The organism is Pseudomonas zeae (assembly GCF_014268485.2).
Lineage (GTDB): Bacteria > Pseudomonadota > Gammaproteobacteria > Pseudomonadales > Pseudomonadaceae > Aquipseudomonas > Aquipseudomonas neuropathica.
Window position 1 is genome coordinate 2,041,694 of the sequence record NZ_CP077090.1, and the last position, 57,671, is coordinate 2,099,364.

General features: G+C 60.1%; 52 protein-coding genes (2 of these 52 running past the window's edge). 46 read left to right on the forward strand and 6 right to left on the reverse strand.

Annotated features, from left to right (window positions below; genetic code table 11):
- The 6 genes from HU754_RS09030 to phhA form a co-directional block, all read right to left on the reverse strand.
- Positions 1–1,036 carry the 5' portion of an MFS transporter gene (locus HU754_RS09030; RefSeq protein ID WP_175559663.1) on the reverse strand. It extends 152 nt beyond the left edge of the window, so the window shows 1,036 of its 1,188 coding nt (coding positions 1–1,036); it begins with the start codon at positions 1,034–1,036; its stop codon lies off the left edge, out of view.
- 114 nt (positions 1,037–1,150) lie between these two features.
- Positions 1,151–1,333, reverse strand: a complete 183-nt coding sequence (locus HU754_RS09035) for a hypothetical protein (protein WP_186624423.1) — start codon at positions 1,331–1,333, stop codon at positions 1,151–1,153.
- 71 nt (positions 1,334–1,404) lie between these two features.
- Complete coding sequence (locus HU754_RS29595; protein ID WP_256573958.1) at positions 1,405–1,536, reverse strand: hypothetical protein; 132 nt, start codon at positions 1,534–1,536, stop codon at positions 1,405–1,407.
- A gap of 271 nt (positions 1,537–1,807) precedes the next feature.
- Positions 1,808–3,001, reverse strand: coding sequence for an amino acid aminotransferase (locus tag HU754_RS09040; RefSeq protein WP_186624422.1), 1,194 nt, complete (start codon positions 2,999–3,001; stop codon positions 1,808–1,810).
- On the reverse strand, positions 3,001–3,357 hold the full coding sequence (locus HU754_RS09045; protein ID WP_003222798.1) for a 4a-hydroxytetrahydrobiopterin dehydratase: 357 nt from the start codon (positions 3,355–3,357) through the stop codon (positions 3,001–3,003). Before HU754_RS09045 ends, HU754_RS09040 begins: the two co-directional genes overlap by 1 nt.
- A gap of 116 nt (positions 3,358–3,473) precedes the next feature.
- Positions 3,474–4,265 (reverse strand): phenylalanine 4-monooxygenase, encoded by a 792-nt coding sequence (gene phhA, locus HU754_RS09050; protein ID WP_007965510.1) that lies wholly within the window; start codon positions 4,263–4,265, stop codon positions 3,474–3,476.
- A 374-nt stretch (positions 4,266–4,639) separates the two neighbouring features.
- Here phhA and HU754_RS09055 point away from each other — a divergent pair, with 374 nt between their 5' ends.
- The 46 genes from HU754_RS09055 to fliM form a co-directional block, all read left to right on the forward strand.
- Positions 4,640–6,199: a sigma-54-dependent transcriptional regulator gene (locus HU754_RS09055; RefSeq protein WP_099758329.1), complete on the forward strand. Its 1,560-nt coding sequence runs from the start codon at positions 4,640–4,642 to the stop codon at positions 6,197–6,199.
- A 238-nt stretch (positions 6,200–6,437) separates the two neighbouring features.
- Positions 6,438–7,178, forward strand: a complete 741-nt coding sequence (locus tag HU754_RS09060; RefSeq protein ID WP_093439577.1) for a flagellar basal body rod protein FlgF — start codon at positions 6,438–6,440, stop codon at positions 7,176–7,178.
- A gap of 45 nt (positions 7,179–7,223) precedes the next feature.
- Entirely contained in the window at positions 7,224–8,009 is a 786-nt protein-coding gene (flgG, locus tag HU754_RS09065; RefSeq protein WP_016984271.1) for a flagellar basal-body rod protein FlgG, read from the forward strand.
- Between the two features lie 52 nt (positions 8,010–8,061).
- Positions 8,062–8,757, forward strand: coding sequence for a flagellar basal body L-ring protein FlgH (gene flgH, locus HU754_RS09070; RefSeq protein ID WP_034153262.1), 696 nt, complete (start codon positions 8,062–8,064; stop codon positions 8,755–8,757).
- A 27-nt stretch (positions 8,758–8,784) separates the two neighbouring features.
- Positions 8,785–9,873, forward strand: coding sequence for a flagellar basal body P-ring protein FlgI (locus HU754_RS09075; RefSeq protein ID WP_049802112.1), 1,089 nt, complete (start codon positions 8,785–8,787; stop codon positions 9,871–9,873).
- 11 nt (positions 9,874–9,884) lie between these two features.
- On the forward strand, positions 9,885–11,177 hold the full coding sequence (gene flgJ / locus HU754_RS09080; protein WP_186624421.1) for a flagellar assembly peptidoglycan hydrolase FlgJ: 1,293 nt from the start codon (positions 9,885–9,887) through the stop codon (positions 11,175–11,177).
- Between the two features lie 24 nt (positions 11,178–11,201).
- Complete coding sequence (gene flgK, locus HU754_RS09085) at positions 11,202–13,247, forward strand: flagellar hook-associated protein FlgK (RefSeq protein WP_093439590.1); 2,046 nt, start codon at positions 11,202–11,204, stop codon at positions 13,245–13,247.
- Between the two features lie 13 nt (positions 13,248–13,260).
- On the forward strand, positions 13,261–14,829 hold the full coding sequence (locus HU754_RS09090) for a flagellar hook-associated protein 3 (RefSeq protein ID WP_099758333.1): 1,569 nt from the start codon (positions 13,261–13,263) through the stop codon (positions 14,827–14,829).
- Positions 14,830–14,937: 108 nt separating this feature from the next.
- Complete coding sequence (locus HU754_RS09095) at positions 14,938–18,531, forward strand: glycosyltransferase (protein ID WP_186624420.1); 3,594 nt, start codon at positions 14,938–14,940, stop codon at positions 18,529–18,531.
- 848 nt (positions 18,532–19,379) lie between these two features.
- On the forward strand, positions 19,380–20,153 hold the full coding sequence (rfbF, locus tag HU754_RS09100) for a glucose-1-phosphate cytidylyltransferase (RefSeq protein WP_186624419.1): 774 nt from the start codon (positions 19,380–19,382) through the stop codon (positions 20,151–20,153).
- The gene (rfbG, locus tag HU754_RS09105) at positions 20,135–21,217 is read left to right on the forward strand and encodes a CDP-glucose 4,6-dehydratase (RefSeq protein ID WP_095050161.1); all 1,083 of its coding nucleotides are present in this window, start codon (positions 20,135–20,137) and stop codon (positions 21,215–21,217) included. Before rfbF ends, rfbG begins: the two co-directional genes overlap by 19 nt.
- Complete coding sequence (locus tag HU754_RS09110; RefSeq protein ID WP_186624418.1) at positions 21,214–21,774, forward strand: dTDP-4-dehydrorhamnose 3,5-epimerase family protein; 561 nt, start codon at positions 21,214–21,216, stop codon at positions 21,772–21,774. The genes rfbG and HU754_RS09110 overlap by 4 nt, the downstream gene beginning before the upstream one ends.
- Entirely contained in the window at positions 21,771–22,997 is a 1,227-nt protein-coding gene (locus HU754_RS09115; protein ID WP_186624417.1) for a class I SAM-dependent methyltransferase, read from the forward strand. Before HU754_RS09110 ends, HU754_RS09115 begins: the two co-directional genes overlap by 4 nt.
- The gene (locus HU754_RS09120; protein WP_186624416.1) at positions 22,994–23,845 is read left to right on the forward strand and encodes an NAD-dependent epimerase/dehydratase family protein; all 852 of its coding nucleotides are present in this window, start codon (positions 22,994–22,996) and stop codon (positions 23,843–23,845) included. Before HU754_RS09115 ends, HU754_RS09120 begins: the two co-directional genes overlap by 4 nt.
- A complete protein-coding gene (locus HU754_RS09125) occupies positions 23,842–24,912 on the forward strand; it encodes a class I SAM-dependent methyltransferase (protein ID WP_093439628.1) in 1,071 nt (356 codons plus the stop codon). Before HU754_RS09120 ends, HU754_RS09125 begins: the two co-directional genes overlap by 4 nt.
- A 17-nt stretch (positions 24,913–24,929) precedes the next feature.
- Positions 24,930–25,667, forward strand: coding sequence for a cephalosporin hydroxylase family protein (locus HU754_RS09130; RefSeq protein WP_093439633.1), 738 nt, complete (start codon positions 24,930–24,932; stop codon positions 25,665–25,667).
- 54 nt (positions 25,668–25,721) lie between these two features.
- A complete protein-coding gene (locus tag HU754_RS09135; protein WP_186624415.1) occupies positions 25,722–28,637 on the forward strand; it encodes a TIGR00180 family glycosyltransferase in 2,916 nt (971 codons plus the stop codon).
- A 23-nt stretch (positions 28,638–28,660) separates the two neighbouring features.
- The gene (gene pseB, locus HU754_RS09140; RefSeq protein WP_093439643.1) at positions 28,661–29,662 is read left to right on the forward strand and encodes a UDP-N-acetylglucosamine 4,6-dehydratase (inverting); all 1,002 of its coding nucleotides are present in this window, start codon (positions 28,661–28,663) and stop codon (positions 29,660–29,662) included.
- Entirely contained in the window at positions 29,659–30,816 is a 1,158-nt protein-coding gene (gene pseC / locus HU754_RS09145; protein ID WP_186624414.1) for a UDP-4-amino-4,6-dideoxy-N-acetyl-beta-L-altrosamine transaminase, read from the forward strand. The genes pseB and pseC overlap by 4 nt, the downstream gene beginning before the upstream one ends.
- A gap of 31 nt (positions 30,817–30,847) precedes the next feature.
- Complete coding sequence (locus HU754_RS09150; RefSeq protein ID WP_099758344.1) at positions 30,848–31,468, forward strand: pseudaminic acid biosynthesis-associated methylase; 621 nt, start codon at positions 30,848–30,850, stop codon at positions 31,466–31,468.
- Positions 31,465–32,160, forward strand: coding sequence for a pseudaminic acid cytidylyltransferase (gene pseF / locus HU754_RS09155; RefSeq protein WP_186624413.1), 696 nt, complete (start codon positions 31,465–31,467; stop codon positions 32,158–32,160). The genes HU754_RS09150 and pseF overlap by 4 nt, the downstream gene beginning before the upstream one ends.
- The gene (gene pseG / locus HU754_RS09160; protein ID WP_186624412.1) at positions 32,157–33,662 is read left to right on the forward strand and encodes a UDP-2,4-diacetamido-2,4,6-trideoxy-beta-L-altropyranose hydrolase; all 1,506 of its coding nucleotides are present in this window, start codon (positions 32,157–32,159) and stop codon (positions 33,660–33,662) included. The genes pseF and pseG overlap by 4 nt, the downstream gene beginning before the upstream one ends.
- Positions 33,655–34,707, forward strand: a complete 1,053-nt coding sequence (gene pseI / locus HU754_RS09165; RefSeq protein ID WP_186624411.1) for a pseudaminic acid synthase — start codon at positions 33,655–33,657, stop codon at positions 34,705–34,707. The genes pseG and pseI overlap by 8 nt, the downstream gene beginning before the upstream one ends.
- Before the next feature lie 226 nt (positions 34,708–34,933).
- Positions 34,934–35,860, forward strand: coding sequence for a ketoacyl-ACP synthase III (locus HU754_RS09170; RefSeq protein WP_007920064.1), 927 nt, complete (start codon positions 34,934–34,936; stop codon positions 35,858–35,860).
- Between the two features lie 87 nt (positions 35,861–35,947).
- Positions 35,948–37,237, forward strand: a complete 1,290-nt coding sequence (locus HU754_RS09175; protein ID WP_186624410.1) for a motility associated factor glycosyltransferase family protein — start codon at positions 35,948–35,950, stop codon at positions 37,235–37,237.
- Positions 37,234–37,500 carry a hypothetical protein gene (locus HU754_RS09180; RefSeq protein ID WP_116254416.1) on the forward strand — a complete coding sequence of 89 codons (267 nt, stop codon included), beginning with the start codon at positions 37,234–37,236 and terminating at the stop codon, positions 37,498–37,500. Before HU754_RS09175 ends, HU754_RS09180 begins: the two co-directional genes overlap by 4 nt.
- Before the next feature lie 242 nt (positions 37,501–37,742).
- Entirely contained in the window at positions 37,743–38,594 is an 852-nt protein-coding gene (locus HU754_RS09185; protein WP_007920059.1) for a flagellin domain-containing protein, read from the forward strand.
- Positions 38,595–38,666: 72 nt separating this feature from the next.
- Positions 38,667–39,026 (forward strand): flagellar protein FlaG, encoded by a 360-nt coding sequence (locus tag HU754_RS09190; protein ID WP_093439690.1) that lies wholly within the window; start codon positions 38,667–38,669, stop codon positions 39,024–39,026.
- Between the two features lie 82 nt (positions 39,027–39,108).
- Positions 39,109–40,551, forward strand: a complete 1,443-nt coding sequence (gene fliD, locus HU754_RS09195; RefSeq protein ID WP_186624409.1) for a flagellar filament capping protein FliD — start codon at positions 39,109–39,111, stop codon at positions 40,549–40,551.
- A 129-nt stretch (positions 40,552–40,680) separates the two neighbouring features.
- The gene (gene fliS / locus HU754_RS09200) at positions 40,681–41,079 is read left to right on the forward strand and encodes a flagellar export chaperone FliS (RefSeq protein WP_093439698.1); all 399 of its coding nucleotides are present in this window, start codon (positions 40,681–40,683) and stop codon (positions 41,077–41,079) included.
- An 11-nt stretch (positions 41,080–41,090) separates the two neighbouring features.
- On the forward strand, positions 41,091–41,387 hold the full coding sequence (gene fliT, locus HU754_RS09205; RefSeq protein ID WP_016984299.1) for a flagellar protein FliT: 297 nt from the start codon (positions 41,091–41,093) through the stop codon (positions 41,385–41,387).
- A gap of 172 nt (positions 41,388–41,559) precedes the next feature.
- A complete protein-coding gene (locus tag HU754_RS09210; protein ID WP_186624408.1) occupies positions 41,560–43,035 on the forward strand; it encodes a sigma-54 dependent transcriptional regulator in 1,476 nt (491 codons plus the stop codon).
- Between the two features lie 125 nt (positions 43,036–43,160).
- On the forward strand, positions 43,161–44,354 hold the full coding sequence (locus HU754_RS09215; protein WP_186624440.1) for a sensor histidine kinase: 1,194 nt from the start codon (positions 43,161–43,163) through the stop codon (positions 44,352–44,354).
- 5 nt (positions 44,355–44,359) lie between these two features.
- Positions 44,360–45,751: a sigma-54-dependent transcriptional regulator gene (locus HU754_RS09220; RefSeq protein ID WP_186624407.1), complete on the forward strand. Its 1,392-nt coding sequence runs from the start codon at positions 44,360–44,362 to the stop codon at positions 45,749–45,751.
- A gap of 128 nt (positions 45,752–45,879) precedes the next feature.
- Positions 45,880–46,209 carry a flagellar hook-basal body complex protein FliE gene (gene fliE / locus HU754_RS09225; protein ID WP_007920044.1) on the forward strand — a complete coding sequence of 110 codons (330 nt, stop codon included), beginning with the start codon at positions 45,880–45,882 and terminating at the stop codon, positions 46,207–46,209.
- A 15-nt stretch (positions 46,210–46,224) separates the two neighbouring features.
- Complete coding sequence (gene fliF, locus HU754_RS09230; protein WP_186624406.1) at positions 46,225–48,012, forward strand: flagellar basal-body MS-ring/collar protein FliF; 1,788 nt, start codon at positions 46,225–46,227, stop codon at positions 48,010–48,012.
- Positions 48,005–49,024: a flagellar motor switch protein FliG gene (fliG, locus tag HU754_RS09235; protein ID WP_016771079.1), complete on the forward strand. Its 1,020-nt coding sequence runs from the start codon at positions 48,005–48,007 to the stop codon at positions 49,022–49,024. The genes fliF and fliG overlap by 8 nt, the downstream gene beginning before the upstream one ends.
- A 4-nt stretch (positions 49,025–49,028) precedes the next feature.
- On the forward strand, positions 49,029–49,835 hold the full coding sequence (gene fliH / locus HU754_RS09240; RefSeq protein ID WP_186624405.1) for a flagellar assembly protein FliH: 807 nt from the start codon (positions 49,029–49,031) through the stop codon (positions 49,833–49,835).
- Positions 49,825–51,183, forward strand: a complete 1,359-nt coding sequence (gene fliI / locus HU754_RS09245) for a flagellar protein export ATPase FliI (protein ID WP_093439720.1) — start codon at positions 49,825–49,827, stop codon at positions 51,181–51,183. Before fliH ends, fliI begins: the two co-directional genes overlap by 11 nt.
- Before the next feature lie 6 nt (positions 51,184–51,189).
- The gene (gene fliJ / locus HU754_RS09250) at positions 51,190–51,639 is read left to right on the forward strand and encodes a flagellar export protein FliJ (RefSeq protein WP_093439724.1); all 450 of its coding nucleotides are present in this window, start codon (positions 51,190–51,192) and stop codon (positions 51,637–51,639) included.
- 190 nt (positions 51,640–51,829) lie between these two features.
- On the forward strand, positions 51,830–52,135 hold the full coding sequence (locus tag HU754_RS09255) for an STAS domain-containing protein (protein WP_093439728.1): 306 nt from the start codon (positions 51,830–51,832) through the stop codon (positions 52,133–52,135).
- Between the two features lie 5 nt (positions 52,136–52,140).
- Positions 52,141–53,844 carry an ATP-binding SpoIIE family protein phosphatase gene (locus HU754_RS09260; RefSeq protein ID WP_186624439.1) on the forward strand — a complete coding sequence of 568 codons (1,704 nt, stop codon included), beginning with the start codon at positions 52,141–52,143 and terminating at the stop codon, positions 53,842–53,844.
- Positions 53,845–53,875: 31 nt separating this feature from the next.
- On the forward strand, positions 53,876–54,223 hold the full coding sequence (locus HU754_RS09265) for an Hpt domain-containing protein (RefSeq protein ID WP_186624404.1): 348 nt from the start codon (positions 53,876–53,878) through the stop codon (positions 54,221–54,223).
- Between the two features lie 104 nt (positions 54,224–54,327).
- Positions 54,328–55,698: a flagellar hook-length control protein FliK gene (locus HU754_RS09270; protein WP_186624403.1), complete on the forward strand. Its 1,371-nt coding sequence runs from the start codon at positions 54,328–54,330 to the stop codon at positions 55,696–55,698.
- A 923-nt stretch (positions 55,699–56,621) separates the two neighbouring features.
- A complete protein-coding gene (gene fliL / locus HU754_RS09275; RefSeq protein ID WP_007920033.1) occupies positions 56,622–57,125 on the forward strand; it encodes a flagellar basal body-associated protein FliL in 504 nt (167 codons plus the stop codon).
- 9 nt (positions 57,126–57,134) lie between these two features.
- On the forward strand, positions 57,135–57,671 hold the 5' portion of the coding sequence (gene fliM / locus HU754_RS09280) for a flagellar motor switch protein FliM (protein ID WP_003222890.1). 432 nt of this gene lie beyond the right edge of the window; only the first 537 of its 969 coding nucleotides appear in the window; the start codon lies at positions 57,135–57,137; its stop codon lies beyond the right edge, outside the window.

A 57,671-nucleotide genomic window follows, 5' to 3' on the forward strand; every position in this document is an offset into this window, starting at 1 on the left:
AATCAATGAACAGTGAATAAGCACCGACCGCTGCGCCACGGCTTGAAGCCGGCACCAGATTCACTGCCTCCACACCCAGCGCCGGGAACACCAGCGAGAAACCAAACCCGCTCAGCGCCGCACCGGCCAGCGCCCAATGTGCGTCCGGTGCCAGCCACAACAGCAGCAGGCCCAGTGTCTCCACCGACAGGCAGGCAATCGCCACGCGAAAGCCGCCGAGGCGGTTGATCAGATTGCCGAACAGCAGGCGCGCACCGATGAAGCTGGCACCGAACAGGCTCAGGCACAGCACGGCGTTGTCCCAATGCTGTGTGGCGTAATACAGGGTGATGAAAGTGGCGATGGTGCCGAAGCCGATCGAGCCCAGCGCCAGGCCGCAACCGTGGGGAAACACTTTACCGAGCACATGCATGAACGGCAGGCGTTCACCCGCCACAATCGGCGCGGCGGTTTTCGGCCAGGCCAACGCCAGACCAAGAATCGCCAGCAAAATGATGCTGACGCCCATGCTCCACAATCCCAACTGGCCGACCAGCCACACGCCGAACGGTGCGCCAACTGCCAGTGCGCCATAACTGGCGATGCCGTTCCAGGAAATCACTTTGGCGGTGTTTGCCGCGCCAACCCGGCCAATGCCCCAGCCGATCGAACCAGAACCGACAAGGCTTTCAGCGCTGCCCAGCACCAGGCGACCGATCAACAGACTGATCAAACTGAGCATCGGCAGGTTCGGTGTCCACGCCGAAATCAACATGAACACACCGCTCAAGCCGCACCCGGCCAGGCCAATCATCACAGCGCGTTTGCTGCCCTGGTTGTCGATGATCTTGCCGGCATACGGACGGCTGAGCAGGGTCGCGAGGTACTGCACGCTGATCACCAGACCGGCAATCACCGCGCCAAAGCCCAGATCGCTGTGCACATAGCCCGGCAGCACCGCGAGCGGAATGCCGATGTTCAGGTAACCGATAAAGGTGAAGAGGACGATGGAAACGACTTGCAGCGTGACCGCCAGGGGGCGCTGGGGCTCGGACATAGAGGGCGACATGGGTAACGATCCACGGGAACGGCAGATTAGATAGGCTGCTTATGATACCGGCGTGGAGGCTTCTGGGGCGGGAAAAGTAAAACTATTTGCCGGGAGGCCGCTTCAGGGGTTGGCCGGGGCAACCAGTTGTGTGGTGACCAGCGCCGCGAGGGCATTTTCTTCGCTGCCGAAGCGGGCGAGCAGGGCGGCCTGTTTCTCGGGAGAGAGGCGGTTCCAGATCTCGATCATTTTCTCGGTGGTGCCGATCAGGACGGCAGCTTGGCTTTCGGAGAATTCGTCGGTCATGGCAGGCTCGGGGTTCAGGCAGTGTGGAAAGCGCATGTTAGCGCTTTCCACACGGTCTGTACGACGGGGTCTTACTCTTCGTTGTCGGCCGGGCGGCTCTCAACGGCTTCTTTCTGCTCGGGCTGTTGGGCTCCGGCTTGCTGCGTGGTCGTCTGCTCAGGTACGTGCAGGCTTGGGAAGGGGAGATTAGGAATCTCGTGCATGGTTGCGCTCCTCGCTAAGTCTGTTGATAGATCTGGTAGATCCGCGCTTCTTGAAAGCCTGCGCAGGATACAGCAGGAAAAATGACAATCAGACTTTTAATTCAAATTAATGCGACAGATGGCCGCAGGGGAGGCAAAAACGAAAGGTCACCACAGAACAAATGTAGGAGTGAGCCTGCTCGCGATAGCGGTGTATCAGTCAACTAAAATGCTGGCTGATACACCGCTATCGCGAGCAGGCTCACTCCTACAGGGTATTGCGGTGTTTAGACTATTTGCAGACGCTGGCGATGGCTTCTGCCAGCAAGGCGAGGCGCGTAGCGTCGATGCCGGCGACGTTCGCCCGGCCCGAGTTGACCATGTACACGCTGTGATGCTCACGCAGTTGTTTCACTTGCTCCGGCGACAGCCCGGTGTAAGAGAACATCCCGCGCTGCACGCCAATGTGTGCAAAACGCTCGCGCAGGCCATGCGGCTCCAGCGCTTCAACCAGGCCGCTGCGCAACTGCGCGATACGCAAACGCATGGCTTCCACTTCATCGGCCCAGCGGGCTTTCAGCTCGGGATCAGCGAGGATGGTTGCGACCACCGCAGCACCATGATCTGGCGGTGTCGACCACAAATTGCGGGCGATGTTGGCCAGTTGGCTGCGGATGTCGATGAGCTTGTCGGCGGTTTTCGTGCAGACGATCAGCGCACCGGTGCGGTCGCGGTACAGGCCGAAGTTCTTCGAGCAGGAGCTGGTAATCAGCAACTCTGGCACCTCGGCCGCGAACAACCGGGTCGACCACGCATCCTGCTCCAGACCGTCGCCAAAGCCCTGGTAGGCAAAGTCGATCAGCGGCAGCAGATTGCGGCTGCGCACCACATCGAGCACGCGCTGCCAGTCGTCATGGCTCAAGTCAAAACCGGTCGGGTTGTGGCAGCACGCGTGCAGCAGCACCACATCACCTTTCGGTACTTCGTTGAGCACCGCGAGCATGGCGTCGACGTCGAGGCGGTTGTCACTGCCCACGTACGGGTAGTGACTGACCTTGACCCCGGCCGTGGCGAAAATGGTTTCGTGGATCGGCCAGGTCGGGTTGCTCAGCCACACGCCCTTGCCCGGCAGGCACTGGGCGATGAAGTCGGCAGCCAGGCGCAGGGCGCCAGTACCGCCCGGCGTCTGGGTGGCGCCGGCACGTTGTGCGGCGATCAGCTTCGAGTCGGCACCGAGCACCAACTGATTGATGACTTTGCCGAACAGCGGGTTGCCGTGGCCGCCGATGTAGGTTTTGGTGTCCTGGCTTTCGACCAGCCGCGCTTCGGCGATTTTTACCGCCTCCGGGATTGGCGTCAGGCCTTGAGCGTCCTTGTAGACGCCAACGCCCAGGTCGAATTTGCGCGGGTTGGTGTCCTGCGCATACGCCTCCATCAAACCGAGGATCGGGTCGCCGGGTACCCGGCCGATGGCGTCGAAGTGCATTACTTGCGTCCTTCTGCGGTCTTGGCCACTTCGTCAGTGCGCGCAGCCATGATGAAGTCGTTGCGGTGCAGGCCTTTGATCGAATGGCTCCACCAGGTCACGGTGACTTTGCCCCATTCGGTCAGCAGGCCCGGGTGATGACCTTCGGCCTCGGAAATCTCGCCGACAGCGTTGGTGAACGCCAGGGCGTGCTTGAAATTCTTGAACAGGAAAACTTTCTCCAGCTGCATGATGCTGTCGCGGACTTCTATGTTCCAGTCAGGGATCTGCTTGATCAGGATCGGCAGTTCTTCGTCGCTGACTTGTGGCGCATCGGCGCGGCAGGCTTCGCAGTGGGCTTGGTTCAAAGTGGACATGGTGTATTCCTGAATCGAGTGTGTTTTTTTTATTAAAACGTTTGAGCCGTGAATGCCGTCACGCTAAACCAAAGTGGCGGCGACGGACAGGCTCAATTGTCAGCAAAAGTCGCGGTTCACGCGGCTTTCGGTTTCGGCGGAAACTTCGGTGCGTGCAGACCCAGCTGCATGCCTTGGCGAACCATGGCCATGATGTCTTCATGGGCCACGTCGAACAGACGCTTGAGGTTCGGCAGGACAAAGTACAGCGGTTGCAGGATGTCGATGCGATACGGCGTGCGCATGGCTTCGAGCGGATCGAACGCCTGATGCTCAGGTTCGTCCGACAGCGAATAAACGGTTTCTTTTGGTGAAGACAGGATGCCGCCACCGTAAATGCGTTTGCCTTGCGGGGTGTCGACCAGGCCGAACTCGATGGTCATCCAGTACAGGCGCGCCAGATAAACACGTTCTTCCTTGGTCGCCTGCAAACCAAGTTTGCCGTAGGTGTGGGTGAATTCGGCGAACCACGGGTTGGTCAGCAGCGGGCAGTGACCAAAGATCTCGTGGAAAATGTCCGGCTCTTGCAGGTAGTCCAGCTCTTCGCGGGTACGAATGAACGTAGCCACCGGAAATTGCTTGCTGGCCAGCAGTTCAAAAAAGGTCTGGAAGGGGATCAGTGCCGGCACGCGGGCGACCTGCCAACCGGTGGTCTCGCCAAGCACTTTGTTGATTTCGCCGAGTTGCGGAATGCGGTCGTGGGGCAGACCGAGTTTTTCGATACCGTCCAGATACTCCTGGCAGGCACGCCCTTCAATCACTTTCAGTTGGCGAGTGATCAGCGTATTCCACACCGCATGTTCTTCGGCGGGGTAGTCGATAAAACCTTGCGCATCGGGCTCGCGGGCCACGTATTGCGTCTGCTTCATACTGCTCTCCTGCTAGGGGAATTCGTTCTTGTTATGTCCAGCGATGGATTCAGAATTACCTGAGAGCGTGTTGATGTGCAGCAGGTTGAATTGCCTGCGCGTAGGAAATTTCTCTGTAAATCGTAAAATTATCGTTACGCTTTGACGGATATCTCGCATTTGCGGTGATTCACGGGTTTGAAAAGGCCGGTGGCTGTCACATAATCTTGACAACTATCTGCGGGCCTCGACAGAAAAGTCTGGCGCGGTCCCCCTGTAGGAGTGAGCCTGCTCGCGATAGCGGTGCATCAGTCAGCATCAATATCAATTGACCCAAAGCCATCGCGAGCAGGCTCACTCCTACAGGTTTCTCATCGTTTATTCGGACGATTTTTATGCGCATCAAAGTCCACTGCCAGAACCGCATCGGCATCCTGCGCGACATTCTCAACCTGCTGGTTGCCTACGGGATCAACGTCGCACGCGGTGAGGTCGGCGGTGAGCATGGCAACGCGATCTATCTGCATTGCCCGAACCTGATCAACATCCAGTTCCAGGCGTTGCGCCCGAAATTCGAGGCGATCGCCGGGGTGTTTGGCGTCAAGCGGGTTGGGCTGATGCCCAGCGAACGTCGGCACATGGAGTTGAATGCGCTGCTCGGCGCGCTGGAGTTTCCGGTGCTGTCGATCGACATGGGCGGCTCGATCGTCGCGGCCAACCGCGCGGCGGCGCAGTTGCTCGGTGTGCGCGTCGATGAAGTGCCGGGGATTCCGCTGTCGCGCTATGCCGAGGATTTCGATTTGCCAGAGCTGGTGCGCGCCAACAAATCGCGAATCAACGGCATGCGGGTCAAGGTCAAGGGCGACATCTTTCTGGCCGACATCGCGCCGCTGCAATCGGAGCACGACGACAGTGAGGCCATGGCCGGTGCGGTGCTGACCTTGCATCGCGCTGACCGCGTTGGCGAGCGTATCTATAACGTGCGCAAGCAGGAACTGCGTGGTTTCGACAGCATCTTCCAGAGCTCGAAAGTGATGGCCGCCGTGGTGCGCGAAGCACGGCGTATGGCGCCGCTCGACGCTCCGCTATTAATTGAGGGCGAAACCGGTACCGGCAAGGAATTGCTTGCGCGCGCCTGTCACCTCGCCAGTCCGCGTGGGCAGTCGCCGTTGATGGCGCTCAACTGCGCAGGCCTGCCGGAGTCGATGGCCGAGACTGAGTTGTTCGGTTACGGCCCGGGCGCGTTCGAAGGTGCACGCGCCGAAGGCAAGCTCGGGCTGCTGGAATTGACGGCGGGCGGCACGCTGTTTCTTGACGGTGTCGGTGAGATGAGCCCGCGTCTTCAAGTGAAGTTGCTGCGCTTTTTGCAGGACGGTTGCTTCCGCCGGGTCGGCAGTGATGAAGAGGTTTACCTGGATGTGCGGGTCATCTGTGCGACGCAGGTCGACTTGTCGGAGTTGTGCGCGCGCGGAGAGTTTCGCCAGGATTTGTACCACCGCTTGAACGTGCTCTCCCTGCACATCCCGCCGTTGCGCGAATGCCTCGACGGGTTGACGCCGCTGGTCGAGCACTTCCTCGATCAGGCCAGTCGGCAGATCGGTTGCACACTGCCGAAACTGGCGCCGGCGGCGATGGATCGCCTCAGTCATTACCACTGGCCGGGCAACGTGCGGCAACTGGAGAACGTTTTGTTTCAGGCAGTTTCGCTGTGCGATGGCGGCACGGTGAAGGCCGAACATATTCGTCTGCCGGATTACGGCGTGCGTCAGCCGCTTGGCGATTTCTCGCTGGAAGGCGGGTTGGACGAGATTGTCGGGCGATTCGAAAAAGCGGTGCTGGAGCGGTTGTATTCCGAGCATCCGAGCAGTCGGCAATTGGGTAAGCGGCTGGGGGTTTCGCACACCACCATTGCCAATAAACTGCGCGAGTATGAAGTCGGTAAAACCGATTCATAGCTCAAGCATGATCGTTCCCACGCGGAGCGTGGGAACGATCATCTTTTGATCCTTTGCCGCCAAGCGGCATAACACCGCCGGTTTTTCGACTTCGATACATTTCAAATTTCCCCTCGCTATCCCCCAAGTCCTTTGTTTACCGGGCCTTTGCCCGCCAGAAAAAAGTTGGTCTGCAAATTGCTTATGGCTCAGCAGTACAGCGGTGGGCGGCAAACGTCCGGCATGCAGAGGAAAGAGTGTGGACAAGTACCTTTATGTGGCAATGACCGGCGCCAGCCAGAACGCACTGGCGCAGAAGGCTCATGCCAACAACCTGGCGAACATCTCCACCAACGGCTTTCAGCGCGACCTGGAGCAGGCGCGTTCGATGCCGGTGTTCGGTGACAGCTTTCCGGCGCGTGCGTTTGCCATGAGCGAACGGCCCGCCACCGACTTCACCCCGGGCTCGCTGGTGCAGACCGGTCGTGACCTCGACGTTGCGGTCACCGGCAATGGCTGGATCGCGGTGCAGAACCCGAACGGCGGCGAAAGCTACGTGCGCACCGGCAGCCTCAACGTCGACGCCCTCGGCGTATTGCGCGCCGGCAACGGTATGCCGGTGATGGGCAATGGCGGTCCGATCGCCGTGCCGCCCGAGCAGCAGATCGAAGTCGGTGAAGACGGCACCATCAGTATTCGTGCGATGGGCGAAGGCCCGCGTGTCATGGCGGAGGTCGACCGGATCAAGCTGGTCAACCCGGACATCAAGAACATGAACAAGGGCCTCGACGGCTCGATCTACACCAAGGACGGCCAGCCTGCGCCGGCTGATGCCAACGTCAAACTGGTGTCGGGTTTCCTCGAGTCGAGCAACGTCAACGCCGTTGAAGAGATGACCTCGGTGCTGGCCCTGGCCAAGCAGTTCGAGTTGCACGTCAAGATGATGAACACCGCCAAAGACGACGACCAGGCCATGGCTCGGGTCTTGCAGATCAGCTAATTATCAGAACGTCGCGCCGAAAAACAGGCGCACGAGGAGAATCGAATGCTTCCGGCTCTATGGGTTGCCAAAACCGGTCTGTCCGCCCAGGACACCAACCTGACCACCATTTCCAACAACCTGGCGAACGTGTCGACCACGGGTTTCAAACGTGACCGTGCCGAGTTCCAGGACCTGCTCTATCAGATCAAGCGTCAGCCTGGTGCCCAGTCGACTCAGGACAGCGAACTGCCGTCGGGTCTGCAAGTGGGTACCGGTGTGCGTATCGTCGGCACCCAGAAAAACTTCACCGCCGGCAGCCTGCAAACCACCGAGCAGCCGCTGGACATGGCCATCGACGGTCGCGGTTTCTTCCAGATCCTGCAGCCGGACGGCACCACGTCCTACACCCGTGACGGTACCTTCCACCTCGATTCCAACGGCCAGATCGTCAACGCCAGCGGTTTCGCTCTGGAACCGGCCATCGTCATTCCGAACGATGCCCAGACCTTCACCGTCGGCCGTGACGGCACTGTGTCGGTAACCATCGCCGGCAACCCGGCAGCGCAAGTGATCGGCAACCTGCAAACCGCCGACTTCATCAACCCGGCCGGTCTGCAAGCGGTGGGCAACAACCTGTTCCTCGAAACCGCTGCATCGGGTGCCCCGCAAGTCGGCACGCCGGGCCTGAACGGTTTTGGCACCATGCTGCAGAACACCCTGGAAACGTCCAACGTCAGCACCGTTGAAGAGATGGTCAACATGATCACCACTCAGCGCGCTTACGAGATGAACTCCAAGGTGATCTCCACCGCCGACCAGATGCTCTCGTTCGTAACGCAGAATCTGTAATCAAGTCTATGAGGCGGCCATGAGGTCGCCTGCAACACCGTGAGGTAGGGTCATGAATCGCTTTGTATCTGTTCTGGCATTGAGTGGGGTCGTCTCGCTCGCGGGCTGCGTCGCTCCGACGCCCAAGCCCAATGACCCTTACTACGCCCCGGTGTTGCCGCGCACGCCGTTGCCGGCTGCCGCCAATAACGGCTCGATCTATCAGGCCGGCTTCGAGCAGAACCTGTACAGCGACCGCAAGGCCTTCCGGGTCGGTGACATCATCACCATCACCCTGAACGAGAAGACCCAGGCGAGCAAGAACGCCAACTCGCAAGTGGCCAAGAACAGCAAGACCGGTATCGGTCTGACCTCGTTGTTCGGCGGCAGCGGTACCACCAACAACCCGTTGGGCGGTAACGATCTGAGTCTGGACGTTGGCTACAGCGGCGACCGCGCCACCAAGGGCGACAGCAAGGCCGCGCAGGGCAACACCCTGACCGGTTCGGTCACCGTGACTGTGGCCGACGTCTTGCCCAACGGCATCATTGCTGTGCGCGGTGAGAAGTGGATGACCCTCAACACCGGTGATGAGCTGGTGCGGATTGCCGGTCTGGTGCGTGCCGATGACATCGCCACTGACAACACCGTGTCGTCGACTCGTGTCGCCGATGCGCGCATCACCTACTCGGGCACCGGCTCGTTTGCCGATGCGAGTCAGCCAGGCTGGTTCGACCGTTTCTTCCTCAGCCCGCTGTTCCCTTTCTAGGTGGCGACTTTGAATTTCAAGAGCCTCATGCTCGCTGCGGCGCTGATGTCCGCAGCCTTTGCTGCCCACGCCGAGCGGCTGAAAGATATCGCCAGCATTTCCGGCGTGCGTTCCAACCAGTTGATCGGTTACGGCCTGGTGGTCGGGCTTAACGGCACCGGTGACCAGACGACGCAAACCCCGTTCACCCTGCAGACCTTCAACAACATGCTCTCGCAGTTCGGCATCAAAGTGCCGCCGGGATCGGGCAACGTGCAGTTGAAAAACGTCGCGGCGGTGTCGGTGAGTGCCGATCTGCCGGCGTTTGCCAAACCGGGTCAGCAGGTCGACATCACCGTGTCCTCGATCGGTAACTCCAAGAGCCTGCGCGGCGGCACCTTGTTGCTGACCCCGCTCAAGGGTATCGACGGCAACGTTTACGCCATCGCTCAGGGCAACCTGGTGGTCGGCGGTTTTGATGCCGAAGGGCGTGACGGTTCGAAGATCACCGTCAACGTTCCGTCGGCCGGTCGTATCCCCGGCGGTGCGTCGGTAGAACGTTCGGTGCCGAGCGGTTTCAACCAGGGCAACAGCCTGACGCTGAACCTCAACCGTTCCGACTTCACCACGGCCAAACGTATCGTCGACAAGATCAACGACATGCTTGGCCCTGGCGTTGCGCAAGCCATCGACGGCGGTTCGATCCGTGTCACTGCGCCGCTCGATCCGAGCCAGCGCGTCGACTACCTGTCGATCCTGGAAAACCTCGAAGTCGACCCGGGTCAGGCGGTGGCGAAAGTCATTATCAACTCGCGTACCGGCACCATCGTCATCGGCCAGAACGTGAAAGTGTCGCCAGCCGCCGTGACCCACGGCAGCCTGACCGTGACCATCACTGAAGACCCGATCGTCAGCCAGCCCGGCCCTCTGTCCAATGGCCAGACCGCTGTTGTGCCGCGCTCGCGGGTGAATGCCGAGCAGGAAGCCAAACCGATGTTCAAGTTCGGCCCGGGCACCACCCTCGACGAAATCGTCCGTGCGGTGAACCAGGTCGGCGCGGCACCGGGTGACTTGATGGCGATCCTCGAAGCCTTGAAGCAGGCCGGCGCGTTGCAAGCCGACCTGATCGTGATCTGAGGCCGACCATCATGGATATGCGCAAGAGCGGTATGGTCAGCAGCAGCGATTCGGGTTCCTACTCGGACCTCAATCGTCTGAACCAACTCAAGGTCGGCGACAAGAACAGCGATGCGAACATGCGCAAAGTGGCGCAGGAGTTCGAATCACTGTTCCTTGGCGAAATGCTCAAGTCGATGCGCTCGGCCACTGAAGCGCTGGGCCAGGACAATCCGCTCAACACGCCAGCGGCCAAGCAGTATCAGGAAATGTACGACCAGCAGTTGGCCGTTTCCATGTCTCGCGAGGGCGGTGGTATCGGTCTGGCTGACGTGCTGATGCGCCAGATGTCGAAGAACAAACCGATGGCGCCGGGCGAGGCTGCTGCCGCGTCCGCGGCCAAGCAGGAAGAAGCCAAGGCGAAAGCTGCTGCCGTGGCTACGCCGATTGCCGCCGGCACCGTTGCCACCAATGGCCCGCTGTCGCGGCTCAATGGCGAGCGTCCGCTGTGGGCCTCGCGTTCGGTGAATGCACCGAACACCGATATTTCCCACCGCAATGACATGGCGCTGATCAATCAGCGTCGGCTGGCCTTGCCGCCGAAACTGGCCGATCGTTTGCTCGCAGGTCTGGTGCCGTCGGCGACGCCGGCGGCCGCCAATCAATTGCCGCAGCGTGCGGCAACCGCTGCCACCACTGGCGCCGGCCCGTTGTACAACGGCGACTGGCTGGCCCGCGCCGAGACCGAGAAGGCCTCGGGCGGACAGATGCAGGTCTACGGTCGCGCCATGGCGCAGATTCCACTGGCGCCGGCGAAGAAAGCTTTCAGTTCCGCCGACGAATTCGTCAACACCATGCTGCCGATGGCCAAGGAAGCGGCCGACCGCATCGGCGTCGATCCGCGTTATCTGGTGGCACAGGCGGCGCTGGAAACCGGTTGGGGCAAGTCGGTCATGCGTGCCCAGGATGGCAGTAGCAGCCACAACCTGTTCGGCATCAAGGCGAGCAGCAACTGGAAGGGTGATTCGGCCCGGGCGATCACCAGCGAGTTTCGCAATGGCGAGATGGTCAAGGAGACGGCCGAGTTCCGTTCCTACGCCTCGTACAAGGACAGCTTCCACGATCTGGTGACTTTGCTGCAGAGCAATAATCGCTATCAAGATGTGCTGAAGTCTGCCGATAACCCAGAACAGTTTGTACGCGAGTTGCAGAAGGCCGGTTACGCCACCGACCCGAACTACGCAAGCAAGATTTCGCAGATTGCCAAGCAGATGAACAGTTTCCAAAACTACGCTGCGGCGGGTGTATCCACCACGCCTTTATAAGGCACAAGGTATAAGGTCTGAACCATGAGTTTGCTCAATATCGGGATGTCGGGACTGTCGGCCAGCCAGTCCTCTTTGGCTACGACAGGCAACAACATTGCCAACGTCGACACCGCCGGTTATTCACGTCAGCAAACCGTGCAGGGCACCAAATCCTCGCAGCAGTTCGGCACCGTGTTCATCGGTACGGGCACGACCCTGGCCGACGTGCGCCGGGTGTATAACTCGTACCTGGAAAGCCAGCTGCACACCGCTACTTCGCTCGACAGCGAATCGGCTGCTTACCTGGCGCAGGCCACACCGCTGGACTCGATGCTGTCGGACACCAACACCGGCCTGACCGGTGTGCTGCAGAAGTTCTTCACCACGATGCAGGGCGTTTCGACGTCGGCGACCGATGACACCTCCCGCCAATCGGTGCTGACCGGTGCGCAGGCGCTGACCAGTCGCTTCAATACCATCGCCAAACAGCTCAACGACCAGAACACCACCATCAACGGCAGCCTTGGCGACATGACGGCCCAGGTGAACAAACTGGCCACTTCGATTGCCAACCTGAACCAGAAAATCGGCGAGATCTCCACCAGTGGCGGTGCGCCGAACGATCTGCTCGACAGCCGCAACGAAGCCGTGCGCCAGCTCTCTGAACTGACGGGTGCACAAATCGTCGAGCGTGGCACCAGTTTCGACGTCTACATCGGCAGCGGCCAGCCGCTGGTGATCGGCAACACCACCAACACGCTGAGCATGGTCGCGAGCAAAGACGACCCGTCGCGCATGGCCATCCAGATGGATCGCGGTTCGAGCACCATCGACATCACCTCGGCGATGAGCGGCGGTGAAATCGGCGGCCTGCTGACTTACCGCAAAGAAGTCCTCGACCCGTCGCTCAACGAGCTGGGCCGCGTGGCGCTGGTGATCGCTGATCAGGTCAACAGTCAGCAAGCCCAGGGCATCGACAAGAACGGTGACTTCGGCGCGGCGATTTTCAACAACATCAACAGTGCCGCGCTGATCAGTTCGCGCAGCATCGCGCAGTCGGGCAACAGCACCGGTTCGGGTAACCTCGATGTCACCATCAAGGACACCGGCAAGCTGACCACCAGCGATTATCAGGTGACGTTCACCAGTGCCACTGACTACACGGTCAAGCGCTCCGACGGCACCGATCTGGGTGCGTTCAGCACGACGACCAATCCACCTCCAGTGATCGACGGTTTCACCCTCGCGCTCAAAGGTGGTGCGTTGAGCGCTGGTGACAGCTTCAAAGTCACGCCGACCCGCAATGCGGCGGCGAGCATCCAGACAGTGCTCACCGATCCGAAGAAAATCGCTGCGGCCGGTCCGTTGACCGGTGTGGCGAGCGCCAACGGTCTGGGCACTTTCACCCAGCCGACGCTCAACAGCAAAATCGATATCTACAACCCGACTGCCCAGGCTGACATGCAAGCGGCGCTGAAGAACTCGACGCCGGTCAAACTGGTGTTTGGTGCGGTCACCGGGGGCAGCCAGTCCTACACCTTTGTGGATGCCAAGGGCGGCCTCATCAGCAGCGGCACTATCGTTCCCGGTCAATCGAACACGCTAGACCTGAAAGTCGGCATCGTCGATGCCAGCGGCAACCCGGTGATGGACACCAGTGTTACGCCGAACGTGCAGAAGACATTCTCCGTACAGACCACCGTTGGCGGCACGCCGAAGTCCGGCGAAACCTTCACCATGAATCTCACCGGTGCGGCGTCTTCGGACAACCGCAACGCGCAATCGCTGGTCGCCCTGCAAACGGCGCAGACCGTCGATACCGGTTCGGCGAGCAAGGGCATCAGCCTGACTGACGCCTACAACAAGCTGGTGACCAACGTCGGTACCAAAACCGCCCAAGGCAAGTCCGACAGCGCCGCGACCTCGGCGATTCTGGATAACGCCAAAGGCGCGCGCGATTCGCTGTCCGGGGTCAACCTGGATGAAGAAACCGGCAACCTGGTCAAATATCAGCAGTACTACACAGCGTCTTCGCAGATCATCAAAGCTGCGCAGGAAACTTTCGCCACGCTGATCAACAGCCTTTAAGGAGTCGTAATTCATGCGCATTTCCACCGCCCAGTATTACGGCACGCAAGCGTCGGACTATCAGCGTAACTTCAACAAGGCCGTCGCCACTGCCAGCGAGGCGAGCAGCCTGCAGCGCATCAATACCGCCGCCGATGATCCGATCGGTGCCGGGCGCTTGCTGCAACTGGGCCAGCAGGCCGCGATGCTCGATCAGTACAAGACCAACGTCGACAGCACCAAAAGTGCATTGACCGTGCAAGAATCCACGCTGGATTCGATCACCACCGCGTTGGCCCGCGCCAAGGAACTCGCCCTGGCCGCCAACAATGGCACGGCCACCGACAAGGACCGCCAGGCTTACGCTTCGGAAATGGGCCAGATCCAGCAACAAGTGCTGGGTCTGATGAACGCCAAGGATGCCAGCGGCAACTACCTGTTCTCTGGTTCGAAGACCGACACCGCGCCGTATTCGCAGAATGCCGACGGCACCTACAGCTACAACGGTGACCAGACCACGATCAATCTGGGCATCGGCGATGGCATGACGATCGGCACCAACACCACCGGTTGGGCTGCTTTCCAGCAGACCATCAATACCGCGCGTACCAATGTCGCCATGACCGCACCGGCAGTGGATGACGGTCGCGTCGTACTGTCCAACGGCACGATCGGTACCGTAGCCACTTACAACTCCAAGTTCACCGCTGGCCAGCCGTATACCGTCAGTTTCCTCAGCAGCACCCAGCTGAAAATCACCGATGCCCTTGGCAACGACGTGACGGCTGAGGCGAGCCAGAACGGTTTGGTCAGCAACAGCAGCGGTGCCAACCAGACGGTCAGCTTCCGTGGCGTCGACATGAAGCTGAACATCAACCTGAAGGCTGGTGATACCAACCCGGACGCGGTCATTGCCGGCCACAGCTTCCAGTTGTCCACCGCGCCTGACTCGTTCACTACCACGCGCAGCCCGGGTAACCCGTCGACCGCCGTGATTACCGGTTCGAGCATCACTGACCAGGCAGCGTACACCGCGGCATTCCCGCAGGGCGGCGCCGTTCTCAAGTTCACCAGCGCCACCGCATTCGATCTGTATGCTGCGCCGGTGACTGCGGACAGCAAACCGGTGTCCTCGGGCACTGTGGCCGGTAGCAACGCCACGGCGGCAGGCGTGACCTTTGCTCTGGGCAGCGCACCGGCCGCGGGTGATCAGTTCTCAATCCGCCCAAATGATCACCAGACCCAGAACGTGCTCGACACCCTCGGTCAGATGATTACTGCTCTGAATACACCGATCGATGGTGATCCGGTGGCCAAGCAGAAATTCCAGGGCGCCATGGAGGCGGGCCTCGGCAACATCGACGCGGCCAACAATCAAATCGGCGCTGCGGTGACCGAGATTGGTGCCCGTGGTCAGGCGCTGGAAATGCAAGCCACCACCAATGACAGTCTGAGCACCGCGAATACCACCACGCAAGGTTCCATTCGCGATTCGGATCCGGCTGAAGTGATGACGCGACTGACCCTGCAGCAGACCATGCTGCAAGCTTCGCAGCTTGCGTTCAGCAAGATCAGCCAGTTGGGTCTGTTCAACAAGATCTGATCCTCAACGGGCGCGTAAGCGCCCGTTTACCCTGCCACTCAGTCATGTTTTTTAGCGGTATCAAGGGCTCGCTTTTCCGAGCGGGCTCGCACCGCCTGTGAGCCCGCCGTGAATTCACTCCCTCTTGTCAGTCTTGTCATTCCCGCCTTCAATCCGCGCTTCTTCGAGCGGACGCTGAACAGCGCTGTCAGCCAGAATTACGCCAATCTTGAAATCATCGTGTGCGATGACAATCGTGGCGACGAGATTGAAGACATCGTTACGCGGGTGACGGAGCAGACCGGCTTTGCCGTGCGTTACGTGCGCAACCCACGAACGCTGGGACTGGTCGGTAACCTGAAGGCCTGCCTTGAGCAAGCCCGGGGCGAGTTCATCAAATTCCTGTGTGACGATGACCTGCTGTATTCGGCCTGTATCGAACAGCAAGCCCACGAGCTGCGGCGTGACGAAGTCAGTCTGGTGGTAGCGCAACGGTTGTTGTGGGATGCCAACGACATCATCCTGCCCGCACGTCTGGAAAACAGCTCATTGTCGCCGGCCAGTGGCTTGCTCAAAGGCGACGATGTACTGAGCATCTTTGAAAAATTCCCGGTCAACGTACTGGGTGGATTCAGTAGTGCGCTGTTTCGCCGTAGCGATGTTGTGGAGCTTTTGCCAGCCTTGACCGAGGAGGGTGCCTGCTTCGTTGCGACGCTGGATTTTGCCTTGTACGTCTGTCTGTTGCGGCGCGGCAATCTGGTGGTCTCCAACAACGTACTGAGTGCCGAGCGTCTCTACCCCGAGCGTCTGAGCGCGCAGCAACCGATGAAAGACGCGGCGGAGATCGAGCGCGAGTGGATCTCGCAAATGCTCAAGGTCCGCAGCGGCGAGTCGGCACCGGCGCCGGGCTGGGTTCGTTATGTGCCGTTGACCAAGGCCGATGAGACACCTCGGGTCTGGGAAGAACTGCCGCTGAGCCGTACCCTCGGCACCAAGCAGAGCCGTCAGGAGCTGGGGGTCGGAGTCGACAGCTTCAGTTTTGGCGAACTCTATGCACAATGGCTGGCGGTTCGGGTGTTGACCGAGGCGCAGCGCCAATGGCTGCCGGAAACCCTCGCTGGCTGGCCGCACCGACCGCGCATCGTGCCGATCATCATTGATGCCCAAGGCAGTCGCGATGGCCTGAAGCGCACCCTTGAGGCGCTCGCCGCTCAGGATTACCCGCCGGAGCTGGTTCTGGTGCTGTCCACGTCTTGCAGCGAGGCGAAGCTGGACGATCGGGTGTTCCACATGCCGTTGCAGGGTGACGGCCTGGAGCAGATCAACGCTCTGCTGCCGCAACTGGAAGGCGCCGACTGGTTTTATCTGTTGCAGCCAGGTGACTGCCCGGTGGCGCCAGCATTGTTGGTGATGGCCGATCGCATTGCGCACGCAAGCTCATTGACATGCCTGTACAGCGACGAAGGCAGTCTGCGCGATGGTGAGTCGGCCGAGCCTGCGTTCAAGCCGGATTTCAACCTCGACCTCATGCGCAGCTACCCTTACGTCGGACGTGCGCTGGCGTTCCAGCGCGAACGGTTCCTGGCGCTTGGTGGTTTTACCTCGACGTTCGCCGAACTCGCGCCCCACGATGTGCTTTGGCGCATGGTTGAAAGCGATGGCCTGCAAGTGGTCGGGCACATTGCTGAAGTGTTGCTGGAGTCGAAATTCGACCTGTCGCAATGGCTTACTGATCCTGGCGTTGCGCAGCAAAGTCCGCGAATCCTCGAAGCGCATCTGCAACGCCTTGGCATTGCTCACGACATTCGCGACCGTAACGGCGGGCTGCTCAATCGTGTCGACTATCAGCATGCCCGGCGCCCATTGGTGTCGGTGGTCATTGTCACGCAGGACCAGACGGCTGCCTTGCAACGCTGCGTCGAGACATTGCTGGAAAAGACCGACTACACCGAGTACGAGTTGCTCTTGGTCGATAACGGCAGCGAAAGCGCTGAAGCGTTGGCTTGGCTGGACGGTATGGCGCAACTGGGCAGCGAGCGGATTCGCGTGCTGAGCTACCCGCAAAAGGGTAACGCAGCAGCGGTGCACAACTATGCCGTCAGCCAGGCGCGCGGTGAGTATGTGTTGATGCTCAACGCCTTTGCGGTGATCACCCGGAACGACTGGCTCGACGAACTGCTCAATCATGCGCAACGCCCGGAAGTCGGGGTGGTTGGCGCCAAGCTGTTCAATCCGGACGGCGGCGTACTGCACGCCGGGCTGATTCTTGGCTTGAACGGGCCGGTCGGGTTGCCGTTCTATGGCCAGCCGATGCAGTCGGAAGGGTACATGCATCGCCTGCAGGCGGTGCATGACCTGAGTGCCGTCGGCGGTGATTGCCTGATGATACGCAAGTCGGTGTTCGAAGCTGCCGGCGGGCTGGACGAGCAGGACCTCAAACAAACGCTCAATGTCGTGGACCTGTGTCTGCGCGTTGGCCGCGACGGTTATCTGGTGGTGTTGAACCCCAATGCGATCCTGGCTGTGGGTGCGCGGCCAAGTGCGATGGCGACACCGGACGAAGAAGCGCTGCACACCGAGGAGCGGGAGACGTTTTACCAGCGCTGGTTGCCGCTCGTGGCGCGCGATCCGGCCTACAACGTCAACCTGACGTTGCAGGGCGTGGGCGCCACCAACTTCAGTCTGGAGCCGGGACTGCGCACGGGGTGGAGTGCATTCTCCAAGGCGCAGTTGCCCAATCTGCTGGTGGTGCCGATCAACGCTTCGGCCATCGGCCATTACCGCATGAGCCAGCCGATGATCGAGCTGGAAGCGGCCAATCGGGCTGAAGGGCGCATTTGCTACGGCTTGCCGTCGATCATCGACATCGAGCGTCAGTCGCCCGACGTGATTGTTCTGCAAGGGCGCTACTCGGAGCACGCCATCGATGAAATCCCACCGCTGAAAAAGTACTTCAACGCTCGACGGATCTTCGAACTCGACGACTACGTCATTGATGTTCCCCACCGCAATGCGCACATCCGTAACATGCCGAGCAAGCAGGACATGGAGCGCATGGTGCGGCGTGCGATCGGGCTGTGTGATCGCGCGGTCGTATCCACCGCACCACTGGCTAATGTGCTGTCGGACATGCACCACGACATTCGTGTCGTCCCCAACATGTTGGCCAAGGATTTGTGGGGCCACCTGCGCAGTCAGCGCCGGACCTCGAAGAAGCCGCGGGTCGGCTGGGGTGGCGGCACCAGTCACCACGGTGATCTGGCGGTAATCGCCGAGGTCGTTCGTGAACTGGCCAATGAAGTCGACTGGGTGTTTTTCGGCATGTGCCCGGATGATCTGCGGCCGTACATGCATGAGTTCCATGGCGTCATCGGCCTGGACGTGTACCCGGCGAAACTGGCCAGTCTCAACCTCGATCTGGCACTGGCGCCGCTGGAATTCCATATTTTCAACGACTGCAAGAGCAACTTGCGGCTGCTGGAATACGGCGCCTGCGGTTACCCGGTGATCTGTACGGATACCGAGGCCTATCGCGGTTATTTGCCGTGCACGCGGATCAAGACCAACAGTACGGATGAATGGCTGCAAGCGATCCGTATGCACCTGGCCGATCCTGATGCCAGTTATCGCATGGGTGATGAATTGCGTGAGGTGGTGTTGCGCGATTACGTGTTGCGCGGCGATAACCTGCGCTACTGGGAATACGGCTGGCTGGCGGATTGATCGAGCGGGGCTTGGCGGCCTTTGGGCCGACCAGGCTCTTGGGGTTTTGGAGGTGTATCCGTTGCTGCGGGGGTTGCTGATTAGGGTTCCGCCCTTACGGCGGGTCACTTTTTACAAACGCCTAAAAAGTAACCAAAAACGCTTGCTCCTGCGTACGGCCCGCTCGCTGGGGCTCGGGGTTCCTTCGCTGCGGGATCGATCCGGGCGCAGCGCCTACGGTTTGCTTCGCTGCACCTCCTCTCGCTGTGTTTGGCTGCGCCAAACGGTCGCTGCGCTCCCACGCCCGGATCAATCCCTCCACTCAGCCTTCCGACGTCGCCCTACAGATCAAGAGCTGCAGCCGAGCTAACGCTCATCCTGTTGAGTGGTGAGGAGCGGGGCGTGGTCGGCTTTGGATTTGTGGTGGGTTTTCCCCTCATCGGAACGCCGCCCGCCCAGCCCTCTCCCGAGGGAGAGGGAGCCGATTTGTGGGCCTTTCAAAACCTGAGCTCGACTCGGTATTTCACGTCGGCGTATCTCACGCAAACACCACGGTCAGTCCCCTCTCCCTTTGGGAGAGGGTTAGGGTGAGGGGCTTTTGATCTGTTTCAGAATCTGAGCTCGACTCGGTCTTTCACGTCGGCGTAGCTCTCCCAAACACCTCGGTCAGTCCCCTCTCCCTTTGGGAGAGGGTTAGGGTGAGGGGGCTTGTGGAGCTGGCGCGTTTCCTGCAAGTCCCCTGTAAATCGCCATAAAACGAGCGCTCGCGGTCACTCCAGCGGCGCCCGGAGCGGCAAAAGGTTTAGCCAGACGGCCCGCAGCGCTCAACAAAGCCATGCGCAGCCCGGTGAAGAACAAGAGGGGAGACGATGAAGGCAGTTATTTTGGCGGGTGGCCTCGGCACGCGCATCAGTGAAGAGTCGCACCTCAAGCCCAAGCCAATGATCGAGATCGGCGGCAAGCCAATTCTCTGGCACATCATGAAGCAGTATTCCGCCCACGGAATTCACGACTTCGTGATCTGCCTCGGCTACAAGGGCTATGCGATCAAGGACTTCTTCGCCAACTACTTCCTGCACACCTCTGACGTCACCTTCAACATGCGTGAAAACCGCATGGACGTGCACCAGAATTACAGCGAGCCGTGGAGCGTCACGCTCATCGACACCGGTGAGGAAACCATGACCGGTGGTCGTCTGCTGCGTGCCGGCCGTTACCTCAAGGATGAAGAGGCGTTCTGCTTCACTTACGGCGACGGCGTTTCCGATATCAACATTGCTCAACTCGTGGATTTCCACAAAGCCCACGGTCGTCTCGCGACCGTCACTGCCGTGCAACCGCCGGGCCGCTACGGCGCGCTTGAGCGTCAGGGCGATCAAGTGCTGGGCTTCACCGAAAAACCTCGCGGTGACGGTGGCTGGATCAATGGCGGCTTCTTCGTGCTCTCGCCGAAAGTGCTGCCGTACATCGCCGATGACGCCACCACCTGGGAAGCCGAACCGCTGGCACGTCTGGCCGCGGACGAACAGTTGAAAGCCTTCGAGCACGAAGGTTTCTGGCACCCGATGGACACCCTGCGCGACAAGAACCATCTCGAAGCGTTGTGGCAGAGCGGGGAGGCCCCATGGAAGCAATGGGCCTGAGTGCGGATTTCTGGCGCGGCAAACGCGTCCTCGTCACCGGACACACCGGTTTCAAAGGCAGCTGGCTGACCCTGTGGCTGCAAAGCCTCGGCGCGCAAGTCAGCGGCTTTTCCCTGGATCCGTCGACTGAGCCGAGCTTGTTCGAACTGGCGCGGGTGCATGAGGGCATCAACGATCAGCGCGGTGATCTGCGGGATCTCGGTGCCTTGCTGGAAATCATCGCCGACACCGAGCCTGAGATCGTTCTGCACCTGGCGGCTCAGCCGTTGGTGCGCGAAGGCTATCGCGATCCGCTCGGCACGTACTCCAGTAACGTCATGGGCACGCTGAACCTGCTCGAAGCGATTCGTCAGGTCGGTTGCGTGCGCGCCTGCGTGCTGGTGACCACTGACAAGGTCTACGCCAACAAGGAATGGCTGTGGCCGTACCGCGAAGACGAAGCCCTTGGTGGCCACGATCCTTACAGCAGCAGCAAGGCCTGCTGTGAATTGCTCGCACAGTCGTATGCCGCGTCGTTTTTCCCGGCGGACAAGTACGCCGAGCACGGTCTGGCCCTGGCCACCGCGCGCGCTGGCAACGTCCTGGGCGGCGGCGATTTTGCCCCTGAGCGCCTGATTCCCGACGTGCTCAAAGCGTGGAGCGCCGACGAACCGGTGACCCTGCGTTATCCGCAAGCCGTGCGCCCGTGGCAGCACGCGCTGGAGCCGCTGGCCGGTTACCTGCAACTGGCCGCCGGTCTCTACGAGCAAGGCCCGGAATACGCCGGGGCGTGGAATTTCGGCCCGGGTGAAGCGGACATGTGCAGTGTCGGCGAAGTGGTCGAATTGCTCGCCAGCCGCTGGCCGCAGGCGTGCGGTTTGCGCATCGAAAAAAGCGAACTGCACGAGGCCGGCCTGCTGCGTCTGGACAGCAGCCGCGCACGCCAAGTACTTGGCTGGCATCCGCGCTGGACCTTGCAGCAATGTCTGGCCCAGACCCTCGACTGGCATCTGGCGTGGCAGAACGGCGATGACATGCGCAACGTCACTCTCGGCCAACTGAACCTGTACCGAGGCGCGTTGTGAGCGAATTCTCCCTGAAGGCATTGCCGCTGGCCGGACTGTTCAGCGTCCAGCACAAACGTTTCGAAGATCAGCGCGGACACTTTGCCCGGCTGTTCTGCGAAGGCAGCCTGAGTGCGTTCGGCAGTGAGTTCCATATCCGTCAGATCAACCATTCCTGCACTCGTGAGAAGGGCAGTGTGCGTGGTCTGCATTATCAGAATGCCAATGCCCCGGAAGCCAAACTGATCACTTGCCTGCGCGGTGAAGTGTGGGACGTGGCGGTGGATCTGCGCCCTGACTCCGTGACTTTTCTGCACTGGCACGCCGAGCATCTGAAGGCTGGCGACGGCCGCAGTCTGTTGATTCCGGCCGGGTTCGCCCATGGTTTCCAGACCCTCACCGAAGACGCCGAACTGCTTTACCTGCACAGCGCCGATTACGCGCCGGAGCACGAGGGCGGGCTGTCGGTGAATGATCCACGGCTGGCGATTGCCTGGCCGTTGCCTGTCAATAATTTGTCAGCGCGTGATTCCAGCCATCCCGCGCTCGATCAACACTTTGCTGGAGTGCGTCTATGAACTGCCGTGGGTGCGCCGCACCGCTGAGCCTGCCGCTGATCGACCTCGGCACCTCGCCACCGTCCAACGCCTACGTCCACGCTGATCGCCTGGAGCAGGCCGAGCAATGGGTGCCGCTGAAGGTCGCGGTGTGTCAGCAATGCTGGCTGGTGCAGACCGAGGATTACACCCGCGCTGATAGCCTGTTCGACGCCGAGTACGCCTATTTCAGTTCGTTCTCCAGCACCTGGCTGGCCCATGCCGAGCGCTATGTCGCCGAGATGGTTGAGCGTTTCGGCCTGACCGCCGACAGCCGTGTGGTTGAAGTCGCCGCCAACGACGGTTACCTGCTGCAATACGTCGCCGCTCGCGGCATTGCCTGCCTGGGCGTTGAACCGACGCGCAGCACTGCACAAGCGGCACGCGAAAAGGGCCTGGAGATCCGCGAACTGTTCTTCGGTTGCGACACTGCTGCGCAACTGAAAAGCGAAGGTTGGGGCGCTGACCTGATGGCGGCCAACAACGTGCTCGCCCATGTGCCGGACATCAACGATTTCCTCGGTGGCTTCGCGACGCTGCTCAAGCCGACCGGCGTCGCCACCTTCGAATTCCCGCAACTGCTGACGCTGATGGCTGGCGCGCAGTTCGACACGCTGTATCACGAACACTATTCGTACCTGTCGCTGACCGCCGTGCAGTCCCTGTGCGAGCGCAATGGTCTGGAAGTCTTCGACGTCAGCCAACTGAGCACCCATGGCGGATCGCTGCGGGTGTTCGTCCAGCGCAAGGACGGTGAGCGCCGCGCGGTTCAACCAGCGGTGCAACAACAGCTGCAAGCCGAGTTGGAGGCCGGGGTAAAAACCGTCGAGTACTACGCAACCCTCGCGCCTGCCGCTGAACGCATCAAGCATGACTTGCTGCGCTTTCTGTTGCAGGCCAAGGCCGACGGCAAGCGGGTAGTCGGTTACGGCGCGGCGGCCAAGGGCAACACCTTGCTCAACTACGCCGGGGTCAAACCGGACCTGCTCGCCTGGGTGGCTGATGCCAACCCGCACAAGCAGGGCAAATTTCTGCCGGGCAGTCGCATTCCGATCGTTGCGCCCGCGCAGATCGCTATCGAGCAACCGGATTACGTGTTGGTGCTGCCGTGGAACCTGCTGCACGAAGTCAGTCAGCAACTGGCGCAAGTGCGTCAGTGGGACGGCCGCTTTGTGATCGCCGTGCCCGAGTTGAAAGTGCTGTGAAGGTACTGGTTACCGGCGCTACCGGTTTTGTCGGCCGCCATCTGGTTGCGGCGTTGCTGGCCCGTGGCTGCGAGATCCGCGCCGTGGCGCGCAACGCAGAAATCGCGCAAGGCATGCCGTGGATCAACGACGTCGAGTTTGTGAGCGCGGATATTCACGCCGCCGATCTCGATTTCGCTGCGTTGACCGCTGGTATCGATGCGCTGGCGCATCTGGCCTGGCCGGGCTTGCCGAACTATCGGGCGCTGTTCCATTTCGAGCACAACCTGATGGCCGATTACCGCTTTATCAAAAGCGCGGTCGAGGCGGGCGTGCAGCAGGTGCTGGTCACCGGCACCTGTTTCGAATACGGCATGCAAAGCGGTCCGCTCAGCGAAAGCTCCGCGCCGCAGCCGAGCAATCCTTACGGTCTGGCCAAGCATACGCTGCACCTGTTTTTGCAAAACCTGCAGCAGGAACTGCCGTTCACGTTGCAGTGGGCGCGCTTGTTCTATCTGCATGGCGAAGGGCAGAACCACAACAGCCTGTTGGCGGCACTGGACCGGGCGATCGATACCGGTGAGGCGTCGTTCAACATGTCGTCCGGTGAGCAGCTGCGTGATTTTCTGCCGATTGAAAACGCTGCCGGTTACCTCGCCGCGATCCTGCAACGACACGACTTCGACGGCGTGATCAATTGCGCCAGCGGCCAACCGGTGTCGGTGCGTTCATTGGTTGAACAGCGCCTGCGCGAACGTGGCGCGACACTGAATCTGAACCTCGGCCACTACCCGTATCCGACCCACGAGCCCTTGGCGTTCTGGGCGGTGACCGAGCGCTTGCAACAGTTATTGGGAGAGCCGCAATGAGGCACGAGTTGTACCGGGTCACCGACCTGCCGGTGCTGCAGAATCGCACCTTTGCCGATCCCGCGTCGGCGCAGGCCTCGGCCAGTGCCGACATGCTGTTGGTGCAGGACGAGCGCAGCGGTCTGATCTTCAACGCGGCGTTCGACGCCGACAAGCTCAGCTACGACGCCGATTATCAGAACGAGCAGGCGCATTCCGGCCAGTTCCAGAAGCACTTGAGTGACGTCGAAGGCATCATCGCCAAGCACTTCAAAGGCCAGGAGCTGATCGAAGTCGGCTGTGGCAAAGGCTATTTCCTGGAATTGCTCAAGGGCCTCGGCTATTCGATCACCGGCATTGATCCGGCGTACGAAGGCGAGAATGCCGACGTGATCAAGGCACCTTTCACACGGGGCCTGGGTCTGGCAGCGGACGCCATCGTCCTGCGCCATGTGCTGGAGCACATTCAGGATCCGGTCAGTTTCCTCGCGGAAATGGCCAACGCCAATCAGGGCGGACAGATCTACATCGAAGTGCCGTGCTTTGACTGGATCCTTGAGCACAAAGCCTGGTTCGACCTGTTCTACGAACACGTCAATTATTTCCGTCTCGATGACCTGCGCCGGATGTTCGGCACTGTGCACGAGGCCGGTCACCTGTTCGGTGGCCAATACCTGTACATCGTCGCCGACCTGTCGACCTTGCGCCTGACTCCGGATCAACCGGTGCCGCGCCTGAGCCTGCCTGACGGCTTCACCGCCAGCCTCGATCGCGCCGTGCAGATCATTCAGTCCGCCCCCGAGCAGGGTTCGGCGATCTGGGGCGCTTCGTCCAAAGGCGTGATTTATTCGCTGTTCCTGCAACGTGCCGGTGTGGCGGTGGATCGTGTGGTGGATATCAACCCGGCCAAACAGGGGCGTTATCTGCCGTTGAGCGGCGCGCGGGTGTCCTCGCCGCAAGAGGCCATGGACGCGCTGCCCGAGGGCGCCAACCTGTTTGTGATGAATTCCAATTACCTCGAAGAGATCAAGCGGATGACCGGTGGACGCTACGTCTATCACGCCGTCGACAGCGCTTCGTTTCAGTGACCCTTGAGATTATTAAAATGACCGACAACAGCATCAACCAAGCCTTCGAAGCCGAGTGCCGGGAACAGATTGCCCAGCAGGGTGACGACCAGAAACTGACCGGCCTGGCCCGCGATTTCTTCAACGAATCGGCCAAGCACAAATACAGCTACCACTTCTCGTGGATGGGCCGTCCGATCATCCAGTTGCCACAAGACATGATGGCGATGCAGGAGATCATCTGGCAGGTCAAACCGGATCTGGTCATCGAGTGCGGCATCGCTCACGGCGGTTCGATTATCTACTACGCCTCGTTGCTGGAGCTGCAGGGCCACGGCGAAGTGCTGGGCATCGACCTCGACATTCGCCCGCACAACCGCGAAGCGATCGAAAGCCACCCGATGGCCAAGCGCATCAAGATGATCGAAGGCTCGAGCATCGACGCCGGCATTGCTGCCCAGGTGCAGGCGGCGGCCAAAGGCAAGAAAGTCATTCTGGTTCTGGACTCCAACCACACCCACGATCACGTACTGGAAGAGCTGCGTCTGTACGCACCGCTGGTGTCGGTCGACAGCTACTGCGTGGTCATGGACACCGTGGTTGAAGACATGCCGGCCGATTTCTTCCCGGATCGTCCGTGGGGCCCGGGCGACAACCCGAAAACCGCCGTGTGGAAATACCTGGAAGAGAACCAGGATTTCGAGATCGACCAGCAGTTGCAGAACAAGCTGTTGATCACCGTGGCGCCGGACGGCTATCTGCGTCGCGTCCGTTAATTCGCAACATCACCAAGCGTTGTTTCGGCGAGTCGCCGGTTGTGGAGAGAAGTTATGCAAGGCAAGTACAGTTCTGAACTGGCGGTACCGCTCGAAGAGCTATTGACCGTCGTCCTGATTACTCACAATCGGCCGGCGTTTTTGCGCCGGGCGGTGAAGTATTACAGCAGCTTGCCCTGCAGAATCATGGTGCTCGATTCGACACTCGAACGACCTGAAGGCGACTTTGACGCCGTCGATTACCACCATGTGCCGCAGTTCGCCTACTGGGGCATGCAGGCCAAACTGGCGTATGGCGTGGAGAAACTGACCACGCCATACATGGTGCTGGCGGCCGACGACGATTTCATCCTGCATGATTCGCTGGCAGAGTCCGTCGGTTTCCTGCATGCCAACCCTGATTACGGGATGTGCCACGGCTATTGCCTGATGTACCTGTCATTGGCTCATGGCGTGAACTACTACCGCCGCGACAAGAAAGTCCAGGAAGACTATGCGTCCGAGCGGGCGCAAGAGCGCGTCCTCGATTACATGAACCAGTACATCCCGCCGTTCTACGCGGTGACCCGTACTGATCTGATGAAAAACTGGCACTCGGCGTTGCCGCCGGGGACCAATTTCCAGTGGCAGGAAATCGGCCACGTCTACTACCTGCTGGCCAGTGCCAAGGCCCGCATCCTGCCGATTCCGTACGTGGTGCGCGAGATCAACTACGGTGTCTCCGAGCACAATACCGATGTGTATCACTCGCTGACCTACGTCGACGCCAAATCGGTCGCCGAACGAGAGGCGTTTGCCGAGTTTCTCGTCTCGTTGCCTACCGCTATCGAAGGGCTGGATGCAGGGCAGGCCAAGGCCTTTGCCCTGGAGAGTTTCGAGGCAATGGCCGACAGCCTGAAGTCCGGGCGGGCGCTGACTGCCGAGCTGATTATCGAATCGACCTGGAACCAGGAACTGAAGGCGCCGGATCGTCGTTTTGGCCCGCTGCAGTACGTTGAAATGCCGTTCTACAACCAGGCATTCTTTGAGCGTCTGGAGCAGTTCGAATTCATGTTGCACACCCTGCCGGCCGGTCGCATGCAACTGGAAGGACTGGAAGGCGTGTGGGCCCGGCAAGCGCACCTGTTGCAGGCGCGCAATAACGACACGGCGGAAAGTGTGGTTGACCGGTTATGGCAGGCCCATGATCTGAATGCGTTCAACCTGACCGTGGTCAAACGTCTGGCGACCCAACTGGACATCGTCGGCGACGAAAGCGCTGCGCAAGCCATGCGCGAGTGGATCGCCCGTCTCGAAGCGCTATTGGTCGAAGATCATCAGCCAGTGTTCGGCAAAATGAAGTCCGGTCGCCTGTTGCAGTGGCTGGCGGCTCGCGCGCCGGCGATCGAACAACTCGAGTCGATAGGCCAACATCTGGCGACTGAGGGCGGTGGCCCGCAATTCGGCATTTTCCTGCTCGATCTGGACAACGACATCGACAAGTTGCAGGTGTCGCTCGACAGCCTGCTGGAAGGTCACTGCAAAGCGTTCAGGATTGTCGTGTTCACCACCGGCGAAGCACCGGCGGCGACGACGGCACAAAACACCCTGCACTTTGTTCGTGTCACCCAAAGCAACTTTGTCGACAAGCTCAACCAGAGCGCTCAGCAGTCGCCAAGCGATTGGTTGCTGCTGGGTGAGGCGGGTGACCAGTTCACCGCCAGCGGCCTGTTGCGCGCCAGTCTGGAGCTGATGTCGGCCGAAGGTGTGCGTGCGGTGGCCACCGATGAAATCCAGCGCAAGGACAATGGCGCGCTGGTTGACGTGTTCCGTCCGGGTTTCAACCTGGATCTGCTGCAAAGCGTGCCGGCACTGATGGCGCGCCATTGGTTGATCCGCCGCGAAGTGTTGCTTGAAGCCGGCGGATATCAGGCTGACTTCAGCAAAGCGCTGGAATTCGACCTGCTGTTGCGCATCATCGAGCAGGGTGGCCTCGACGGTCTGGCGCATCTCGACGAGCCGTTGCTGATCACTCAGGCGGCAGAGCTTGAAGAAAACGCCCACGAACGTCAGGCGTTGCTGCGTCATCTGGGCAATCGCGGCTACAAGGCCAAGGTCACGTCGACGGCGCCGGGCACCTGGCAAATCGATTACCGTCACACGGAACAGCCGCTGGTTTCGATCATTGTGCCGGTCATCGATGATCTGCCAGTGCTGCGCCGCTGCCTGGAAGGCGTGCTGCTCAGAACCCGTTACAGTCGTTATGAAGTGTTGCTGGCGGCAAACGCCAATCAGTCGGCAGCGGTCAACGACTGGCTGGGCACGCTGCGCCACGCCAAAGTCAATGTGTTGCGAGCCGATCAGCCGCTGAGCGAAGTCGCGCTGTACAACGCCGCCAGCGAGCAGGCTCAAGGTGAGTATCTGGTGCTGTTGGCCGCAGACAGTGAAGTCGTCAACCCGAACTGGATCGATTCGCTGCTCAACCACGCCCAGCGTCCGGAAGTGGGCATCGTCGGTGCGAAATTGGTCGACCGTGACGGCAAGGTGGCCCAGGCCGGCTTGATTCTTGGCCTGAACGACGGCGTGGGTTCGGCCTTCATCGGCGAAAGTCACGCAGCAGACGGCTACATGCATCGCTTGGCCGTCGAGCAGAATTACTCGGCCGTGTCGAAGGTCTGCCTGATGGTGCGCAAAGAGCTGTTCAACGCGCTTGGCGGGCTGGATGAAGTGACGTTCGTCGAGGGTTATGCCGATGTCGATCTGTGCCTCAAGGCGAGTCAGGCCGGCTACCTCACCGTGTGGACGCCGTTGGTGCAGGTGCTGCATACCGGCGAGTTGCCGCAGGCGCCAGAAGCACTGGCGGCACTGCGTGAGAAATGGAGCGCCGTCTTCGCGCAGGATCCGGCTTACAACGCCAACCTGGCGCTGAGCGGCAAAGGTTTCACCCTGGGTGAAAATGCCTCGGTCAACTGGGCACAGTTGCTCGCTTAAGCGCGCCGGACAGGAATCAGCATATGTTCAACGGTAAATCGATTTTCATCTCCGGCGGCACAGGTTCGTTCGGGCGCAAATTCATCACGCGCCTGCTCGAGCAATACCAGCCCAAGCGCGTGGTGGTGTTTTCCCGTGACGAGTTGAAGCAGTACGAAATGCAGCAGACGTTCAACGCGCCGTGCATGCGTTATTTCATTGGTGACGTGCGCGACGCCGATCGTCTGCGTCAGGCCATGCGCGGCATCGATTACGTGGTGCATGCCGCGGCGTTGAAGCAAGTGCCGGCGGCGGAATACAACCCCACCGAATGCATCCGCACCAACGTCAATGGCGCGGAAAACATCATTGCCGCCGCCATCGACAACGGGGTGAAAAAAGTTGTCGCGCTGTCCACCGACAAAGCCGCCAGCCCGATCAACCTGTACGGCGCGACCAAGTTGCTCTCGGACAAATTGTTCGTCGCTGCCAACAATATTGCCGGCGAGCAGGAAACGCGGTTTGCCGTGGTGCGCTACGGCAACGTGGCCGGTTCCCGTGGTTCGGTGGTGCCGTTCTTCAGCAAACTGATCGCCGATGGCGCACAGGAACTGCCGATCACTGACGAGCGCATGACGCGGTTCTGGATCACCCTCGACCACGGCGTGCAATTCGTCCTCGACAGCTTTGCGCGGATGCACGGCGGTGAAGTGTTTGTGCCGAAGATTCCATCGATCCGCATTGTCGATCTGGCGCGCGGCATGGCTGAACACCTGCCGCACAAGAACGTCGGCATTCGTCCCGGCGAGAAGCTCCATGAATTGATGGTGCCGCTGGACGATGCGCGGATGACCCTGGAGTTTGCGGATCACTACACCATCCAGCCGTCGATTCGCTTTACCAGCGTCGATGTTGATTTTGCCGTCGACAAACTCGGCGAGCAGGGGCGTGCCGTGAGCGAGGATTTCGAGTACCGCTCCGACACCAATCCGCATTTCCTTTCGGTCGGGCAGATCGCTGATCTGCACGCGAAGCTCTCGGCATGATTCCCTACGGTCGGCAGAGCCTCGATCAGGCAGACATCGATGCCGTCGTCCAAGTGCTGCAGTCGGACTGGCTGACCCAAGGGCCGAGCATCGAGCGTTTCGAGCAGGCAATGGCCGAGCGTTGCCAGGCTGACTTCGCCGTCGCGGTGTGCAACGCCACAGCGGCGCTGCACATTGCCTGTCTGGCCGCAGGCCTGGGGCCGGGTGATCGTTTGTGGACAACGCCAAACACCTTTCTTGCCTCGGCCAACTGTGGACGGTATTGCGGTGCCGAGGTTGATTTCGTCGACATTGATCCGCTGACCTGGAACCTTGATGCGTTCGCTCTCGAAGCGAAACTCGATCAGGCCGAGCAGGACGGCACTTTGCCGAAGGTGCTGGTGGCTGTGGCGTTTTCCGGGCAGAGCTGCGACATGCGCAAGATTGCCGAACTGGCCGAGCGCTACAACTTCACCGTGATCGAAGATGCGTCTCACGCGGTCGGTGCGTCCTACGCCGGGCGGCCGGTCGGCTGCGGTGAGTTCGCAGCGATGACGGTGTTCAGCTTTCATCCGGTGAAAATCATCACCAGCGCCGAGGGCGGCATGGTGCTGACCAATCGGCCGCAACTGGCCGAGCGCCTGCAGCGTTTGCGCAGCCACGGCATGACCCGCGATGCGCAGCAGATGAGCGAACCGAGCCACGGCCCGTGGTACTACCAGCAGATCGAGCTGGGTTTCAATTACCGCATCACCGATCTGCAAGCCGCGCTGGGTTTGTCGCAACTGAGCAAACTCGACGACTTCATCGCCCGGCGCCGCGAGCTGGCCGCGCGTTACGCTCGCCTGCTGGCGTACCTGCCGGTTACGTTGCCCAGCCCTCAGCCTGAGGCGGAATCGGCTTGGCACCTGTATGTGATTCGGCTGCAGACCGACCGCATCGGCCTCAGTCATCGTCAGGTGTTTGAAGACTTGCGTGCTGCCGGTGTTGGCGTGAATCTGCACTACATTCCTGTGCACCTGCAGCCGTACTATCGCGACCTGGGTTTCGCCGAGGGCGATTTCCCCGAGGCCGAGCGTTATTACGCCGAGGCGATCAGCCTGCCGCTGTTTCCGCTGTTGAGCGATGCGCAACAGGATTACGTGGTCGAGCAATTGCGTCGGCTGACCGAATAATTGCCGCTGAGGCAATGGATGAGTATCTGCAATGCGTCATTTGAGTGAGCAGGAAAAGTTCTGGCAGGGCGACTTCGGCAACCAGTACGTCGCGCGCAATGTCGGTCAGCCGCTAGTGGCGGCGAACCTGGCGTTGTTTGCCAAAGCGCTGAGCCGGGCTGCAGGTATCGAGAGTCTGGTTGAGCTGGGCACCAATGCCGGCAACAATTTGCAGGCGTTGCATCAACTGCTGCCGCGTTGTGAACTATTCGGCGTCGAGATCAATGAAAGCGCCTGTGCTCAGGCTCGGGCGTTGGACATTGCGCAGATCTGGCAAGGCTCGCTGTTCGATTTCCCGCGCGAGCGCCGCTACGACCTGACACTGAGTAAAGGCGTGCTGATTCACTTGGCCCCGGAGCTGTTGCCGACCGCTTATGCGCAGTTGTACGCGTTGAGCCAGCGCTACATCCTGATCGCCGAGTATTACAATCCGGCGCCGGTAGAAGTGTCTTATCGTGGCAACAGCGGCAAACTGTTCAAGCGCGATTTTGCCGGTGAGATGCTCGATCGCTATGCCGATTTGCACTTGCTGGATTATGGTTTCGTCTATCACCGCGATCCGCAGTTTCCTGTGGACGACATCACCTGGTTCCTGTTGGAAAAACGTCCTTGAGCAACGTCGCAATCATCCCGGCCCGTGGCGGTAGCAAACGCATCCCGCGCAAGAACCTTTTGCCGTTCGACGGCGTGCCGATGATTGTCCGTTCGATCCGCACCGCGCTGGAATCGGGCTTGTTCGATCAGGTCGTGGTCAGCACCGACGATGCCGAAATTGCCGATGTGGCGCGAGTCCATGGCGCGCAGGTGCCATTTCTGCGCCCGGTAGACCTGGCCGATGATTTCACGGGCACGGCGGCAGTGATCGTGCATGCGCTGGAGCAACTGCCATCCTTCGATTTCGCTTGCTGCATTTACGCTACGGCACCGCTGTTGCAGGTGCGTTATCTACGTGAAGGCCTGGAGTTGCTGGAACGGCATGCAGACAAGTCGTTTGCGTTCTCCGTTTGCGATTTCGGCTTTCCGGTGCAACGGGCATTGACGCTGGACGAGCAGGGCGCCTTGCGCGCGTTGTATCCCGAGTTCCGCAACACCCGCTCGCAGGATTTGCCCAAAGCTTTTCAGGACGCCGGTCAGTTTTACTGGGGGCGCACTGAGGCGTGGTTGCGCGGCGAGGTGCTCTATTCGCCAGCCAGCCTGCCGGTGATTCTGCCCCGGCATCTGGTCCAGGACATCGATACCGCCGAAGACTGGAAACGCGCCGAATACCTTTACGCCGCGCTCAAGGCTGGTGGAGAACTGCAATGAGAGTGCTGATTCGCGCGGACGCCTCGCCGACCATCGGCAGCGGGCACATCGCCCGCTGCCTGCCGCTGGCGCGAGTGCTGCGCGCGCAGGGCAGTCATGTCGCCTTCGCCTGTCGACGGTTGCCGGGACATCGTCTGGAGGCATTGAGCGCCGAGGGATTCGAAACGTTCGCGCTGCCTGAGCGCTACGCCAATGAAGATCCACAGCAAGCCATCGAATCGATGCTGCCGTGGCAGGCCGACATTGATGCGCTGGGCTCGCAGCTTGAAGGTCAGGCCGAGTTTGACTGGATCATCGTCGACCACTACGGCCTCGATCATCATTGGCAAACCGCTGCACGGCGCTGGGCGCATCGAATTGCAGCGGTGGATGATCTTGCCACCCGGCGCTACAGCGTCGATTTGTTGCTCAATCAGAATCTTTCCGGCCTCAGTGAAAACTATGCGCCGTTGCTGCCCGAAGGTTGTCGCACGTTGCTCGGGCCGCGTTATGCGCTGTTGCGCGAAGAATTCAACTGCCCTGCCATCGAGATCAAGCCCAAGGCGCGCCGGGTACTGGTGAACTTCGGCGGATTCGATGCCGCAATGCAAACCCACCACGCGATGCTGGCCCTGGCGGATTTCACCGAGCTGCAGGTGGACTTCGTCGCTGGCGCCGATAATCCGGCGTGGGCGCACATGCAGGCATTGGCCGAGACACGGCCGAACTGGCGTCTGCACAGTTTTGTCAGCGATTTCTACCAGCGCATGAGCGAAGCCGACCTGTTTGTCGGCGCCGGTGGCGGCACCAGTTGGGAGCGCGCGGCGTTGGGCTTGCCGACAATTTGCATTGCCGTGTCGAACAACCAGCAGGCCAACGGCGAAGTCATGGCCGTAACGGGGGCACATGTTTTCATGGGCGCCCGTGAGCAGGTCAGTGTCGAGCAGTTGCGCGACGCCATCGGCTTCGTCGCCGACAATTATTATTTGCGACAGGGCCTGGCCGAACGCTCGCGGCAACTGGTCGACGGACGCGGAGCGCTGCGCGTTGCTGCCGCTCTGGCCGGCGCAGTACTCGCCATCCGTCCCGCCACGTTAGAGGATGCACGGCTGTTGTTCGATGGCCGCAATGCCGAACCGGTGCGGCGTTGGTCGCTGGCGAGCGCTGAAATCGACTGGTCGCAGCACGTCAACTGGCTGACCGCCAGTCTGCGTAATCCGCAGCGTTTACTGTTGATCGCCGAAGCCGATGACGGCCCGGTCGGTGTGCTGCGTTATGACCTGCGCGGGTTTGAAGCCGAAGTCTCGATCTACCTGCTTGAGGGACGTTTCGGCCTGGGTTGGGGCAAGGCGCTGCTGACGCGGGGCGAAGCGTTCGTCACCCGCCACTGGTCGCAATTGACCGCCATTACCGCTCAGGTACTGCCGGGCAATCGTGCCTCGCTGAATGTGTTTCGTGACGCCGGGTTCACTCAGAGTGCCTGTACGTTCACCCGTGTTTTGAAGGATCACCCGCATGACTAGTTTCAAGATCGGCAACCGCTTGATCGGTGCCGATGCGCCGCCCTTCATCATTGCCGAGATGAGTGGCAACCATAACCAGACGCTGGACGTGGCCCTGCAAATCGTCGAGGCAGCGGCCAAGGCCGGGGCGCATGCCTTGAAACTGCAAACCTACACCGCCGAAACCATGACGCTGGATTTGTCTGAAGGTGAGTTCTTCATCAAGGATCCGGGCAGTCTGTGGGCCGGCACTTCGCTCTACGATTTGTATGAAAAAGCCCATACACCGTGGGAATGGCATGCGCCGATTTTTGCTCGTGCCAAGGAACTGGGGATGCTCGCGTTCTCGACACCGTTCGATGACAGCGCCGTGGACTTTCTCGAAAGCCTTGATGTGCCGGCCTACAAGATCGCCAGTTTCGAAAACACTGACTTGCCGTTGATCCGCCGTGTGGCGGCCACTGGCAAACCGCTGATCATCTCCACCGGCATGGCCAGCATCGCTGAGCTGGATGAAGCCGTGCGCGCCGCGCGTGAAGCCGGCTGCAAGGATCTGGTCTTGCTCAAATGCACCAGTACCTACCCGGCGACACCGCTCAACAGCAACGTGCGCACGATCCCGCATCTGCGGGAACTGTTCGGTTGCGAGGTCGGGCTGTCCGACCACTCGATGGGCGTAGGCGTATCGGTGGCTGCGGTGGCGCTGGGGGCGACGGTGGTGGAAAAACACTTCACCCTCGACCGTTCAGCAGGTGGCGTCGATGCCAGTTTCTCCCTGGAACCGGCGGAAATGGCCAGCCTGGTGCTGGAAACCGAGCGCGCCTGGCAAGCCATGGGCCAGGTGCATTACGGCGTTACCGAGGCCGAGCGCAAGTCGCTGGTCTATCGCCGCTCGCTGTACGTCACTGCCGACATGGCCGCCGGTGACACCTTTAGCGGGGACAATCTGCGCGCCATTCGCCCCGGTCTTGGTTTGCCGCCCAAGCACGCCGAAGCCGTCCTCGGTCGTCGCGCGCGCGCGCCAATCAAGCGCGGCACGCCGCTGGACTGGTCGTTGGTCGAATAAGCCGATCTGCACCGATTCGGCAAAATAGCGTGACCTGCGAGTCATAACGCGCATCTTCACTGTATTGTATTGATCGGGGAGATGGCGCCTGGCTCGTTTTCGATTCCAGTGATAGCCCTTTGCGCTCCCCGTGGCTGCCCTTTGTGGCGGCCGTTTTCTGTTTGTCGGCGCCCCTCGAAATCCTTGCGAGCGGTGGTCTTGGGCTGTTTTTTATTGGGAAGCCGTAATGATTGGCATAAAAAGCATTGCGAGCTACGTTCCTGTAGCCGGCGTGGACAATTACGCACAAGGTGCAAAATTCGAGAAGGATGAAGAATTCATCCTTGGCAAGATCGGTTCGGCATTCCTGCCGCGCAAAGACGCTGAACAAGAAACCTCCGACCTGTGCGTGGAAGCGGCCAATGCGCTGTTTGCCAGCAACCCGGATCTGAAACGTGAATCGATCGACGCATTGATCGTCGTCACCCAGAACGGTGACGAAGAAGGCCTGCCGCACACGGCTGCAATCGTGCAGGACAAACTCGGTCTGCCGACCAACGTGGCGGCCTTCGACATTTCCCTGGGCTGCTCCGGTTATGTCTACGGCATCTACGCGATCAAGGGCTTCATGGAAGCTGCCGGCCTGAAGAACGGCCTGCTGATTACCGCTGACCCGTACTCGAAAATCGTCGATCCGGAAGACCGCAACACCACCATGCTGTTCGGCGATGCCGCAACCGCTACGTGGATGGGTGAAGATCCGACCTGGGCGCTGGGCAAGGCCAAGTTTGGCACCGACGGCTCCGGTGCACCGCACTTGAAAGTCACCGATGGCGTGTTCTTCATGAACGGTCGTCAGGTCTTCAACTTTGCGCTGCTCAAAGTCCCGGCACACTTGCACGAACTGCTCGACGATTCCGGTCTGAAGGCCGATGACATCGATGCCTTCTGCATTCACCAAGGCAGTGCGGCGATTGTCGATGCCGTGGCGCGGCGCTTCGAAGGCGAGCCGGAGAAGTTCATCAAGGACATGGTCGAGACCGGGAATACCGTGTCGTCGAGCATTCCGTTACTGCTGGAAAAACACGTCATCGATTCCGATTGGCAGCGTATTGCGCTGAGCGGTTTTGGTGTCGGTCTGTCATGGGGCTCGGCGATCATCTATCGCCCTTGAGTCCGAGCAAAAACGGCGGATACAAAAATAGCGTTCAAGGTTAACCTTGAACGCTATTTTTTTGCCTGGAAGGGAGCGCGAGGCGCCATGAGCGAGTTTTTTCAAGCCAATGCCGAGGTGTTGCAACGGCGCTGGCCGGCGCTGTTCGAACGACTGATGGCGCAAGACAGTACGGCCATTGCGGCTCAATTGGTTGAGGGGCTAGGCTCGACGCTGAGCATCAACGGCATCCAGCTCACCAGTCGTCACGATCGCCTCCATGAAGCGCAGATTCAGGCGGCCAGCCTGCCGGACAAGGCGCAACTGCACGTCTATGGCACCGGTCTCGGTGATTTGCCCGGTGTGCTGCTTGAGCGGACGGGATTGCAACGCTTGTACGTGCACATCCTCAATGGCGCGCTGTTTGCGCTGGTGGTGCAACTGCTCGATCAGCGTCAGTGGCTGGAAGACCCGCGGGTCGAGTTGTTTTACGCTGCCGATCATCCGGACTTTTTCACGCCGTTTTTTGCCCTGCCTGCCGAGATGTTGCTGGCCGATGACTACAACGCGAAGATTCGCGATCGGCTGGTCAATGAAGTCCATCTGAGTTTTAACAATCGCGAATTCGACGCGCAGTCGCCGTTCATTCAACAGCGCTTGCAGGACTGCTTGCCGGTGCTGCTGGGTGATGACGATGTGGCGCAGTTGTTTGGTACCTGCACCGATCGCGAGATCTACGTGATCGCTACCGGGCCGACTCTGGAAGGGCACTTTGAACGATTGGCAGCGCTCCGGAATCAGGCTCAGCGCCCGCTGTTCATCTGTGTCGACACGGCGTATCGGCCGTTGATTGAGCACGGGATCGTTCCGGATCTGGTGGTGACCATTGATCAGCGCATCAGCTTCCGTCATTTGCCGTTCGAGGCGTCTGACGGTATCCCGCTGGTGTATTTGCCCATGAGCGATCCCGAAGTTCTGCGGGCCTGGAAGGGCAAACGCTATGGCGGTTACTCGGCAAGTCCGGTGTACGCCGGGTTGCGTGAACAGCATCCGCGCGCGCTGCTGCACGTCGGCGGCAGCGTGATCCATCCGGCGGTCGATCTGGCGGTGCAAATGGGCGCGTCTCGCATCACGCTATTTGGCGCCGATTTCGCCTTCCCGATGAACAAGACTCACGCGGGCTGGAGCGATGGCGATCTGGGGCCGGGTGTGAATCAGGCGCGGCACTGGGTGCGCGATGGGCAGGGTCAGCGAGTCAGTACCCAGCTCAACTTCCGCGGTTACCTGTGTGTGCTGGAACGTTACATCGCTGCGCATCCGCACGTTGAGTTCTTCAACAGCAGCAGGGCGGGTGCGCTTATCGCCGGGACGCAATTCAATCAGGAGTTTGTGCAATGACGGCGATGAAAAAGTGCATCGGTGAATGCCGTCAGTGTGCCGGTCTGTTTCGGCTGGGGCGGGATGTCGAGGCAGCGCTGGGCATGGTTGATATTTTCGAAGATGCACAGCAGTTGCTGCTCTCGGGGTCTGCGGATGTCCAGCAAATGTGGGCGCAGGTGCTCGCGCAAATGCTCGATTGTCAGGAGCGCCAGGACTGGTTGGGGCTGGCTGATTATATGGAGTACGAATTGATCGAGTTGCTGGAAAGTGTTCCGGTTTGAGCAGGCCGACAGCACTGGCCCGCAGGTTTGCGCCGCAGTCGGTTTTATGACGTCATTTTATCGCGGCTGACGTACTGCTAAGTCTTTGTTTTCTCGGGGGTGGCAGGGTGATGGCAAATTTTTTTCAAAAAGCCCTCAAGCAACCTGCAAACCCGACGATAACTATTACGAAGGTTCTCTAGGCCATACCCGGCGGTTGCCAGGGCCGGAAGCCGCAGTACCCAACCAACGAGGAATTCGTCATGGCTTTAACAGTAAACACCAACACCACGTCGTTGAACGTTCAGAAAAACCTGAACCGCGCTTCCGACGCTCTGTCGACTTCGATGCAGCGCCTGTCTTCCGGCCTGAAAATCAACAGCGCTAAAGACGACGCCGCTGGCCTGCAGATCTCGAACCGTATGTCCTCGCAGATCCGTGGTAACACCCAAGCCATCCAGAACGCCAACGACGGTATCTCCGTTGCCCAGACCGCTGAAGGCGCTCTGCAAGCTACTACCGACATCCTGCAGCGTATGCGTGAACTGGCTGTTAAAGCACGTAACGGTACCAACGGCACTGCTGACCAGACCGCTACCAACGCTGAATTCGCTCAGATGTCCGACGAGATCACCCGTATCTCGGCTTCGACCAACCTGAACGGCAAAAACCTGCTGGACGGTTCGGCTGGTACTGTGACCCTGCAAGTGGGCGCAAACACCGGTTCGGCTAACCACATCGACCTGGTACTGAGCTCCAAGTTCGACGCAGTAAGCCTGTCGGTAGGTAGCGGTACTCTGTCCCTGACCGGTGCTACCGTGACTGGCGCTTCGCAGAACATCGACAACGCGATCACCGCGATCGACGCTGCAATCGCTGCCATCGGTGCAACCCGCGCCAGCCTGGGTGCTTCGCAAAACCGTCTGACCAGCACCATCCAGAACTTGCAGAACATCACCGAGAACACCACTGCTGCACAAGGTCGCGTACAAGATACCGACTTCGCCGCAGAGACTGCTAACCTGACCAAGCAGCAAACCCTGCAACAGGCTTCGACCTCTGTTCTGGCTCAAGCCAACCAACTGCCTTCCGCTGTACTGAAGCTGCTTCAGTAATTTCGGAATGAGTTTGAGCGGGGGAGTGCGCTGGTCGCGCTCTCTCGCTTTTTTCGTTAGGAGGTGATGGGCATGGACATGAGCGTAAAGCTTAACGTGTCTTATCCGGCTCCCAAGCCAGCGACACCTGTTGCTGACAAGCCGTCAGAGACGCCAAAAGTTGCCAAGGTCGAAGCGCCGGTCGCTGACAGGAAAAGTCAGGGCACGGATGACGCCAAGCTGAAACTGGCAGTGCAGGAGATCGAGAAGTTCGTCCAATCGATCAAGCGCAATCTGGAGTTCTCGATCGATGAGCATTCCGGGAAGGTCATCGTCAAGGTGATCGCAAGCGAGACGGGTGAGGTCGTACGACAGATTCCCTCCGCAGAAGCCCTCAAGCTGGCAGACAGCCTCGCCAATGCGAGTCACGTATTGTTTGACGCCAAAGTCTGATAGCTGGCATGAATTATGTTTGTCCGTTCTCAAGATGCGTGTAACGGTCAAAAGAATGGCAACAATCTGAAGGGAGATGCACATGGCAAGTCCAATTCTACCGGGTTCCGGACTGGGTTCCGGCCTGGACATCGGCGCGATCGTGACCGCGCTGGTAAACGCCGACAAGTCGCCGAAGCAGACGCAGATCGATTCTGCGACCAAAACCAACACCCTGAAGATTTCCGGTGTCGGTGCGCTGAAAAACGCATTGGCGGCCTACCAGAAGGCAATGACCGATCTGGGCAGCAAGACCAACCCTGCGTTTGCCGGTTACGCGGCGACCTCGGCTACCCCGACAACGCTGACCGCGACTTCCGATAACACGGCTGTTTCGGGCACATACAGTGTCGTGGTGAAAAACCTGGCCACCGGCTCGAAAGTAGCCAGTGCATCCTTTGCCGGCGGCGCGGCCAGTGCCATTCCGAGTGGTACCCTGAAAATCAGTCAGAATGGCACTGATTACAATGTCGATATTCCGGCCAATGCCACCTTGCAGACCACCCGCGACGCCATCAACAAGGCGCAGGGTGTCAACGGTGTTTCCGCCAACATCGTGACCGACAGCTCGGGCGCTTCGCGTCTGGTGATCAGCTCCAACAAGACGGGCGCGGGATCCGACCTGACGGTCAGTGGTATTGCCGGTCTGGAAATCGATGGCACCAAGGTCATGTCTGCAACCCCGGCCGCTGGTGATTCAGGGGCTGTGGGCAATATTGCCAAGGATGCGGAACTGACCATTGATGGTCTTGCCGTGACCAGCAAAAGCAACACGGTGAGCGGCGCCATCAGTGGCTTGACCATGAACCTGGTGGAAGCCAGCCCCAACGCGGTCAAGGTCTCTGTCGATACCAACACCAAGGGCTTGCAGGCTTCGGTTCAGCAATTCGTCGATGCTTTCAACACGCTCAAGACCACCATCGATAGCCTGTCCAAGGCAACGCCGGACGAAGATGGCAAGCTGACGGTGCAGGCCGCGTTTACCGGTGACTCTCTGCCGCGGACGTTGATTGCGGACATTCGTGCCCAATTGACCACTTCGTCGCCTGGCGAGCTGGGTGTGCTGTCGCAGATCGGCGTCATGACCGATCGCGACACCGGTAAGCTGACGCTGGACGCGACGGCTTTCAACAAGGCCATGTCTCAGCCAGGCATGACTGGTCAGGTGCAGCAGCTGTTCTCCGGCACCGACGACAAAAACGGTCTGTTGGCGCGAATGAGCAAAGCGGTCGATCCGTACCTCAAAGCTTCTGCTGATGGTAAAACCACCAGCGGTCTGCTTGATCAGCGTATGACCATTCTGAACAACAACACCCGCAGCCTCACGTCGCAGCAGTTGGCGCTGGATCTGCGTGTCGCCAACCTGACCAAGACGTTGACTGCCAAGTACAACGCCATGGACTTGCTGGTAGGGCAGATGAAGGCTACGGCGAGCAACATTACGTCGTTCTTCAGCTCGCTGAACGCTCAGCAGTCCGCGAAGTAAAAGGCGGGCACGACAAAAACCCGGCTACGCTTCATCGGCGTGCGCCGGGTTTTTGTCTTTTGATCTAAAGTTCTGTGATTCGTTGGCGATACACTGGTTATACGAGTCATTGTGGCAATGAGGTAGAACATGAATCCGATGTTAGCCCTTCGGCAGTATCAGAAAGTCGGCGCACACGCTCAGACATCCGAAGCGAGCCCGCACCGTCTGGTGCAAATGTTGATGGAAGGTGGTCTGGCCCGTATCGCTCAGGCCAAAGGCGCCATCGAGCGCAAGGACATTCCTGGCAAATGCACTTCGATCAGCAAGGCGATTGGCATTGTCAGCGGTCTGCGTGAAGGCCTTGATCTGGAAAACAGCGCAGATACCCTGGCTGATCTGGATGGGCTGTATATCTACATGATGAAGCGCCTCGCCGAGGCGAACATCAGCAGCGACCTGCGCATTCTTGATGAGGTTGCCGGCTTGCTGAGCACGGTCAAGGAAGGCTGGGATGCTATTGCCCCTGTGCCTGCTCCGCAGTTTTAAAGGAGATCGTCATGAGTCTTGTATTGCAGCGAATCGCCGATACCCGAGAAGCGTTGGTTACTGCCCTCGCTGAACGCAATTGGGAAGCCATTGGTGAACTGGATCTGGCTTGCCGTTCCTGCATGGAAGACGTCATGGCTGAGGCTGCGCTGGACGAGGTCGCGTTGCGCGACAACCTTGAGGAGTTGCTCCACGTCTACAAGGAGCTTCTCGAGGTGGCCATGGGTGAGCGGCAGGCGATAGCCAACGAGATGTCGCAGATCACCCAAGCGCAAAAGGCGGCAAAGGTTTACCATCTGTTTGGTTAATTAACCCCCAGTTAATCCAGACATGTGCGCCATAAATTTGACTGTGCACGGTTTTTTGACTTAACTAGTGGCTGTTTTCAGATTTCAGGCGTCTACAGGCACATGGTGTCCTGCAAGCGTCTCGCTTGCCCCTTATTTTGGGCATTGAGTTGACTAGGGAAGTTGCTATTGCATGTGGCGTGAAACCAAAATTCTGCTGATCGATGACGATAGCGTCCGCCGCCGCGACCTGGCGGTGATTCTAAATTTTCTTGGCGAAGAAAATTTACCCTGCGGCAGCCATGACTGGCAGCAGGCAGTCGGCTCTTTGTCGTCTAGTCGTGAGGTCATTTGCGTACTGATCGGGACCGTTAATGCTCCTGGTGCGCTTTTGGGCTTGCTAAAGACACTCTCAACCTGGGATGAGTTCCTTCCGGTTTTGTTGATGGGCGATAATTCTTCCGCTGACTTGCCTGAAGACCAGCGTCGCCGAGTGCTTTCGACCCTCGAAATGCCTCCCAGCTACAGCAAATTGCTCGACTCCCTGCACCGTGCCCAGGTCTATCGCGAGATGTACGACCAGGCACGCGAGCGCGGTCGTCATCGCGAACCCAATCTGTTCCGCAGCCTTGTCGGCACCAGCCGTGCGATTCAGCACGTGCGCCAGATGATGCAGCAAGTCGCCGACACCGATGCCAGCGTACTGATCCTCGGTGAGTCCGGCACTGGCAAGGAAGTGGTTGCGCGCAACCTGCATTACCATTCCAAGCGCCGCGACGCACCATTCGTGCCGGTCAACTGCGGGGCGATCCCGGCAGAGCTGCTCGAAAGCGAATTGTTCGGTCACGAGAAGGGTGCTTTCACCGGCGCGATCACCAGCCGTGCCGGCCGCTTCGAACTGGCCAATGGCGGGACCCTGTTCCTCGACGAAATCGGCGACATGCCGCTGCCGATGCAGGTCAAGCTGCTGCGCGTCCTGCAGGAGCGCACCTTCGAGCGCGTGGGCAGCAACAAGACTCAGAGCGTCGATGTGCGCATCATCGCCGCGACCCACAAGAATCTCGAAAGCATGATCGAGATCGGCACCTTCCGCGAAGACCTTTACTATCGCCTGAACGTGTTCCCGATCGAGATGGCGCCGCTGCGTGAGCGCGTCGAAGACATTCCGTTGCTGATGAACGAACTGATCTCGCGCATGGAGCACGAGAAGCGCGGTTCGATCCGCTTCAACTCGGCAGCGATCATGTCGCTGTGCCGTCACGGCTGGCCGGGCAACGTCCGCGAGCTGGCCAACCTGGTGGAGCGCATGGCGATCATGCATCCGTACGGGGTGATCGGCGTGGTCGAGCTGCCGAAGAAATTCCGCTATGTCGACGACGAAGACGAGCAAATGGTCGACAGCCTGCGCAGCGATCTCGAAGAGCGCGTGGCGATCAACGGCCATACGCCGGACTTCACCGCCAACGCCATGCTGCCGCCGGAAGGCCTGGACCTGAAAGACTACCTCGGTGGTCTGGAGCAAGGCCTGATTCAGCAGGCGCTGGACGATGCCAATGGCATTGTGGCGCGTGCGGCTGAACGCCTGCGTATCCGTCGCACCACCCTGGTGGAGAAGATGCGCAAGTACGGCATGAGCCGGCGCGATGGAGATGAACAGGCGGAGGATTGACGCCTGTTTTTCAACTGCTTCATTTATAAGCAGTTTTTTTTAGGCACGGGTATTGCTACAGCCCTCGCAACGTTCCGTTTAACTGACGGTCAGCCAAGCGAGAAAGCACAATGCCCCACGCCCAGATGTCTACTGCCTCCAGTCCCGAGGGGCAGCCGTCCTCCGTAGAGCAGGCAAGCCGACAGGGCCTGGAGCAGGCATTCGAGCTGTTCAGCCAGATGTCCAGCCAGCTGACGGACTCCTACAGCATGCTTGAGGCACGGGTAACCGAGCTCAAGGGTGAGCTCGCAGTCGTCAGTGCCCAGCGCATGCAGGAGCTGGCGGAAAAAGAACGCTTGGCCAACCGCCTGCAAAACCTCCTTGATCTGTTGCCCGGTGGCGTCATCGTCATCGACGGTCACGGCATGGTGCGCGAATCTAATCCTGCCGCTATCGAACTGCTCGGCTTGCCGCTTGAGGGCGAGCTGTGGCGCCATGTGATTGCGCGTTGCTTTGCCCCGCGTGAAGACGACGGTCATGAAGTTTCCTTGAAAAATGGTCGACGCCTGTCTATCGCCACCCGTTCGCTGGATGCCGAGCCGGGGCAACTGGTGCTGCTCAATGACCTGACAGAAACCCGTCATCTGCAAGATCAACTGGCACGCCACGAGCGCTTGTCCTCGCTGGGGCGTATGGTCGCCTCGCTGGCCCATCAGATCCGCACTCCGCTATCCGCTGCATTGCTCTATGCCAGTCATTTGACTGAGCAGCAATTGCCGGTCGCCACCCAGCAGCGTTTCGCCGGGCGCCTGAAAGAGCGCCTGCACGAGCTCGAGCACCAAGTGCGCGACATGCTGGTATTCGCTCGCGGTGAGTTGCCGCTGACCGATCGCCTGACCCCGAATAGCTTGATGCAGGCACTGCAAGCGGCGGCGCTGACGCATGTCCAGGATCTGCCGGTCCGCTGGCAGTGCGACAGTCATGCCGGCGAGCTGCTGTGCAACCGCGACACGCTGGTCGGAGCGCTGCTGAACCTGATCGAAAACGCCATTCAGGCCAGTGTCGGCGACGTCCGCCTGAAAGTGCATTGCTACACCCGTGACAACAACCTGCATCTGAGTATCAGCGACAGTGGCAGCGGCATCGAGCCTGCGGTTCTGGCGCGGCTCGGCGAGCCATTTTTTACCACCAAAGTCACCGGCACCGGCCTCGGCCTGACCGTGGTCAAGGCTGTGGCCCGTGCGCATCAGGGAGAATTGCTGCTGCGTTCGCGGGTCGGGCGCGGCACGTGCGCGCAGGTGATCCTGCCGCTGTTTTCCGCTGTACACGGAGCTGAGTAAAAGACATGGGCATCAAGGTTTTGCTGGTCGAGGATGACCGCTCATTGCGCGAGGCGCTGGCCGATACGTTGTTGCTGGCCGGGCACGATTACCATGCGGTCGGCTGCGCTGAAGACGCGCTGACGGCGGTGGCGCGTGAGGCGTTCAATCTGGTGGTCAGCGACGTCAACATGCCGGGCATGGACGGTCACCAGTTGCTCTCGCTGTTGCGGGCCCGCCAACCGCAATTGCCGGTGTTGCTGATGACGGCGCACGGCGCGGTCGAGCGTGCGGTCGATGCGATGCGCCAGGGCGCGGCCGACTATCTGGTCAAGCCGTTTGAACCCAAGGCCTTGCTGGATCTGGTGGCACGGCATGCGCTAGGCAGTATTGGCACAAGCGACGGCGACGGTCCGGTGGCCGTCGAGCCGGCCAGTGCGCAGTTGTTGGAGCTGGCAGCGCGGGTGGCGCGCAGCGATTCGACAGTGCTGATCTCTGGCGAATCCGGCACCGGTAAAGAAGTGTTGGCGCGCTACATTCACCAGCAATCCCATCGCGCCAGTCAGCCGTTCATCGCGATCAACTGCGCGGCGATCCCGGACAACATGCTCGAAGCCACGTTGTTCGGCCACGAGAAGGGTTCGTTCACCGGCGCCATTGCCGCACAAGCCGGCAAGTTCGAGCAGGCCGACGGTGGCACGCTGTTGCTCGACGAAATCTCCGAAATGCCCCTCGGCCTGCAAGCCAAACTGCTGCGCGTGTTGCAGGAGCGCGAGGTCGAGCGCGTCGGGGCACGTAAACCGATTGCCCTGGATATTCGCGTGGTCGCCACCACCAACCGTGATCTGGCGGGCGAAGTGGCGGCGGGGCGTTTCCGTGAAGACCTTTTTTACCGTCTGTCGGTTTTCCCCTTGGCCTGGCGTCCACTTCGCGAGCGCACTGCCGATATCCTGCCGCTGGCCGAAAGGTTGCTGGCCAAACACGTCAATAAAATGAAGCACGCGGCGGCGAAACTCTCGCCTGAAGCGCAGACGTGCCTGACCGCTTACCCGTGGCCGGGCAATGTGCGTGAGCTGGATAACGCCATTCAGCGTGCGCTGATCTTGCAGCAGGGCGGTTTGATTCAGCCGCAGGATTTCTGTCTGTCGGGTCCCGTGACGTACACCGCGATGCCCGTCGCCGCGCCGACCTCAGCGCTGCTTCGCGAGGTGGAAATCGAAGCGGATTCGGCCGGTGCACTGGGCGATGACCTGCGGCGCCGGGAGTTTCAGATGATCATCGACACCCTGCGCGCCGAGCGCGGCCGACGAAAGGAAGCGGCGGAAAAGCTCGGTATCAGCCCGCGCACCCTGCGCTACAAGCTGGCGCAAATGCGCGATGCCGGGATGGACGTCGAAGGTTATCTGTTCGCCACCTGACGTCTGGCGCAACGATTTGAAAACGCTTTTCTGAAAGGGGTGCCCATGAGCTGGCACCCTTGTTGCTAATACCTGTGTACCCGCCGAGTGAGTGTCAAAAAATTGCGGGCCGCCCAAGAGAGTAGACCATGAGCCAAGGTATTGAATTTAATCGGTTGATGACAGACATGAAGGCCATGAAGCTGGATGCCATGTCTGCGCCGAAATCGACGACCGCTGTCCCTGAGTTGGGAGGCAGCAGCTTTTCCGACATGCTCGGTCAGGCGATCAACAAGGTCAGCGATACCCAGACCGCGTCGACTCAGTTGGCCAACGCCTTTGAAGTGGGCAAGAGCGGCGTCGATCTGACGGACGTGATGATCGCTTCGCAAAAAGCCAGCGTGTCGTTCCAGGCTCTGACCCAGGTACGCAACAAGCTGGTTCAGGCTTATCAAGACATCATGCAGATGCCGGTTTAAGGACGAGATTGAGTCATGGCAGAAGCAGTCGCCGATAACGTTCCGGCCAAGGCCACCCCGATAGACGGCAAACCGCCGCTGTTCGGCCTGTCCTTCCTGGAAAACCTCTCCGAGATGACCATGCTGCGTCAGGTGGGCCTGTTGGTCGGCCTGGCTGCGAGCGTGGCGATTGGCTTTGCCGTGGTGCTGTGGTCGCAGCAGCCGGATTACCGTCCGTTGTACGGCAGCCTTGCCGGCATGGACGCCAAGCAGGTCATGGACACCCTGGCCTCTGCTGACATTCCTTACACCGTCGAACCGAACTCCGGCGCCTTGCTGGTCAAGGCCGATGACCTGTCCCGTGCGCGGATGAAACTCGCCGCTGCTGGTGTCACTCCCAGCGACGGCAACATCGGTTTTGAAATCCTCGACAAGGAACAGGGGCTGGGCACCAGTCAGTTCATGGAAGCGACGCGCTACCGTCGTGGCCTCGAAGGTGAACTGGCGCGGACCATCTCCAGCCTGAACAACGTCAAGGGTGCCCGCGTGCACCTGGCGATTCCGAAGAGTTCGGTGTTCGTGCGTGATGAACGCAAGCCAAGTGCTTCGATTCTGGTCGAGTTGTATTCCGGTCGTTCGCTGGAGCCGGGGCAGGTGCTGGCGATCATTAACCTGGTGGCCACCTCCGTTCCTGAATTGAGCAAGTCGCAGATCACCGTCGTCGACCAGAAGGGCAACCTGCTCTCTGATCAGGCGGAGAACTCCGAAATGACCATGGCCGGCAAGCAGTTCGATTACAGCCGCCGCATGGAAAGCATGCTCACCCAGCGCGTGCACAACATTCTGCAGCCGGTATTGGGTAATGATCGCTACAAGGCTGAGGTCTCGGCCGACATCGATTTCAATGCCGTCGAATCGACTGCCGAGCAGTTCAACCCGGATCAACCGGCGTTGCGCAGCGAGCAGTCGGTCAACGAACAACGCACCGCCAGCAATGGCCCGCAAGGTGTGCCGGGTGCCCTGAGCAACCAGCCGCCGTCGCCAGCCTCGGCGCCGCAAACCACCGGTGGCGCCGCCGCGCCGGCCGCTATGGTGCAGCCAGGCCAGCCATTGGTTGACGCCAACGGTCAGCAGATCATGGACCCGGCCACCGGCCAGCCGATGCTCGCGCCATACCCGGCAGACAAGCGTCAACAATCGACCAAGAACTTCGAACTCGACCGTTCCATCAGCCACACCAAACAGCAGCAGGGTCGCCTGAATCGCCTGTCGGTGTCGGTGGTGGTCGACGATCAGGTCAAGGTCAACGCGGCCAACGGCGAAACCACACGCGCGCCGTGGAGCGCCGACGAATTGGCGCGTTTCACCCGTCTGGTCCAGGACGCCGTCGGTTTCGACGCCAGTCGTGGCGACAGCGTCAGCGTGATCAACATGCCGTTCTCCGCCGAGCGCGGCGAAGTGATTGCCGATATTCCGTTCTACTCCCAGCCATGGTTCTGGGACATCGTCAAACAAGTGCTGGGTGTGTTGTTCATCCTGGTGCTGGTGTTTGGTGTGCTGCGTCCGGTGCTCAACAACATTACCGGCGGCGGCAAAGGCAAGGAGCTGGCCGGTCTGGGCAGCGACGTGGAACTCGGTGGGATGGGCGGCCTGGACGGCGACCTGGCCAACGACCGCGTAAGCCTCGGTGGTCCGCAGAGCATTCTGTTGCCGAGCCCAAGTGAGGGTTATGACGCGCAACTGAATGCAATCAAGAGTCTGGTGGCCGAGGATCCGGGTCGCGTGGCTCAGGTCGTGAAAGAGTGGATTAACGCAGATGAGTGATAACCGAGCCGCTACCGTCAAACTGACCAAGGTCGACAAAGCCGCGATTCTGCTGCTGTCCCTGGGTTCGACCGACGCCGCACAAGTGCTGCGCCACATGGGCCCGAAAGAGGTTCAGCGTGTCGGCGTGGCCATGGCCCAGATGGGCAACGTCCATCGCGAGCAGGTCGAGCAGGTCATGAGCGAGTTCGTCGACATCGTCGGCGACCAGACCAGCCTCGGCGTCGGTTCCGACGACTACGTGCGCAAAATGCTTACTCAGGCCCTGGGTGAAGACAAGGCCAACGGCCTGATCGACCGCATCCTGCTCGGTGGCAACACCAGTGGCCTCGACAGCCTGAAATGGATGGAGCCGCGCGCCGTTGCCGACGTGATCCGTTACGAGCACCCGCAAATTCAAGCGATCGTGGTGGCGTACCTCGACCCGGATCAGGCCGGTGAAGTGCTGGGCAACTTCGACCACAAGGTGCGTCTGGACATCATCCTGCGCGTCTCGTCGTTGAACACCGTACAGCCAGCAGCACTGAAAGAGCTCAACCAGATTCTCGAGAAGCAGTTCTCCGGCAACTCGAATGCCTCGCGCACCACCCTGGGTGGCATCAAGCGTGCGGCCGACATCATGAACTTCCTCGACAGCTCGATCGAAGGCCAGCTCATGGATTCGATCCGCGAAGTCGACGAAGACCTGTCCGGTCAGATCGAAGACCTCATGTTCGTGTTCAACAACCTCGCCGATGTCGACGACCGTGGCATTCAGGCGTTGCTGCGCGAAGTATCCTCGGATGTGCTGGTGCTGGCCCTCAAGGGGTCGGACGAAGGCGTCAAAGAGAAGATTTTCAAGAACATGTCCAAACGTGCTGCCGAACTGTTGCGCGACGACCTCGAGGCCAAAGGCCCGGTGCGCGTCAGCGATGTCGAAACCGCGCAGAAAGAAATCCTCACCATTGCCCGTCGTATGGCCGAAGCCGGCGAGATCGTACTCGGTGGCAAAGGTGGCGAGGAAATGATCTAAGCCCATGGACAAGCACGACGACGATGTGACGGATCTGATCCGTGCCCGCGATGTCCGTGGTTTCGAATCCTGGGCCATGCCCAGCTTCGATCCGCCGAAACCGGAACCCGAGCCAGAGCCGGAACCCGAACCGCCGGAAATGGAAGAGGTGCCGCTGGAAGAAGTCCAGCCACTGACCCTGGAAGAACTCGAAAGCATCCGTCAGGAGGCTTACAACGAAGGCTTCGGCATCGGCGAGAAAGAAGGCTTTCACAGCGCCACGCTCAAGGTCCGTCAGGAAGCTGAAGTGGCGCTGGCGGCAAAACTTGCCAGCCTTGAGCAGTTGATGGCGAACCTGTTCGAGCCCATCGCCGAGCAAGATACGCAGATCGAAAAATCGCTGGTCGACCTCGTGCAGCACATCACCAAACAGGTGATCAAGCGCGAACTGGCCATTGATTCCAGCCAGATCGAACACGTCATGCGCGATGCGCTCAAGCTGTTGCCGCTGGGCGTCGACAATGTGCGTCTGTACGTCAATCCGCAGGACTTCGAGCAGGCCAAGGCTTTGCGCGAACGTCATGAGGAAACCTGGCGCATTGTCGAAGACGAAGCGCTGTTGCCGGGTGGCTGCCGGGTTGAAACCGAGCACAGCCGCATCGATGCCAGCATCGAAACCCGCGTCACTCAGGTCATGGCCAAACTGTTCGATCAGTTGCACGAGCAGGCGTTGCACCCGGCTGAAGCGGATCTGACTCTGGACATTCCCGAAGACGTAAAACCGGCGGCCTCGCCTGAAGAGCCGCTCGCGGACGAACCCGATGCGCCTTGAACGCACCAGTTTCGCCAAGCGCCTGAGCACTTACGCTGAGGCCACCGAGATTGCCGGCGCGCCGATTCTTGAAGGTCGCCTGCTGCGCATGGTCGGCCTCACCCTCGAAGCCGAAGGCCTGCGCGCCGCCATGGGCACGCGTTGCCTGGTAATCAATGACGACAGCTATCACCCGTCCCAGGTCGAAGCGGAAGTCATGGGGTTTTCCGGCAGCAAAGTATTCCTGATGCCGGTCGGCAGCGTTGCCGGCATCGCCCCGGGCGCCCGTGTGGTACCACTGGCTGATACCGGTCGCTTGCCGATGGGCATGAGCATGCTCGGGCGCGTCCTCGACGGCGCCGGTCGTGCGCTGGACGGCAAGGGCGGGATGAAGGCCGAAGACTGGGTGCCAATGGACGGCCCGACGATCAACCCGCTCAACCGTGACCCGATCAGCGTACCGCTGGACGTTGGTATCCGTTGCATCAACGGTTTGCTGACGGTCGGTCGCGGCCAGCGTCTGGGTCTGTTCGCCGGTACCGGTGTCGGTAAATCGGTGTTGCTGGGCATGATGACCCGCTTCACCGAGGCCGACATTATCGTCGTTGGCCTGATCGGTGAGCGGGGTCGAGAAGTTAAGGAATTCATCGAGCACATCCTCGGTGAAGAAGGTCTCAAGCGTTCCGTGGTCGTCGCATCCCCTGCGGACGATGCGCCGCTGATGCGCCTGCGCGCCGCCATGTATTGCACGCGAATTGCCGAGTATTTCCGCGACAAGGGCAAGAACGTCCTGCTGCTGATGGATTCGCTGACCCGTTTCGCCCAGGCGCAGCGGGAAATCGCCTTGGCCATCGGCGAACCGCCGGCAACCAAGGGGTATCCGCCGTCGGTGTTCGCCAAATTGCCGAAACTGGTTGAGCGTGCCGGTAATGCGGAGAAGGGCGGTGGTTCGATTACCGCGTTCTATACGGTGTTGTCCGAAGGCGATGACCAGCAGGATCCGATTGCCGACTCGGCTCGAGGCGTACTTGATGGTCACATCGTGCTGTCCCGGCGTCTGGCCGAGGAAGGGCACTATCCGGCCATCGACATTGAAGCGTCGATCAGCCGGGTAATGCCGGCGGTGGTTTCGCCGGAACACATGCAGCGCGCGCAGTACTTCAAACAGTTGTGGTCGCGTTATCAGCAGAGCCGCGATCTGATCAGCGTCGGCGCCTACGTTGCCGGCGGCGACCGCGAGACCGATCTGGCGATTTCCCTGCAACCGCAGTTGGTGCGCTACCAGCGTCAGGGCCTCAACGACAAAATCAACATGGGTGAAAGCCAGGCCTATCTCGAGACCTTGTTCGCCCCTGCGGCGGGCGGGTAACCGGCCATGGCCGTCAGCCGCGCTGCGCGCCTGGCTCCGGTGGTGGACATGGCCGAACAGGCCGAGAAAACCGCCGTGCAACGGCTGGGCTATTTTCAGGGTCAGGTCAAAGTCGCAGAAAGCAAACTCGCCGACCTCAATGCCTTTCGTCTGGATTACTCGCAGCAATGGATCGTGCGCGGCAGCACCGGCGTGAGCGGGCAGTGGCTGCTGGGTTTTCAGGGTTTTCTGGCGCAACTCGACACCGCCGTCGACCAGCAGCGCCAGAGTCTGGTCTGGCACCAGAACAAACTCGACAAGGCGCGTGAAGAATGGCAACAGGCGTTCGCCAAGGTCGAAGGTTTGCGCAAACTGGTGCAACGTTATCGCGAAGAGGCGCAACGTCTCGAAGACAAGCGCGAGCAGAAGTTGCTCGATGAATTGTCACAGCGTTTGCCGCGACAGAATCCCTTCTAAATTGCACCGCGAAACCCTGTGGGAGCGAGCTTTCTCGCGAATGCATTCGGTCAACTGGCTCAATTGTTGACTGGCACGATGCCTTCGCGAGCAGGCTCGCTCCCACATTTGATCCGGTGTTGCACCTTGCCCATGGGTCTACCAAGTGCTAAACCTTGTACAGGTTCGTCAATGACAAGGAAGCCAGTCAATGTCAGTCGTTACAGAAGTCTCTCCGGATGGTCAAAAGCTGACGATTTCCGTCAAGGGTCGATTTGATTTTGGTCGCCATCAGGAATTTCGCGATTCCTATGAGCGGCTCGACACCAAGCCTGAATCCATTGTGGTTGACCTGAAAGAAGCCACCTACCTCGACAGCTCCGCACTGGGCATGCTGCTCCTGCTGCGCGATCACGCCGGCGGCGATAACTCGGACGTGCGAGTCGTCAACAGCAGCTCCGATGTGAAGAAGATCCTCGCCATCTCCAATTTCGACAAACTATTCGACATCACTTGACGACCATGCAGGCGCAAGAGCCGCTGACCATACTGATCGCCGAAGACAGCGCCGCCGATCGCCTGTTGCTGTCGACCATCGTCCGTCGTCAGGGCCATAACGTCTTGACGGCGGCCAACGGTGCCGAAGCGGTCGATCTGTTTCGCCGGCAGCAACCCGATCTGGTGCTGATGGACGCGATGATGCCGGTCATGGACGGCTTCGAAGCCGCGCGGCAGATCAAGGCGCTGGCGGGCGAGACGCTGGTGCCGATCATCTTCCTCACCTCGCTGACTGAAAGCGAAGCGCTGGCCCGTTGTCTGGAGGCCGGTGGCGACGACTTTCTGGCGAAGCCTTACAACCAGGTGATCCTCGCCGCCAAAATCAAGGCGATGGATCGCTTGCGCCGCTTGCAGGCAACCGTGCTGCAGCAGCGCGACCTGATCGCCAAACACCATGATTACCTGCTCAACGAACAGCGTGTGGCCAAAGCCGTTTTCGACAAAGTGGCGCATTCCGGTTGCCTGAGTGCGCCGAACATCCGCTACCTGCAATCGCCCTATGCCTTGTTCAACGGTGACCTGCTGTTGGCGGCCTACACGCCGGCGGGGGACATGCATGTGTTGTTGGGCGATTTCACTGGCCATGGCCTGCCGGCAGCTGTCGGGGCGATGCCCCTGGCCGAGGTGTTCTATGGCATGACCGCCAAGGGCTACGGCCTGGCCGAAACCCTGCGCGAGATGAATGCCAAGCTCAAGCGCATCCTGCCGGTGGACATGTTCTGTTGTGCCACGTTGCTGTGCCTGAGTTTTCAGCGGCGTTCGGTCGAAGTGTGGAACGGTGGCATGCCTGACGGTTATCTGCATCGGATTGCCACTGGCGAGCGTGTGCCGCTGGCCGCGCGGCACTTGCCGTTGGGGGTGCTGAGTGCACAGGCGTTCGATGATCGTACGGAAGTGCATCCGATGGCCGCCGGTGATCGGGTGTTCCTGTTGTCTGACGGGGTGATCGACACCAGTGACGCCAGTGATCAACTGTTCGGCGTCGAGCGTTTGCAGCAGGTGTTCGCCGCCAACCGCGAGCCGGATCGCTTGTTCGAGGATATCGAGCAGGCGCTGCGGGATTTTCGTGGCGAGGCGCGCGACGATGTCAGCATGGTCGAGGTCAGCCTGCTGGAGCCGGCGCAGGTCAAGCCGTCGGCGCCGGTGTATTCCGACAGCGGCCAGTCGTGCCCGCTCGACTGGTCGGTGAGCTTCGAGTTTCGTGGCGCCACGCTCAAGCGCTTCAATCCGTTGCCGTACCTGTTGCAGTTGCTGCTTGAGGTGCATGGGTTGCGGGCGCAGAGTGGTGCTTTGTACAGCGTGCTGGCCGAGTTGTATTCCAATGCACTGGAACATGGCGTGCTGGGGCTGGACTCCAGCCTCAAGCGCGATGCGGCGGGTTTTGCTCGCTATTATCAGCAGCGCAACGATCGGCTGGAGGCGCTGCAGGATGGCTTTGTCCGTGTGCATCTGCAGGTGCAGCCACAAGGCGAGGGCGGCCGGCTGGTGATTCGCGTTGAGGACAGCGGCAAGGGTTTTGATGTGGCGCGAGTCATGGAAAGGCCGCTGGACGGTATCCGTTTGTCGGGGCGCGGCGTCAGTCTGGTCCGGCAATTGGGGCATAACGCCAGTTGGTCGGACGAAGGTCGTAGTGCCTGCGTGGAGTTTTCCTGGGAGGTTGAGGCATAATTCGCGCAATTCTTGATCAAGGAGTGAACAAGTGACTGACACACATATTGATCGCGAGGCGCTGAGAGTACTGCGCGATGTGATGGAGGAGGGTTATCCAGAACTGCTGGATACCTTTCTGACGGATTCCGAAAGTCGCTTGGTTGATCTGCGAAAAGCGGTGGATGCCAAGGTCTTGTCGGAAGTTGCCCACAGCTTCAAGGGCAGCGCCAGCAATATGGGGGCTGTCCGTTTGGCGGCGCTCTGCCAGGAGCTGGAGTCGGAAGCCAAAAATAAGAGCCCGGCGGAAATAGTCAAACTGGTCGCTCAGATCAGTGGCGAATTTGCTGAAGTTCGCCCGGTTTATGAAAGCGAAAAACATCCTGCTCACACGCACTGATCCCGCCGTCCGGCGCTTTTTACGAGCGCCGGGCAAAACTGGCCCGGCACTTGCAGTTATCTCTGCAACTGTACCTACGATCCCAGTGCAGCGGAGACCGTTTCATGCCTGCGACCCCCAACATCCTTCTTCAGAATGCCGCTCAGGCCAAGGCGCAAGCTGCCTCGGCCAAATCGTCGGCTATGGCCGTAGACACCGGGGATAAAGCCTCAAGCTTCGCTAAAGTGTTCGCCGATCAGGGGTCGAGCAAGCCTGTCGCCAGCGCTGACAATTCGCCGAAGTCGGCGCGCGACAAGGTCGCTGACAACAGCGGCAAAAAGGACATCGGCAAAGATCAGTCTGCCGCTGCACAGCCGGCGGTTGCCGATAGCGGCAACGACTTGCCTGCCGACAAAACCGCAGCGACCGATGACAGCACCACCAGCAGCGACGACAACACAGACACCGCCCAGACGCCAGTGGTAGACGCGGCGCCGGTTGATCCGACGCTCGATCCGGCATTGGCAACCGCTGTGCAGCCGGTAGTCACGGCGCCAGTTGTGCAGACTCCGGCGGTCGTCGCGAGTGCCCAGCCTGAAGCCGAAACGCCTGCGCTTGCCGCACTGCCGGGTACGGTCAAAGATCCGGCACCGGCCACCGACAGCGATTTCGACCCTTCGGCCGATCCGCTCGACTCGATGCCGGCGGTACGCATGGCGATGGAGCAGGGCGGGCACATTTCCGCCGCCAGCCAGGCGCAACCGAAAGCGTCGCCGGCTCAGGCTCAGGCCGACGGTGAATTGACTTCCGCGCAAACCTTCGCCGCCGGCATGGCCAGTATGCTCGACGTGCAAGCCGACAAGGACAGCACCAGCCAGGGTGGTGACAAAGCGTTCAGCGGCTTGATCGACGATGGCCTCAAAGATCTCAAGACTGCGACCAGCGATACCCGCGTCGATGACTTCGCCAACCGTCTGGCGGCACTGACGCAGGCGGCCACGCCGAAGACAGCGAACGCGGTACCGGTGAATCAGCCGATCGCCATGCACCAGAGCGGCTGGACTGAAGAAGTGGTCAATCGCGTCATGTATCTGTCGAGTGCCAATCTGAAGGCGGCGGACATTCAGTTGCAGCCGGCTGAACTGGGGCGATTGGATATTCGCGTCAACATGGTCCCGGACCAGCAGACCCAAGTGACCTTTATGAGCGCGCATCCAAGCGTGCGAGAAGCGCTCGACGGCCAGATGCATCGCCTGCGTGAAATGTTCAACCAGCAGGGCATGGGGCAGGTCGACGTCAATGTCTCCGACCAGAACCGTGGCTGGCAGGGGCAACAAGGTCAGGAACAGGCGCAGCAGGGCCAGAGTGGTCGCACCAGCGCGGCCGGCGGTCGCCTCGATTCGGCGGATGACGAATTGGCGCCTGCCGCTATTGCTGAAGTTGCTGCTCAAACCACCAGCGTGATTGGCAGCAGCGCGGTCGACTACTACGCCTGAGCAAAATCAAGAGCCCCTCATCGGAACGCCGCCCGCCTAGCCCTCTCCCGGAGGGAGAGGGGACTGACTGATTGGGGGATGCTTGCGAAGTACGCCGACCGGATATTCCTGTTGTGAATCCATAATCGAATCGGTCTTGCAGGTCGGTGTTTGACGTCTTGCACCTCGGTCGGCCCCCTGAAACCCTCACCCTAGCCCTCTCCCAGAGGGAGAGGGGACTGATTGGGGGATGCTTGCGAAGTGCGCCGACCGGATACTGCTGTTGTGAATCCATGATCGACTTGGTCTTTCAGGTCGATGTTTGACGTCTGACATCTCGGTCAGCCCCCTGAAACCCTCACCCTAGCCCTCTCCCAGAGGGAGAGGGGACTGATTGGGGGATGCTTGCGAAGTGCGCCGACCGGATATTGCTGCTGTGAATCCATAATCGACTTGGTCTTTCAGGTCGATGTTTGACGTCTTGCACCTCGGTCGGCCCCCTGAAAACCCTCACCCTAGCCCTCTCCCGGAGGGAGAGGGGACTGATTGGGGGGATGCTTGCGAAGTGCGCCGACCGGATACTGCTGCTGTGAATCCATAATCGACTCGGTCTTGCAGGTCGATGTTTAACGCAAGACACCTCGGTCGGCCACCTGAAAACCCTCACCCTAGCCCTCTCCCAGAGGGAGAGGGGACCGATTGGGGGATGCTCTTGAAGTACGCCGATCTGATACTTCTGCTGTGAATCTCTAATCGACTGGGTCTTTCACGTCGATGTTTAACGCAAGACACCTCGGTCGGCCCCCTCTCCCTCCGGGAGAGGGCTGGGGTGAGGGTGCCTTTGACTTTAGCGTTGTCTCCAGCACTACCGACACTTCTGGCATAACACTTGCTCTTGCCTTGCCGTGCGACTGTGAAAACCCGATTAGTGACGGATTATTGGCATGGCGAAGAGCGAAACAGCAGCAGTGAAAGACCCCGCAACCAAAGGCAAACTCAAGCTGATCATTGTGATCGTGCTGGCGTTGCTGCTGGCCATTGGCGCGTCTGTGGGGGCGACCTGGTTCTTCATGCACAGCGCTCAGAGCAAGCCTGCCGAAGCCGCTGATGCAGCGCCTGTCGGCAAGCAGCCGGCGATTTTCGAGCCGATGGCGCCGGCCTTTGTCGCCAACTACAACCAGAACGGCCGTCAGCGCTACATGCAGGTGAGCATCACCATGCTGGCGCGTAATCAGGCTGATCTGGAAGCGCTCAAAGTACACATGCCGGTGATCCGCAACAACCTGGTGATGCTCTTCTCCGGTCAGGATTTCGCCACCTTGGCGACCCCGGTCGGCCAGGAGATGTTGCGCCAGAAGGCCACCGCCAGCGTCCAGGAAGTGGCGCAGAAAGAGCTGGGCAAAGTGGTGATCGAACAGTTGCTTTTCACTAATTTCGTACTGCAGTAGGAACACGACATGGCCGTGCAGGATCTGCTGTCCCAGGATGAAATCGACGCGCTGTTGCATGGCGTCGACGATGGTCTGGTACAGACCGATAACGCTGCCGAACCCGGCAGTGTCAAAAGCTACGACCTGACCAGTCAGGACCGCATCGTCCGTGGACGCATGCCGACTCTGGAAATGATCAACGAGCGTTTTGCCCGCTATACCCGCATCAGCATGTTCAACATGCTGCGCCGCTCGGCGGACGTTGCCGTCGGTGGCGTGCAGGTGATGAAGTTCGGCGAATACGTGCACTCGCTGTACGTGCCGACCAGCCTCAACCTGGTCAAGATCAAACCGTTACGCGGCACCGCGCTGTTCATCCTTGACGCCAAACTGGTGTTCAAACTGGTGGACAACTTCTTCGGCGGCGACGGCCGTCACGCCAAGATCGAAGGGCGTGAATTCACCCCGACCGAACTGCGTGTGGTGCGCATGGTGCTGGAACAGGCTTTCGTCGATTTGAAAGAAGCCTGGCAGGCGATCATGGAAGTCAATTTCGAGTACATC

Bases quoted from the DNA above. Each gene is read 5' to 3' on its own strand.
- HU754_RS09075 (WP_049802112.1), top strand. From the start codon at position 8,785: ATGCTCGCTGCGGCGCTGATGTCCGCAGCCTTTGCTGCCCACGCCGAG.
- HU754_RS09035 (WP_186624423.1), bottom strand. From the start codon at position 1,333: ATGACCGACGAATTCTCCGAAAGCCAAGCTGCCGTCCTGATCGGCACC.
- HU754_RS09190 (WP_093439690.1), top strand. From the start codon at position 38,667: ATGGACATGAGCGTAAAGCTTAACGTGTCTTATCCGGCTCCCAAGCCA.
- pseG (WP_186624412.1), top strand. From the start codon at position 32,157: ATGAGAGTGCTGATTCGCGCGGACGCCTCGCCGACCATCGGCAGCGGG.
- fliD (WP_186624409.1), top strand. From the start codon at position 39,109: ATGGCAAGTCCAATTCTACCGGGTTCCGGACTGGGTTCCGGCCTGGAC.
- HU754_RS09270 (WP_186624403.1), top strand. From the start codon at position 54,328: ATGCCTGCGACCCCCAACATCCTTCTTCAGAATGCCGCTCAGGCCAAG.
- fliT (WP_016984299.1), top strand. From the start codon at position 41,091: ATGAGTCTTGTATTGCAGCGAATCGCCGATACCCGAGAAGCGTTGGTT.
- HU754_RS09210 (WP_186624408.1), top strand. From the start codon at position 41,560: ATGTGGCGTGAAACCAAAATTCTGCTGATCGATGACGATAGCGTCCGC.
- pseC (WP_186624414.1), top strand. From the start codon at position 29,659: ATGATTCCCTACGGTCGGCAGAGCCTCGATCAGGCAGACATCGATGCC.
- fliH (WP_186624405.1), top strand. From the start codon at position 49,029: ATGGACAAGCACGACGACGATGTGACGGATCTGATCCGTGCCCGCGAT.
- HU754_RS09135 (WP_186624415.1), top strand. From the start codon at position 25,722: ATGCAAGGCAAGTACAGTTCTGAACTGGCGGTACCGCTCGAAGAGCTA.
- HU754_RS09175 (WP_186624410.1), top strand. From the start codon at position 35,948: ATGAGCGAGTTTTTTCAAGCCAATGCCGAGGTGTTGCAACGGCGCTGG.
- HU754_RS09150 (WP_099758344.1), top strand. From the start codon at position 30,848: ATGCGTCATTTGAGTGAGCAGGAAAAGTTCTGGCAGGGCGACTTCGGC.
- flgK (WP_093439590.1), top strand. From the start codon at position 11,202: ATGAGTTTGCTCAATATCGGGATGTCGGGACTGTCGGCCAGCCAGTCC.
- flgJ (WP_186624421.1), top strand. From the start codon at position 9,885: ATGGATATGCGCAAGAGCGGTATGGTCAGCAGCAGCGATTCGGGTTCC.
- pseB (WP_093439643.1), top strand. From the start codon at position 28,661: ATGTTCAACGGTAAATCGATTTTCATCTCCGGCGGCACAGGTTCGTTC.
- HU754_RS09125 (WP_093439628.1), top strand. From the start codon at position 23,842: ATGAGGCACGAGTTGTACCGGGTCACCGACCTGCCGGTGCTGCAGAAT.
- HU754_RS09185 (WP_007920059.1), top strand. From the start codon at position 37,743: ATGGCTTTAACAGTAAACACCAACACCACGTCGTTGAACGTTCAGAAA.
- HU754_RS09040 (WP_186624422.1), bottom strand. From the start codon at position 3,001: ATGCACTTCGACGCCATCGGCCGGGTACCCGGCGACCCGATCCTCGGT.
- HU754_RS09220 (WP_186624407.1), top strand. From the start codon at position 44,360: ATGGGCATCAAGGTTTTGCTGGTCGAGGATGACCGCTCATTGCGCGAG.
- fliE (WP_007920044.1), top strand. From the start codon at position 45,880: ATGAGCCAAGGTATTGAATTTAATCGGTTGATGACAGACATGAAGGCC.
- pseI (WP_186624411.1), top strand. From the start codon at position 33,655: ATGACTAGTTTCAAGATCGGCAACCGCTTGATCGGTGCCGATGCGCCG.
- HU754_RS09090 (WP_099758333.1), top strand. From the start codon at position 13,261: ATGCGCATTTCCACCGCCCAGTATTACGGCACGCAAGCGTCGGACTAT.
- HU754_RS09255 (WP_093439728.1), top strand. From the start codon at position 51,830: ATGTCAGTCGTTACAGAAGTCTCTCCGGATGGTCAAAAGCTGACGATT.
- fliS (WP_093439698.1), top strand. From the start codon at position 40,681: ATGAATCCGATGTTAGCCCTTCGGCAGTATCAGAAAGTCGGCGCACAC.
- fliL (WP_007920033.1), top strand. From the start codon at position 56,622: ATGGCGAAGAGCGAAACAGCAGCAGTGAAAGACCCCGCAACCAAAGGC.
- HU754_RS09260 (WP_186624439.1), top strand. From the start codon at position 52,141: ATGCAGGCGCAAGAGCCGCTGACCATACTGATCGCCGAAGACAGCGCC.
- phhA (WP_007965510.1), bottom strand. From the start codon at position 4,265: ATGAAGCAGACGCAATACGTGGCCCGCGAGCCCGATGCGCAAGGTTTT.
- fliF (WP_186624406.1), top strand. From the start codon at position 46,225: ATGGCAGAAGCAGTCGCCGATAACGTTCCGGCCAAGGCCACCCCGATA.
- HU754_RS29595 (WP_256573958.1), bottom strand. From the start codon at position 1,536: ATGCACGAGATTCCTAATCTCCCCTTCCCAAGCCTGCACGTACCTGAG.
- fliG (WP_016771079.1), top strand. From the start codon at position 48,005: ATGAGTGATAACCGAGCCGCTACCGTCAAACTGACCAAGGTCGACAAA.
- HU754_RS09170 (WP_007920064.1), top strand. From the start codon at position 34,934: ATGATTGGCATAAAAAGCATTGCGAGCTACGTTCCTGTAGCCGGCGTG.
- HU754_RS09180 (WP_116254416.1), top strand. From the start codon at position 37,234: ATGACGGCGATGAAAAAGTGCATCGGTGAATGCCGTCAGTGTGCCGGT.
- HU754_RS09115 (WP_186624417.1), top strand. From the start codon at position 21,771: ATGAACTGCCGTGGGTGCGCCGCACCGCTGAGCCTGCCGCTGATCGAC.
- flgH (WP_034153262.1), top strand. From the start codon at position 8,062: ATGAATCGCTTTGTATCTGTTCTGGCATTGAGTGGGGTCGTCTCGCTC.
- fliJ (WP_093439724.1), top strand. From the start codon at position 51,190: ATGGCCGTCAGCCGCGCTGCGCGCCTGGCTCCGGTGGTGGACATGGCC.
- HU754_RS09045 (WP_003222798.1), bottom strand. From the start codon at position 3,357: ATGTCCACTTTGAACCAAGCCCACTGCGAAGCCTGCCGCGCCGATGCG.
- rfbF (WP_186624419.1), top strand. From the start codon at position 19,380: ATGAAGGCAGTTATTTTGGCGGGTGGCCTCGGCACGCGCATCAGTGAA.
- HU754_RS09215 (WP_186624440.1), top strand. From the start codon at position 43,161: ATGTCTACTGCCTCCAGTCCCGAGGGGCAGCCGTCCTCCGTAGAGCAG.
- fliI (WP_093439720.1), top strand. From the start codon at position 49,825: ATGCGCCTTGAACGCACCAGTTTCGCCAAGCGCCTGAGCACTTACGCT.
- HU754_RS09055 (WP_099758329.1), top strand. From the start codon at position 4,640: ATGCGCATCAAAGTCCACTGCCAGAACCGCATCGGCATCCTGCGCGAC.
- flgG (WP_016984271.1), top strand. From the start codon at position 7,224: ATGCTTCCGGCTCTATGGGTTGCCAAAACCGGTCTGTCCGCCCAGGAC.
- rfbG (WP_095050161.1), top strand. From the start codon at position 20,135: ATGGAAGCAATGGGCCTGAGTGCGGATTTCTGGCGCGGCAAACGCGTC.
- HU754_RS09130 (WP_093439633.1), top strand. From the start codon at position 24,930: ATGACCGACAACAGCATCAACCAAGCCTTCGAAGCCGAGTGCCGGGAA.